Origin of the sequence: Anoxybacillus sp. MB8, from assembly GCF_011006755.1 — a bacterium.
GTDB lineage: Bacteria > Bacillota > Bacilli > Bacillales > Anoxybacillaceae > Anoxybacillus > Anoxybacillus gonensis.
This window is the reverse complement of sequence record NZ_RXXX01000023.1, coordinates 1-41,627: the sequence shown is the minus strand read 5'-3', so window position 1 is coordinate 41,627 and position 41,627 is coordinate 1. Positions and strand designations below refer to the sequence as shown.

The 41,627-nt window shown below is 40.8% G+C and carries 35 protein-coding genes and 2 pseudogenes; 4 read left to right on the top strand and 33 right to left on the bottom strand.

Annotated elements, in window-relative coordinates; all coding sequences use genetic code 11:
- Window positions 1–182: 182 nt before the first annotated feature.
- From EKC99_RS09485 to EKC99_RS09430, 12 genes and pseudogenes are all read right to left on the bottom strand, one after another.
- Window positions 183–821: a hypothetical protein gene (locus EKC99_RS09485; RefSeq protein WP_163151633.1), complete on the bottom strand. Its 639-nt coding sequence runs from the start codon at window positions 819–821 to the stop codon at window positions 183–185.
- Between the two features lie 93 nt (window positions 822–914).
- A complete protein-coding gene (locus EKC99_RS09480) occupies window positions 915–2,318 on the bottom strand; it encodes a S41 family peptidase (protein ID WP_163151632.1) in 1,404 nt (467 codons plus the stop codon).
- A gap of 21 nt (window positions 2,319–2,339) precedes the next feature.
- Entirely contained in the window at window positions 2,340–2,714 is a 375-nt protein-coding gene (locus EKC99_RS09475) for a hypothetical protein (RefSeq protein WP_163151631.1), read from the bottom strand.
- 71 nt (window positions 2,715–2,785) lie between these two features.
- Window positions 2,786–5,095: a hypothetical protein gene (locus EKC99_RS09470; protein ID WP_163151630.1), complete on the bottom strand. Its 2,310-nt coding sequence runs from the start codon at window positions 5,093–5,095 to the stop codon at window positions 2,786–2,788.
- Between the two features lie 225 nt (window positions 5,096–5,320).
- Window positions 5,321–8,737, bottom strand: a complete 3,417-nt coding sequence (locus EKC99_RS09465) for an S-layer homology domain-containing protein (protein ID WP_163151629.1) — start codon at window positions 8,735–8,737, stop codon at window positions 5,321–5,323.
- Between the two features lie 275 nt (window positions 8,738–9,012).
- Window positions 9,013–9,906, bottom strand: coding sequence for a hypothetical protein (locus EKC99_RS09460; protein WP_163151628.1), 894 nt, complete (start codon window positions 9,904–9,906; stop codon window positions 9,013–9,015).
- A 135-nt stretch (window positions 9,907–10,041) separates the two neighbouring features.
- Window positions 10,042–10,752 (bottom strand): hypothetical protein, encoded by a 711-nt coding sequence (locus EKC99_RS09455; protein ID WP_163151627.1) that lies wholly within the window; start codon window positions 10,750–10,752, stop codon window positions 10,042–10,044.
- Window positions 10,753–10,896: 144 nt separating this feature from the next.
- The gene (locus EKC99_RS09450; protein WP_163151626.1) at window positions 10,897–12,471 is read right to left on the bottom strand and encodes a hypothetical protein; all 1,575 of its coding nucleotides are present in this window, start codon (window positions 12,469–12,471) and stop codon (window positions 10,897–10,899) included.
- Window positions 12,471–12,782 (bottom strand): hypothetical protein, encoded by a 312-nt coding sequence (locus tag EKC99_RS09445; RefSeq protein ID WP_163151624.1) that lies wholly within the window; start codon window positions 12,780–12,782, stop codon window positions 12,471–12,473. Before EKC99_RS09445 ends, EKC99_RS09450 begins: the two co-directional genes overlap by 1 nt.
- 59 nt (window positions 12,783–12,841) lie before the next feature.
- Window positions 12,842–13,381, bottom strand: a complete 540-nt coding sequence (locus EKC99_RS09440) for a hypothetical protein (protein ID WP_163151622.1) — start codon at window positions 13,379–13,381, stop codon at window positions 12,842–12,844.
- 64 nt (window positions 13,382–13,445) lie between these two features.
- A complete protein-coding gene (locus EKC99_RS09435) occupies window positions 13,446–13,613 on the bottom strand; it encodes a hypothetical protein (RefSeq protein ID WP_020424582.1) in 168 nt (55 codons plus the stop codon).
- A 304-nt stretch (window positions 13,614–13,917) separates the two neighbouring features.
- A pseudogene (locus tag EKC99_RS09430) lies at window positions 13,918–14,284 on the bottom strand (DUF4351 domain-containing protein); the annotation flags it as partial.
- 381 nt (window positions 14,285–14,665) lie between these two features.
- Between EKC99_RS09430 and EKC99_RS09425 the strand changes: the two are divergent.
- Together EKC99_RS09425 and EKC99_RS09420 are read left to right on the top strand one after the other, a co-directional pair.
- Window positions 14,666–14,974 carry a transposase gene (locus EKC99_RS09425; protein WP_240468840.1) on the top strand — a complete coding sequence of 103 codons (309 nt, stop codon included), beginning with the start codon at window positions 14,666–14,668 and terminating at the stop codon, window positions 14,972–14,974.
- Between the two features lie 5 nt (window positions 14,975–14,979).
- Window positions 14,980–15,831, top strand: a pseudogene (locus EKC99_RS09420) (IS3 family transposase); the annotation flags it as partial.
- Window positions 15,832–15,879: 48 nt separating this feature from the next.
- Here the strand turns inward: EKC99_RS09420 and EKC99_RS09415 are convergent.
- The 11 genes from EKC99_RS09415 to EKC99_RS09365 all read right to left on the bottom strand — a co-directional run bounded on the left by EKC99_RS09415 (window position 15,880) and on the right by EKC99_RS09365 (window position 27,746).
- Complete coding sequence (locus EKC99_RS09415; RefSeq protein WP_163151618.1) at window positions 15,880–16,230, bottom strand: site-specific integrase; 351 nt, start codon at window positions 16,228–16,230, stop codon at window positions 15,880–15,882.
- Window positions 16,231–16,301: 71 nt separating this feature from the next.
- Entirely contained in the window at window positions 16,302–16,466 is a 165-nt protein-coding gene (locus EKC99_RS09410; protein ID WP_163151616.1) for a hypothetical protein, read from the bottom strand.
- 169 nt (window positions 16,467–16,635) lie between these two features.
- Window positions 16,636–16,938 (bottom strand): hypothetical protein, encoded by a 303-nt coding sequence (locus EKC99_RS09405; RefSeq protein WP_163151614.1) that lies wholly within the window; start codon window positions 16,936–16,938, stop codon window positions 16,636–16,638.
- 14 nt (window positions 16,939–16,952) lie between these two features.
- Window positions 16,953–17,399 carry a JAB domain-containing protein gene (locus tag EKC99_RS09400; protein WP_163151612.1) on the bottom strand — a complete coding sequence of 149 codons (447 nt, stop codon included), beginning with the start codon at window positions 17,397–17,399 and terminating at the stop codon, window positions 16,953–16,955.
- Between the two features lie 199 nt (window positions 17,400–17,598).
- Window positions 17,599–19,122, bottom strand: coding sequence for a glycosyltransferase family 2 protein (locus EKC99_RS09395; RefSeq protein ID WP_163151610.1), 1,524 nt, complete (start codon window positions 19,120–19,122; stop codon window positions 17,599–17,601).
- A gap of 81 nt (window positions 19,123–19,203) precedes the next feature.
- Complete coding sequence (locus tag EKC99_RS09390) at window positions 19,204–21,717, bottom strand: beta strand repeat-containing protein (protein ID WP_163151608.1); 2,514 nt, start codon at window positions 21,715–21,717, stop codon at window positions 19,204–19,206.
- 870 nt (window positions 21,718–22,587) lie between these two features.
- Entirely contained in the window at window positions 22,588–23,424 is an 837-nt protein-coding gene (locus EKC99_RS09385; protein ID WP_163151606.1) for a hypothetical protein, read from the bottom strand.
- A 27-nt stretch (window positions 23,425–23,451) separates the two neighbouring features.
- The gene (locus EKC99_RS09380; RefSeq protein ID WP_163151604.1) at window positions 23,452–24,324 is read right to left on the bottom strand and encodes a tyrosine-type recombinase/integrase; all 873 of its coding nucleotides are present in this window, start codon (window positions 24,322–24,324) and stop codon (window positions 23,452–23,454) included.
- 189 nt (window positions 24,325–24,513) lie between these two features.
- The gene (locus EKC99_RS09375; protein WP_163151602.1) at window positions 24,514–26,529 is read right to left on the bottom strand and encodes a DUF927 domain-containing protein; all 2,016 of its coding nucleotides are present in this window, start codon (window positions 26,527–26,529) and stop codon (window positions 24,514–24,516) included.
- A gap of 4 nt (window positions 26,530–26,533) precedes the next feature.
- Window positions 26,534–27,121, bottom strand: coding sequence for a hypothetical protein (locus tag EKC99_RS09370; protein ID WP_163151600.1), 588 nt, complete (start codon window positions 27,119–27,121; stop codon window positions 26,534–26,536).
- Window positions 27,122–27,164: 43 nt separating this feature from the next.
- On the bottom strand, window positions 27,165–27,746 hold the full coding sequence (locus EKC99_RS09365) for a hypothetical protein (RefSeq protein ID WP_163151598.1): 582 nt from the start codon (window positions 27,744–27,746) through the stop codon (window positions 27,165–27,167).
- Between the two features lie 319 nt (window positions 27,747–28,065).
- On the opposite strand from EKC99_RS09365, the gene EKC99_RS09360 reads away from it, so the two are divergent.
- Window positions 28,066–28,557 (top strand): arginine repressor, encoded by a 492-nt coding sequence (locus tag EKC99_RS09360; RefSeq protein WP_163151596.1) that lies wholly within the window; start codon window positions 28,066–28,068, stop codon window positions 28,555–28,557.
- Window positions 28,558–28,603: 46 nt separating this feature from the next.
- On the opposite strand, the gene EKC99_RS09355 is transcribed toward EKC99_RS09360, so the two are convergent.
- From EKC99_RS09355 to EKC99_RS09315, 9 genes are all read right to left on the bottom strand, one after another.
- Window positions 28,604–28,966 carry a hypothetical protein gene (locus EKC99_RS09355; protein ID WP_163151594.1) on the bottom strand — a complete coding sequence of 121 codons (363 nt, stop codon included), beginning with the start codon at window positions 28,964–28,966 and terminating at the stop codon, window positions 28,604–28,606.
- Window positions 28,967–29,906: 940 nt separating this feature from the next.
- Window positions 29,907–30,206 carry a DUF960 family protein gene (locus EKC99_RS09350; RefSeq protein ID WP_163151592.1) on the bottom strand — a complete coding sequence of 100 codons (300 nt, stop codon included), beginning with the start codon at window positions 30,204–30,206 and terminating at the stop codon, window positions 29,907–29,909.
- The gene (locus EKC99_RS09345) at window positions 30,199–30,594 is read right to left on the bottom strand and encodes a hypothetical protein (RefSeq protein WP_163151590.1); all 396 of its coding nucleotides are present in this window, start codon (window positions 30,592–30,594) and stop codon (window positions 30,199–30,201) included. Before EKC99_RS09345 ends, EKC99_RS09350 begins: the two co-directional genes overlap by 8 nt.
- A 17-nt stretch (window positions 30,595–30,611) precedes the next feature.
- Window positions 30,612–31,484, bottom strand: a complete 873-nt coding sequence (locus EKC99_RS09340; RefSeq protein ID WP_163151588.1) for a tyrosine-type recombinase/integrase — start codon at window positions 31,482–31,484, stop codon at window positions 30,612–30,614.
- A 71-nt stretch (window positions 31,485–31,555) separates the two neighbouring features.
- Window positions 31,556–31,720 (bottom strand): hypothetical protein, encoded by a 165-nt coding sequence (locus tag EKC99_RS09335; protein ID WP_163151587.1) that lies wholly within the window; start codon window positions 31,718–31,720, stop codon window positions 31,556–31,558.
- Between the two features lie 169 nt (window positions 31,721–31,889).
- The gene (locus tag EKC99_RS09330) at window positions 31,890–32,192 is read right to left on the bottom strand and encodes a hypothetical protein (RefSeq protein ID WP_163151585.1); all 303 of its coding nucleotides are present in this window, start codon (window positions 32,190–32,192) and stop codon (window positions 31,890–31,892) included.
- A gap of 14 nt (window positions 32,193–32,206) precedes the next feature.
- Window positions 32,207–32,716, bottom strand: coding sequence for a JAB domain-containing protein (locus EKC99_RS09325; RefSeq protein ID WP_163151583.1), 510 nt, complete (start codon window positions 32,714–32,716; stop codon window positions 32,207–32,209).
- Between the two features lie 239 nt (window positions 32,717–32,955).
- Window positions 32,956–36,030 carry an Ig-like domain-containing domain gene (locus EKC99_RS09320; protein ID WP_163151581.1) on the bottom strand — a complete coding sequence of 1,025 codons (3,075 nt, stop codon included), beginning with the start codon at window positions 36,028–36,030 and terminating at the stop codon, window positions 32,956–32,958.
- Between the two features lie 86 nt (window positions 36,031–36,116).
- Window positions 36,117–39,290, bottom strand: a complete 3,174-nt coding sequence (locus EKC99_RS09315) for an S-layer homology domain-containing protein (protein WP_163151579.1) — start codon at window positions 39,288–39,290, stop codon at window positions 36,117–36,119.
- A gap of 386 nt (window positions 39,291–39,676) precedes the next feature.
- On the opposite strand from EKC99_RS09315, the gene EKC99_RS09310 reads away from it, so the two are divergent.
- Window positions 39,677–40,645 (top strand): C40 family peptidase, encoded by a 969-nt coding sequence (locus EKC99_RS09310; protein WP_240468838.1) that lies wholly within the window; start codon window positions 39,677–39,679, stop codon window positions 40,643–40,645.
- Between the two features lie 23 nt (window positions 40,646–40,668).
- Here EKC99_RS09310 and EKC99_RS09305 read toward each other — a convergent pair whose 3' ends face one another.
- Window positions 40,669–41,541, bottom strand: coding sequence for an S-layer homology domain-containing protein (locus EKC99_RS09305; RefSeq protein ID WP_240468837.1), 873 nt, complete (start codon window positions 41,539–41,541; stop codon window positions 40,669–40,671).
- Between the last annotated feature and the right edge of the window lie 86 nt (window positions 41,542–41,627).

Genomic DNA, 41,627 nt, shown 5'->3' with positions numbered 1-41,627 from the left:
CACGTTGTACATTTGGATTTTTTTGAAGTATGTTTATCTCTTTAGATGAAAAAGTTATTTTACTCATATTGTCCCCTACCCCCCATATTCTTAAATTCAAGTATATAAAAATACCTGTAGGTTGAACACTCTTTTTTTCGAGTGTCCTACCTACAGGTACCATTTTAAACTCTCATCCTCTTTTAAAATGTAACTTTTTGAGAAATTACCTCGTCCCCGCCTTTTGTTTCTACAATGGCTTCTGTGACTTCTTCATTTACAATCTTCGCCACTTCAAATTCACCATTTTCTCCAACAGCTTGTTCAAACGTTTGTGATCCAATTTTTACAACAACAGCCGTTGCTTTTGATTCTTCTGGCAGTTTGCCTGTAATTTTATAAGCATATGTACCTGCTAGAAATTCTACTTTTTTTGCTTCTGTAATGTTCATTTTTCCACCCACCTGTTGATTTGGTTTCTGATCCTTTGGTTTTGTTGTTTGTTCATTTGTTGGTTTCTGCTCATTCGCTTGCACGTTTTTATCACCAACTGTCATATTCGCTACCTTCTCCCCATTGCGAATCGCAGAAAGATAAATCGTTTTCCCTTTGTACTCCTCTGCAAGCTTTTTCGCTTGCGACTGCATCATCGCCATGACTTCTTTATCTGATTTTTTCTCATCGACAATGACTTCAGCAACGACATCATTTCCTTCTTGCTTCACACGTACTTCTTCCTTTACCCCAGCCTCCTTTTGTCCCTCTTGATGATTGACATAGTAAAACAAACTAGTCGCAAGCACCACGAGTAAAAAGATGAGCCACTTGCCTTTTTTATTCATATGAATTCCTCCATATCCACGTTCATACGACATTATTATATCACTAACATATATACAAAAAAAAGACTCTATTAAGCGCAGGCCTAATAGAGTTTACTTCACACGTACAATGATTTCATAACCTTTCTTCATTACTTTTCCATTTTTACTTTTTGCCTGTGGATGAATGTAAAGGGCGTACGTATGCAACATCTGCAACGGTTCAGCTAGTCGCAATTTTACTTGTTTTTCAGATATGACTTCATAAGTCAACGGAATTTCTTCGCCACCGAGTTCAACAAATTGGAACATTTCATTTTGTAAAGTTTGGGAATTGATCGGAGCCGAAAACGTAACAACGAGTTCTGTTGTTCCTGCTGTTTTCTCTAACTCTTTTAACTTTTTATATACATATTTTTGCCGAAGGGCATCATGATGAGCACGAATAAGCTCTTCTCCTTCCGCTGTTACAATATGGGGAGGCACTCCCACCTGATTGATCTTCTGACCTTTTGGTGAGAAAAACTCCGCAATTGTTAGCTTCAATACGTCCGATTCATCTGGATGATCCCAGTCGATTGTAAAGATTTGTTGCATCGTTCCTTTTCCAAACGTTGTCTGACCATATAACGTCGCTGCATGGTAATCACGTAGCGCTGCGGCGACCATTTCCGAAGCACTTGCACTAAACTCATTTATTAAAAGTGAAACCGGTTTGTGAAACTGCACAGGTTGTGTAATTGGATCAAGCATTTCTTGTTCATCTCTCGCCTGAATGAACGTTGCATGCGGAATATTCTGGAATAATCCGAGTACCTTTAAAGCCGTGTCAATATATCCACCGCCATTATAACGGAGATCAACAATGTATCCATTCACATTTCCGAGCTCGACAATCGCTTTTTGCATATCGCTTGCCGCTTGTTCATCGAAACTCAATAGAGCAATATAACCGATATTTCCTCCCAATTTTTTATGAAACACTGTCGGGATATCTATCGTTTGACGACGTGTAATGACCGTCACATATTCATTTATACTCGGACGATACACCGATAAACGAACGTACGTCCCTTCTTCACCTTGTAAGTAAGTAATCGCTTCTTCAAGCGGAACGCCTTTTAATGAATAAGCGTCTACTTGTACGATGATATCTCCCACTTGTAAGCCGGCTTGTTTGGCGTCGCTACCATCCAATATATCAACCACTCGCAAACCAAGCTCGTCTTCCTCTACGAATATTCCAACGCCTGAAACACTTGGAGAAATAGAATCCAAAAACTCTTTCCATTCTTCGTATGTCATATATTGCGAATATGGATCAAGCTTGTCGATCGTTGCTTGAATCGTCTGTTGTTGAAGCACTTCCGGTTCAACTTGTTTATAATAATAGTTCTCAATAAAAAAACGGACCCGTTCTAACTTTTCTTCTTCACTCAACGTTTGAGCAAATGTTAGTGATGGGATGGTTAGGAACAGGCAAAGAAAAATAACTACACGCGACACAAAACGTTTCATACTCTCCTCTTCCTTCTTCTATTATTCCACTTCTACAACTTCTAACCATTCATCCCATGGGAATGGCACTGAATTTCCGAATCGATCAAAAAACGGAACAGACGGCATCGTATCAGCTGTCACAGGCACCCCTTGTAACTTATGAAACACAAAATCATTTAAATTAGCAATTCGTCCATCTAAAACGATATATACCCGATCAAATCCTACATCGTTAATTAAATCAAGAACATGTTGCTTTGTGTTGGCTTGCAAAAGATCATCGATCGAGTAATACTTTCCTTCTTGTCCTTTCACAATGTAAAATCCTTCTGGAACCGTTGTCTCAGCACGAGGATGCAAAGGTATAGCAAAAATCATGGCCAATATACATACAAATATCAATCGCTTCATCATAAACCTCTCCTCATATTGAAGAAAGAGGGGAAGAGATCCTCCTCCCCTTCATATTCATATTTGTTTCGCTATCAATCTTGTGCATTCAAGAATGGTAGCCATTCATTATACAAGTAATCATAAGTTTGAGACAAGTCCTCTTCCGTAGCATCTGGGTTCGTAAGCATGCTTTCAGCAGTCGTTAACCAATTACGCAACGTTATTGTTTCATTCGATTGAGCTAACTCTGGATGCTCGTTCAAATATTGCCCAATCTCAGTAACGAGCTCACTCAATCGTTCACGTATATCCCATCTGTCTCCCCCAGTATATCCCGCTTCACGCAATACAGTTGGAATATCTCGAGAAAGTGTGTTGATCGGGCGAATACTAATGTTCTGACCATTATTTGAAACGACCATTTCAAATACAGTCCAGTATAAGTCTTCCATTGTACCGTTTGTCGGTACAGTAAACTCATAATTCGCTGCTGTTGCGTTCCCTGTAAACACTTGCACCTTCGAGCCAGACAATGTTAGAGGGTGTTCTTCAGAATAGTTGTGAACAATAAATGTGTACGTACCATCAACTAGCTTACGGACTGTTGTTGTTTCAGGTCCATATGATTGAGTATCATCCCAATCAAGGTCAACGTAAATAATCCCATTGTATACATATATTTTATCCGCAAACCATGTGTGGAACTTTCCACCATCAGGAGTCGGTCCAACAAGATGAGAATCGACATCCCGTGGTTTTTCATTCCATGTTAACATCACTTTTAATTCGCTAGTTCCTGCAGCACGAATCGCTGTTTCGTTTTGATTTGTATTATATGAGTCTGTTGGTGCAACCGCAATCATATACGTTGTCACAAAACCAGCCCCAGAAATTTCTCCTGTGTACGTTCCAGGGTCTAACGCAACGGAATAGTATCCATGCTGATCAGTCGTTACTTCCTTAACGACCGCACCTGTTCTTGCATCTGTCCCTCTGCGGAATTTAATTGTTATTCCTTCGATTCCTGCTCCATAAACATCTGTAATATACCCCTCAAAACCTGTTTGCAACAATACCGTTGTTGTCTTTGGAGTTCCTGACAATTTTGATGTTTGGGCAGAAGGAGCAACTGTAATCTCAAGAATCTTGTTCATATTATCCGGCGTTAATGGAATTGGCTCATACATGATACGACCCCTATATTGATCGTACTCTAAGTTTTCTAATTGGATCGGCATACCATTTAATTTTGCCGTAATCGAAAAATCTTCGATTGTTAAGCCTGCTAGATAACTAGAAAGATGAACTTGAATCATACCTTGTGTCGCTCGTATCGCTTGAAGCGTCGCCTGCCCGGTAGAAGAGTAGCTCTCGCTTACAATTTCATTTCCAATTCGTACAGAACCATTGATTTGCAAAACAAGATTACTTGGGCGGGTCGATAATTGAACATCTTCTGCACGAATAGTCGCAGTGTCAATGGCTCCATTCCCTGTAATAGCCGCAATCGCATGTAACACTAACGTTTCAATGCTCGTTTCATCCGTTAAATGAATACGAACATTTGCGGCACGAGAATTAACCGTTTCGAAACTTCCTGCAAGTTCTAGCTGAACATTCGGATCAGAGGATTGAACTGTTTCTCTTACTATAACATTTGTAAAACCTGGTGAGTCACCCGTCAATCCCATCTCCTTTACGATTGCATATGACTCCAGCTGCAAATCGACAACTTTCGTAGCCCCCTCGGCAACAATGCGCACTTTTCCATCATTTTTGTTGACAATAACGGTCATCAAAACAGAGTCGCGGAAGTAAACACTATTTTCCCCGCCACCTTTAACAATCGTTTGTCCGTCAACAGTCACACCTTGAAGCGTCACTTCACCTTGCCCAACGTCTTCACCAATTGTTAAGTTGCCTGTAATGTGAACATTGCGAAGGGTAACTCCACTGCTATTTACTGTCACGTTCCCTTGAATAATCTCTTTCCCCTCACTTGGACCATATACGCCACTCGAAGCAATAACAGTCGGCACAGTAACAGTAGACGGAGCAAAAACAACTCTGCCTAGTCGATCAACGAATGATACGCGTGGCATCGTATCAGCTGTGACAGGTACCCCTTGTAACTTATGAAACACAAAATCATTTAAATTCGCAATTCGTCCATCTGAAACGATATATACCCGATCCAATCCTACATCGTTAATTAAATCAATAACATGTTGCTTTGTATCCGCTTGAAAGAGATCATCGATAGAGTAATACGCTCCTTCTTGTCCTTTCACAATGTAAAATCCTTCTGGAACCGTTGTCTCAGCATGGGTCTGAAACGGCATCATAAACATAATAAGAAATGCAAACAAAAGTGCACTTTGAGACAATACTTTCTTCACCATTCTCCCCCTGTTCTTAATGGAAGTAGTTTTTAATTTAAGAGTAAAAGTTAACTAGATGAAAACACCTCCATGATTGACATTTTATACCCTACAAGTTAATATATATAATATCATTCATGTTTTTGTCTACCATTTTTTCATATATAAACATGAAATGATTTGCTATTCCACCATTAAAAATAAAAAAATAGAGAGCCGAATCAACTCGACTCTCTACGTTCATACTTATTGACCTAATTTTGCAATCGCTGCATCAATCGCTGCGTTAATTTGCGCTAATGTGCTGAATGCTGGGCTTACAGCGCCATCTTGGTTAAATGGCAATGCATTTTTGAAGTGCTCTGCAATGTCTAATTGATCTGCATAGCTGTAGCTGTTAAATGGCGCATAGTCATAAGCTGCTAAAGCATCGCGCACTTCCACGATCGTGCTTCCTGATGTTAAGCCGTTAACAAGCGCAAGTTTGTCTGCATGCGTTGCAATGGCAGTTTGGAGTGCATCTTTCACAGCTGCTACATCTGCAAATGGCTCTTCTTTAGCATTTAATACAAGCTGTGCCACTTCTAATCGTACAGCGCTTGTCAGCGTCAAGTATGCATTTGCGTTGTAGCCTGGGTCAACCTCTTTCGCTTTGTTTACGAAATCAACGAGCGCTGTGCGCAATGTCGTTGCGTTGCTTGCACTATTTACGACAACAACTTGGTTAATGAGATCTACAGCTTTTTGTAGGCTTGCTACGTTTGCAGTAGCTGCGCTGTTTAGTAATTCAACATCCGCCAAGTAAGCAAGCTTGTTCGCTGCAAGCACATTCGTTAAACCAAGGTATTTGTCTTGAAGCAATGCAAGTAATGCATTCGCATTTTCAACGTCTGTTTTTTCTGCGTCTGCTGTGAAGCCAGCGACGTTATCCAGACGTGTTTGAATCGCATCAGCATTTGCTGTTTCGATCGCCCCTTTAATTGTCGCTACATTATATGATGGTGTAGGTGTAGCTAATGCTTCCATATAATCAACGACAAAGTCTGGGTTGACGATCGCATAATCAAACGTATCTTTATCATTTACAACGAGCGCTAAACGTTGCAATAAGCCAAGGAATGCTGCACGATCTTCTGGTTTTTCTGAATCAAGCGTGTTTTCACCATCGCTATCTACCGCTGCGTTGATATCATCAAGCGCTGCTGTTAATTGTGCGTCATTTACATCGGATACGAACGCACCTACTTTTTCAACTGTGTTAAATGCTGTATCTTTGTTTTCCGTTGCGTTAAAGGCATCGAAGTACTCTGCTTTTAAGTTCGCGTTTAATCCTTCTACTTCTAACGCTTGAACAGCTGTAAACAATTGGTCAGCATTTGTTGCATTCACAACAGCAAGCAATTTCGCTACAACCGCTAAACGCTCAGCAAGCGCTGCTTTCGGCTGTGGTGCACCTTCTTCTGTGCTATCCGGCGCAACGAAGTTTAACGCGCTAACCGCTGCATTGTAGTTTGCTGTTGTTACGTTTCCTTCCGCTACAGCAACTTTCTCTTCTGCTTTCGTTAAGTTGACTGTATCAATTGCCTCTTGAAGCGCTTGTTTTGTTGTGATGTCTGCTTTTACTTGACCAGCTTCAAAGATCGCAGCTTTATATTCATTAATGTATGCATCGTTAACACGCTCAAAGTTCGCTTGTAAAATGTTGTAAATTTCTACGTCGTTAATCGCTGTATTTAACGATTGTTTTAACTCTGCAAATTGTGCTGCTGCTAATTTTGCATCGTTAATGTTTTTCACAAACTCGATGACTTCAGCAACTGTTTTAAAGCCACCTACTGGTTTCTCCGCTGTGAAGTAATCGGCTAAGTTGTTGTATACCGCAACGTTTTCAAACAACTCATGTTGAAGCGCATTCCAAAGTTGAATTTGCGTCGTCGCTCCGTTTACTGCTGCCACAGCCCCATCAACTGCTGCAAAGTCAAGTGCTGTGTTTACTGTTGACTTCACGTCGCCGACTTTCACTTCAACCACATAGTTGCCGCTAACAAGCGTACGAACGTCAAATGTCGCTTCTACATGCTCGCCGTCGAGGTCGACTTCTTGTGTAAGCTCTGCATTTTGTTTTAAGTTGCCGTCTTGGTCATATCCAAAAATCGATACAGTTGCTTTCGTCAACTCGCCAGCGTTTTTCACTGTTGCTGTTACAGTTGTCGTTTTTGCTTTTACGTTCGTTTCCGCTTTTGTATATAAAACCGCTAAGTCTGTGCGGGCATCTACTTCAATTGTCGCTTCTTTTTTCGTTTCACCTAATTGAACAGCGTAAACGATCGTTTGTTTTTCATATGTCGCTTCCACAACTGGTACAGCGATCACTACTTTGCCATCCACAACAGTAAATGCATTCGCATCTAATTGTAACGCTTCGTCATTTTTCGTTACAACAATGCCTTCTGGAACGCTATCGACAGCTTTGCTTAATGTCACTGTTAACTGACCGTTTGTCGCTTCGACTCCTGTCACAGTCGGCGCTACAGCTTTCACAACGACTTTCACTGTCGCTTTTAATTCTGTTCCTTCAACTGTACCTGTAAGCACATACTCCCCTGGTTGGCTCATATCTTTTGCTTCCCAAGCCACTGCTTTTTGTGCTTTTGCGCCGTTTGTCATTGTCACTTCCACTGTGTTTGGAAGGTTGATTGTTTCCCCTTCGTTCACAACGACGTCGGCTACTGGGCTAATCGTTTGCACTTTTGGTGTCACAACAGGCACATCAACTTTTGCTTTTTCTGCTGTTTGCCCTTTAAATGCGATTTGATAAGACTTACCTTCTTCTAATTTTGTTTTCGTTTTAATGACGATGATTGTCACTTTGTTTTGTGACGCTGCCGCAGCTTTCACCGTTACAGACTCGATTTCGACACCGTCAATCGCGAAGTCTGCTGGATTAATGTTTTTCAATTCGCCATTAAACGCAATTTCTAATGTATATTCATCAACAAAAGAAACTCCTGCAATATTCGCTGCTGTTACTTCCTCTTGCTGCTCTTTAACACTTAACGCACGAATGACAAAAGATGCAAATTGACCGCGTGTAACATTTGCTTTCGGGCTAAATTGTGTATTTTTCGTTACACCGTTTGCCTCTAAAATTTGAATGTACTCACGAGCCCAACCTGCTGCTTTATCAAGGTCTGTGATGTTTGTTGTGAAATCAGCTGGCTTTGTTAACTTAAACGCTTCGACAACTACTTTTGCCATTTGTTCGCGTGTCATGTTTGCTTTCGGATTGAAGTTGCCTCTCTCATCACCTGTCATAACGCCTGCAGCACGAACGATCGCCACCGCCTCAACAAGCTCTTTGTTCGCTGCTGGCACATCCGCAAAGCTTGGCGCATTCTCAGGAGCTTGGAAACCTGCATCTTTTAAAATACGTGAAAAAATGATAGCCGCCTCTCCACGAGTAAGGGATTTATTCGGCTTAAATGTGCCGTCTGCATATCCCTTTATGTACCCTTTCTCTACTAACGCAGCAATGTCATCCGCATGAACGCTACCAGCTACATCTGTAAACGCTGCCGCAAATGCTGGCGTTACTGCTGATGCTACAACTGCTGCTGATACAGTCCCTGCTACAAATTTACGGAAGTTTTGGTTGTAAGCCATACTACTGATTCCTCCTGTTCCCGTTGTCGGCCTTTGGATTTCCAAAAGCACGTAGAAACTTTTTTAATAATGTTTTACATTTCTAATACTATCACCCTATCAAAAAAGAATAAATGCAATATTTATAACTATAGAGGAAGATAAAAGAGGAATTACATCTACAAAACCTTCTTAGTAAAATTATTCGTTTCATAGAAAATTAAAATATGAAAGTTATTTTTTATAAAAAATAGAAAAGGCACAATAAAAAAAGTGTTGCCCATTCGCAACACTTATCAATCACCATTTTTTTGAAATGTCAATATATCATCTGCTACTCTTTTTGCTACATACTGTATAGATGGCTTTTGATCGACATCCCTGCAAAGCATACCATCTTCAGCAATCGCTCCCCATACAGCTTCATTTGTTCTCCTCTCTCTCACAAACGTGTCAATCGCTTGCGCCACAGCTTGGCATCCGCGATGAAACGGCTTCGTCTCGTACAAATGCTCAGCCACTTCTCGTTTTTCTTCATGAGACAAAGAATGATAAAGTGAAAAAGGAAGCGCATCTAGCGCAACAACTAAAGAATCGATGGAGGAAACACACGCAAGTTGACGCACATTTTCTTCTATCTCCACCGCCCGTTCACGAACATAAGCGAGAAGAACATCAAGTGGCAAATGCCGTTTCTCTTCAAGCTCACGGATAATTGCACGACGTCCATCTTTTCCTAAATTTAAAAAGATCGGATCCGCTTTCTCCATGATGGGTACAAGCCACTGTTGGTCGTTTTCTTCTCCCACATGTTTTTCGTGTAGTTGCTGCTCTATCGTTCGTTTTAACGGCGATGGAGGAAGCGTTGTTAATATCGCCTGTAATCGTTCAATGTCTTTTTTTGTTTTTACGCTATCTACTTTTTTTGCTACATCATATAACTGCTTCAGCCAACGAATGCGAATGAGCAATTCCTCTCGTTCGTCGTCCATATAAAAAAGCATACATGTTTGCATATGGAGAAATGTTAGCGTCTCTTCATCACGTATCGTCGATTGTTCCAATGTAGCTAATTTCTCCTCTATTTGTCTATATCGAATATGGTCATCCAGTACATGAACAGTTGTCACCCGTAAAGTCGAAGGAGCCACCCATGAACACTGACTTTTATTCGCGACCGTATACGTCATTTTCCTCACTCCTTTTCACCCTCATTATAGTACGAACCATACAAGGGGAAAAGCAACAAATTTCACCACGACACACGGGAAAACGCTATTCATTTCGTCACACGAAGGAAAAACAAGGCAGGACGAATTTGATGCTTACCATCTCTTTCTTTCTTTTTGAATATTCTTTAAAATTTCAGGGGTAACAGGAACGTTGCTGGATTTTCCGAAAAAGAAACATCGTTCAGCAAGATAGTTTTGTCCGTATAATCTAATATATTCTTCTTTTTCCAAAAGATAAAAATAACCTTTCTTTTTGGCGATATGCGCAGCGAATTCCGTCGCTTCCTCCTTTTCTAAATCACTCGGATCATCAGCACCTAATAAAACGACTAACAATCCCCGTCTAAACGTATAAGTTTTCATTTCTATAAACCGCTCACGATTCGTCATTTCAACCGAATGGAAACTATTTGAATCGAACGTATGATTTTTTTCTTTTTTTGTTGTAAACCAAGGAATAAACTCCCCCCGAGGGCAAATAAATAAAACGCGTACTCCATTAACATCCCAAATAATCCCTTCCTGTTCAAGCGCCTGCCCGACAAAGATCGACAACTGCTCAGCATAAGCGTTTTTCCAACTCGTTTTCCCTTGTCTTTTACGTTCCTGCGCAAACTGTTCTCTCGTCATAAATCCTACTTTCAATGCCAACTCATCCAACTCTTCGCCCTCCGTATGACACCATCCATGTTTATAACGCTTGCTCGGTTGGGCACAGCGCGAATCACCGTCATGTTCGTAAAATACCGAAATTCCATTAGTCACACTCGGGAAAGCTAAATATCTTACAATAACCATTCCCATTCCCCTCATCCTCCTTTCATTCATCACCATGAGATTTTTCAACAAAAACAAGCAAACCCCTGCAAGGAACATAAAAAAATAGAGAGCCGATCAATGACTCTCTATCTCTATCAAACTTCAAGGCAGGACAGTGTGTGGCCATACTCACCACTCTAGTAGCTGTTGCACTTTTCTTTCAGAAGCGTATCCGTTATGAAGAAACACTGCAGGTATCCCCGCGCCGTACAATCGAACATTTTCTTTTCCGAAAATGCTAATTACCCGCTCGCATAAACTTTTCAATTCGTTGCTCAGTTTATACTTTTCCCACTGTTGTCGATCAAGCCATTTGTCTGGTAAACCTTGTTGAAAATTAACTATCGAACATTTCACTGAACCGTCTCTTTTCCGCGCCGACAAAATCGTGCGATAAATGAAATCATCTTCTGGAAGTGAATAGCCGAACAACACAATATGTTTCGCATGTTCAAGCGCCACTTTCATATCTCGCTGAATTTCCTCTAAAAAAGGGGCATATTCCTCTTTTAATTGCGTCTGCATGACGATCGCTGTATGATGCGACTCTGTCATTTGTCCGCAATGTGCGCATTGCATGCCGTCAAAAACCCCTTTTTGACGAGCGTGTTTCTCTTGTTCTGACCGCGATCGGAAAGAAGACAACGACGGCAAAATCATCGGTGGAAATAACGTTTTAGAGTAAATGTTCCACTCATCCCCTAAATACACCGTCAATTTACCGCAATTCGGACATTCGCGAAATCCGTAACATCCATGTGGAAAATAAAATTTTCCAATCCGAACTCTTCTTCCTGAATTATATTCCAGATCGTTTAAACGTTGGACAACTGTTTCGTTAAATGGAAACCACGGCGACGGGTCGTTTCCATCAATTCGCCGCACCGCCATGAAATGTGCCAAATCATGAAATAGTTTTAAGCGATTGCCGAAACGATCAACACGAGGTGCTTTTTTTCGTTCATTTAGCTCGCGGTGAGCATTAAAAAGGAACCATAAAAACAATGGATCCCAGTTCATACTAATGACCGCATAACTGAACAAATAAAACTCCCGATCCATTAGAGAAATGCCGCGCCTTACTCTTTCCTCGCCTTCCCTCTGCATCCGCTCCCCTAGAATCATCGCAAAGTCGACATACGGTTTTATTTTTTCTTTATGGTGACTTAACAAACAATAATAGTCTATCGCATGGATGACACTAATTAACATATTTAATGTACGGCGCGCAACAATGAGCTCCTCCGGACGAATAAAACGCCCACCCACCACAAATCCTTGTCCACTCCTAATGTGAAGATCAATTAAGTTGTAAACATCTTGCAAAGAGAAACGCCCCTCAAAGACGCCTGGACAACGCTTCATCACTTCGCAAGTCACTTTCCAGTCGTACAACCGCTGCAGTTCACGAGCTCGTTCTTCACTAAAACGTAAAATGCTCATCGCTTCTTTTTCATTTCCTTCTTCCCCTAACAAAACGAGCAACGCCGCCAACTCTAACCGAACTTGTTCATTTACATCAGGAAATTGCTTTCTTACCCGTTCTTTTACACATACTTTTTGCCTTTCATGAACTGTTGCCAAACGAAAGATCACTTGAGCAAGTTGATCGGTTGTCTTCATTCCTAAACTCGCTGTCGCCCCAGCACCCCAAAACATCACCGTATGTGCCCAAAACGGTTGAAACGATTTTAACCGCCTCATTAACAAAACTCCAATCCAATAACGTATAAACCATCTTTCCTTTTTTCTAGATGTACGATCACTTCTTTCCCCTGTTCGTACGCCTTAAACAAATAAGGAAACAAACGGTCATTTAAAATCTTTACATTGTTCCATTCTTTTAACTTTTTGATCTTTTTCCCCGAAAACCCGACCGGAACTTTACGTTTCTCCCCGTCATCACTGAAACATCCGTCTAAAAACACATCGTTGCACACGCGTAATAGCGCACGCTGTTCATCACGGACAATTCCGATCCGCTCTACCGTTACTTTTGTTTTTATCTTCCCCAATATACTCCATCCTTTCCACATAATCTTTTTTTCCAACCAATCATTCGACAAGTTTCGTCTCAATTCCTTCTTAAACGAGTGGTGACAGGAACTTTTCTGTTATTTTCCAACGATAACGAATAAACATCCCCTGCCCGAACAGTAAAACGAACGTCTTTTAATGACCGACCTATTTTTACAAATGCTCCGTAACGATATTGAAGCGTAGGCGAAGACAAATACGATTGAATTCTTTCTAAATCATCCTCATCCGAATGGGGAGGAGTATGCCACTTTTTCACTTCGATCACAAGCAAGTTGTCTTGCGTCCCACGTCGATGGACAATAATATCCGGGAACACTCTTCTTCCTCTTCGTTCGTCATTATCGTAAATCTGCTTCACATTCCCGCAATCTCGATTGTATTCCACATCCACATCCCATTCGTAAAATACCACGCTTAAATGAACTGCCAATCGATGTACGATCGACCGTTCATGTGCATCATGATCCATTAGTCTCACATCATAATAGTACAATCGACGGATAGCATTTTTTAAACGATTTTCAACAACAGATTGTGTCATTTTCAAACGACTGACTTTCTTCATCTGATCCATCCTTATCCCCCCGTCTTTCACTCACTTAACTAATAAGAGCGAGGTTCGGAAATGAATAAATTCTTTATTTCTCTTTTCTTACACCCTTGAACGGAGTATTACTTGACGTTTTTACGTCCATAAAACGACCATCTTCGCCACGTTTCACCCATGAATCCGTCTTTGGATTATACACTTGAGAACGATTCTTTACAGCGCCGATTCTGTAATTTTCTCCTGTATTCTTAGCCAATGACAATCATCCCTCTCTTCTCCGAACCTCGCTTCGAACAAGCGATTCGACAGAAAACGAGAAAATCCCCCCCATATATTCAAAGGTATTTTTCGACAAATTTCGCAGGTATAGCGAACATTTCGATATCAGCAACTTATCCACATCCGCCGGCGACTGAACACGCCGCTCTTTGTATAACACATTCCCTTCCCGAACGAGCTTTACACTGACGATGTTGATGCACTTTGCTGGTTGCATCTGACTTCCTCTTAAAATGAAAATCACCTCAATTCCTTAAGAGGAACGTGGGTGTGACAGGCACCTAGCCCTTCAATTTCTCAGTTTCCTCCATCGGGAGTTCGGTTAATTCGTGGATTGTTTGTACATCGTATCCTTTGCCTAGCATTTCTTTCGCGATATTTCGTTTCTCGTTTTTCTCATATGAAATCATTAATTCCAACACTTGTTCTTTTTCTTTCGTTTCCATTTCATTCACCTCGCTTCGTAATTTTTGTTCTTCTTCCTCAGACAGTTTCACATATGTTTCAAAAAAGCCGATTAACAATCGTTGCTTTGCTTCGTCTAGTTCCATTCTCACAATCATGCGTAAAAATTGTTTTTTTAATTCTACTCGTTCACTTTTCAATATACCCCATTTTGCTTAACAACGCAGCGGCAATTGGATTGTCGTGGCACGTGGGCGGTGAAGTGATAACGATGGCAAAATCATCGGCGGAAACAGCGTCTTGGAATAAATGCCCCATACACCGTCAATTTTCCACAGTTCGGACACTCGCGAAATCCGTAACACCCATGTCGACAATTCCTATACACTCTACAATCACTTTTTGTTTTTAGTTTTAACACTGCATCCAACTCCCCTACTAATAAAAGTTTCATAGTACCATTCGACAAATACAGCTATGATCCTTCATCACTTTCTAAATTATAACTAAAATGAAAAAGTAAGACAATAAACAATTACTCGGGGTGAAGTGAGCCTTTAAAAGTAGACATGTATAAATCGGGAAAAAGATGTTCATACAGAAGACTGGAAGGAGCCAATGAACATGTCGAAAAAACAAAGAACTTATAAAAGCTATTCTCCAGCATTGAAGCTGGAAGCCGTTCAAAGAGCCTTGGTGGGAGAGAGCGTCAAAGTCATTGCACATCATCTTGAAATTACAGATCCTGACTATATTTATAAATGGATAGATCAGTATGAAATGTATGGGGAAGTAGGGCTAAAACGAAAAGTTAGAAATCACCCTGAAATGGACAAGGATTTCATCATACGACAACTAGAGATGGAGAATGAACTGTTAAAAAAGTATCTGCAAATTTTAAAAAGGGAGGGAAAACAGCGAAGTTCAAAGTAGTAGACGAGCTCAAAACAAAATATCCAGTCGTTAAAATATGTGAGAAACTACAGATTTCAAAATCCGGTTACTATAAATACTTAAAAACAACGGGCAAGAAGAAAAAAGAATCTAAGAAAGACAAACAATTAAAAGCATATATTTCTTTGATTTTCCATGAACACAAAGGGAGATATGGATATCGAAAAATTCACGCATTGTTAAACAATCAATATCAACTACATGTAAGTGAAAAAGTTGTACGTCGACTACTGAGAGAATTAGGATTACAACGTCAATCTCGCATGAAACGAAAACAACCTGTCAAAGTGAAAAAAACAACTTCAGCTGGATATATTTATGAAAATCTATTAAAAAGAAACTTTTCCACGACACGTTTGAATGAAAAATGGGTCACAGATGTCACAGAAATTTCCTTAGAAGATAAAAAACTATTTGTTTCTGCCGTTATGGATTTACACAACAATGAAATTATCGGGCATCAGATTTCATCAACACACGATGTTCAACTTGTGGAAGATTCCCTATTATATGCATTAGAAATCAGACACATTAAGGATTCTTTAATTCTTCATTCAGATCAAGGAATGCCTTATCAATCAACAAGATGGAAAATGCTGATGGATACATTTTCGATTACACCAAGCATGTCGAGAAAAGGGAATGTGCTTGATAACGCATGCATAGAAAGCTTTTTCTCCTATCTCAAAACAGAGATAGATCAGGATTTGCAACATGCGAAAAGTGTGGAAGAGGCAACACAGCTTATCCATGATTACATTCGCTATTACAACCACCAACGCATACAAGGTGTTCTTCATTATCAAACACCAGTTCAATATGGAAAGGCTACTTAAAAACGAGCGCAAAGAAATCAAAGCTGTTTTGCCCTGATCCCTTCGGGGTTAACGGAATTTATATTGTCTACTTTTAGGATCGCAATGCACAATGTGAATGCGATCGCGCTTTAGTTGAATGTAGCTGTCGCTTACAATCCCCTTCTTCTGCAGGAAGTCATTGTACACTTTTAAACTCGTAATCTTTTTGTTGATTGTCGCAATGGCATATTCGTTGTCTATTAAATATTGCTTATAACGGACGAACGTAAAACGAGAAAGCGGCTGACTCGTATCAACCGCCTTTTCGATCAAGTATGCATGAAACTTTGCGACATCTCCGACATACGACTCCATCGTCTTTGGCGATTTTCCTTCTTCCATGAGCCATTGTTTAAACGACGTAAGTAATTCCTGCAATAGAAGCCCCCCTTAAAACGCAAAAAACCATTGATGACTCATTCACCAATGGCTGTTACTTTTTGATGATGTCAATGATCGTTTTCACCGCACATACATTGCACGATCGTTCGCACAAAAACGAACACGGTAACACTTTCATCATTCATTCCTCCTCTTATTGCCCTTCGTTCATCCACTGTTTGACGATTTCTGTAGCGACGGCAACCGCCACCGTTGCGACAACTTTTTCCCACATGTTTCGTCACCCCCTTTTCGTCCAACTCACGACAGTTATATCATAATGTCATGAGTTTTTTCGTACTGAAATCGTAGAGATTCTTTGTCACTCATCGAATCTGTCTTGCATGGTTGACATTCATTTCGTTTTGTCGTGAAATTGCCGAAAGAAATGTCATGAGTTCATCACGACACGTACAAATGCGCACGGATGCGCTTGCCGTCTTTGATCCATACTTCGTACAATCTTTCCCGCGTTTCTTCCGAAACAACCAAACCAGCGATCCACTCATGCCCTTTTGGATCGACGTACATTAGAGCCTCAAAAAGCATCGGATTCGGTAGTTTTTCTAGTTGCTCTTCAGGCACAAGATTGTTGTCCAACTCTTCGTGATAGAATTCATACGCTTCATAGCCCACCTCGTCAATGTTGACTGCCACGTTGAACGTTCTTTTCATTGTCCTTACAAACCAATCCATGTGTAACATCTTCTCGTCTCCTCTCAAATATATCCTTTTTCTTTCAGCGACAAATATCGTTCAGGGCAAACAATCAAATGGTCTAGTACATCAATGCCAATCACCCTTCCCGCCTCTACTAATCGTTTCGTTACTTCAATGTCTTCTCTCGACGGCTCGCAATGACCGCTGGGATGATTATGGGCGACGATGATGGAAGCCGAGTTGGAGAGAATGGCAGCCTTCATCACCTCCCTCGGATGCACGATGCTAGCGTTCAGACTTCCGACATGGCAAACGTTGATGGCAGTCGGCTGGTTTTTCGTGTCAAGGCAGACAACGACAAACTTCTCACGGTCGGCTTCCACAAGAAACGGCTTCAGCAGCTTGTACGCGTCTTCCGGCGACTTGATTTGACGCTCCCTGTACAGCACGCTAGACTCACGAACGAGCTTCAGGCTCACAATGTTGACACGTTTTGCTGGTTGCATCTGACTCCCTCCTAAAACAAAAATCGCCCCCATTCCCCGAAAGGAATGGAGGCGTTCAAAAGTATAATATATGTTTCAAATGTTGATTGATGCGGAAAAAGAAACAGAGAGCCGTTCATGGCTCTCTGTGTTGATTAATCTTCGGGCGTGACAGGCACCTATCCCCTAATAAAAAGTCATATTCTCTACAGACTCTCGCTTATTTATAAATATAGCTTAAAGACACTTTGCTTTCTTTCTCACTAGATATTGCAGTAGCTGTTGTGCTCATCGCGTCTAAGTTCAAATTTTGACGTTGTCCTTCTATAAAATCAATTTGTTTTTTTATCTGCTCTTTAAGCGGACAGATCTGATAAACATTTTTATATATTTTGTTTGCTGCGCTTAAATGACCGACCAAACGTGCCACGTCAGCTATACCTATATCTGCCAAATAATCTCTAATTTCGGTATTAGGAGATACAACTCCCTTTTTAAAAGTATTGAATCCTTCTTTCGACTTGATAAATAGCTGTTCAGCTTCTCTATATAGCTGTAAAGCTTGTTCAATTTTAATTTGCGCTAAGTAATATAAAGCGTCTGGAAAATTAGGGTCTATATCTAAAGCTTTTTTGCAATACGCTATAGCTGTATCGTACTGCTTCTTCAACATGAAAGCTCTGATTAAATTCATCAACAACTCTAACTCTCTGCCGAACGGAACTTGCTTGTTGCATAATTCCTCTGCTTTTTGTAGAATCGGTATGGCTTCATCCACTTTTCCTAACGATAATGTTTCACGACCGTAAAATAACCACCATAACGGATTTTCTTTATCTTCATCAACCATTTCTTTCAAGAGCGCTACATTTCGTTCAAGCTTCTTCTTATCTTTCATGATTGCAGGATCATAACCATCATGGAATACTCTAATTTTAACATCTTTTTTCATGAATTTTCCGTGATACATTCTTCCATCTTCTAACACAATTTGTTCGTGAATTTTCCCCCAATAGCGAAGCCCTCGATTCATTGGGAACATTCTCGCCATATCATAGTTAATGGATCTTCTTCCATTTATGATGTTTTCTTGTCCTATTCTTAAAAGAGGAATATAATCCTCATATGACTGACTAAATATAGCGGCGATTTCCCGAACCGAGTTTATATCCTCACTATTCAAATACTCGTCCGCATCAATCCATAACACCCAATCACTATTTATATGTTTCAATCCAGCATTTCTAGCTGCTGCAAAGTCATTTACCCATTCAAACTCTACAATCTTGACAGAAGGGAAGCTTTTAACGATATTCATTGTATTGTCAGTCGAACCTGTATCAATAACAACAACCTCATCTACTGCAGGTAAAATGCTCGTGATACATCTTTCAATACATCTTTCTTCGTTTTTTACTAAAATGGCTGCTGCGACAGTCACTTTCGGAAGTTTTAGTAAGTCGGCAATTTCTTCTGAAAAATTGCTCTGTTTTGCACTGTAGTCTAGTTTTTTTATTGCATCAATCCATCCACCTTGCGGATCTAATAATTCAGCTCTCTCAAAAACTTTTTTTGCTTCATGTTTAAAGTTTAAATGATACAATGATTCGCCCAAAAAAACCCACGCTTGAGGACTGAACGGGAATTTCTTCAACAAAGACAACGAACGTTCTTTCGCTGTCGTGTAGCGCCGATTCAAAAGATCTTCCTTTACCATTTCCAAATGATTAGTTAAATAATCCATACAAACTCACCTTTATTTTCAGTGTATAGTATAAAAGCCAACCTCTTTTGGTTGGCTTTTATACTGTCATTTACATTTTTATTAGAACGAACCTGAAGTTGTTCCTGTTGTACCAGAAGTTACAGCATTTCCAGCAACATCAGTCACTGTAGTCGCTGCAGTAAATACACCTGATGGTGCTGTTGTACCTGTGCCTACACCACTATTCACAGTAACAGTAACTGTTGTACCGTCTGCACTTAATGCAACTGTTCCAACAACTCCCGATAACGAACCTGAAGCAAATCCACCGATTCCACCAGAAGTGTTAAAGAAAGTAGCTAAAGAAACCCCAGTTACTGAACCGCCAGCTGTTAAACCAGTAACTCCTAAGCTAGAAGCCGCAACAGCTTCGCTGAATACGATTGTAATTGTATCTCCTGCATCAAATGAGCCACTTGTTGCTCCACTACCATTTGCGAATGTTACAGATGAAACTGTTGGTGCAATTTTATCAACAACGATACTATAAGCTGTTGAAGCTGGTGATGTGTTATTCGCTTTATCTTTTACAGTAGCTGTAACATTCACAGCACCGCTTAATGATGCTAATGTTGTTCCAGATACAGTAACATTAGCATAACCGTTAGTAATATCATTTGAAGTCAATGTATATGGTGTGCCACTAGCAATGCTAAGAGTTATTAGATCTCCCGCTGTTGCACCAGTACCAGTTAGGTCAACTTTGAATGTTTGAGCCGTTCCAACTTCAGTAGCGTTTAATTTATTATCAGCAAATGCAGATCCTACACCTGAAACAGTCGGTGCATTCGGAGCAGTCTGATCAAATACTACCGGTACAGCCACAGTTCCTACTACGTTAGAACCTTGGTAAAGCTTAAAGATTACTGATGCAGTAGAATTTTCTGCTAATACATCTGCTGGTTCTAAAGTTTGACCATCTGCATTTAACGGTAAGTTAACTGGGTCAGAAGTGAATACTTTAACAGTACCGATTACGTTACTGCCATCTTTCACATCAAAGTTTTTGTTAGTTCCGTTATATGCAAGAGTAAATGTTTTGTCCCCACTCTTAACTTCGATTAAGTCAGAGATAGATTGTTGGCTATAGAAAGTAGGGTATGCAGTTTCAGCACCAACAAGTTTCACATTGTCAGATGTGTCAGTTTGTCCAGAGTTCACATAAATTTTCGCACCAGATTTAACTGACAATGTACCGATAGATGGTGTTGAATCAACCACAGTCACGTCAAAAGTAGCACGTACGATGTTACCTTCTTTAACTGTGATAGTAGCAGTACCTGCTTTCTTACCAGTAACTAAAATGTCTTTTTGAGCATCGATAGCTACAGTAGCTACATCAGCGTTTGAGCTTTCTACTTTGTATGTTGTAGAACCGTCAGTGCTTAACTCTCCTTGGTTGAAGATTTTAGCTACTACACCATTTTTGTCTTTACCGATGAACTCTAACTTCACAGTGTCATCAGATGGATTGTAAACATCTAATTTAGCATCGTTAGACTCAGGAGAGTCAGAAGCTACACGAATTGCATAAGATGTAACTGTGTCTTCAGCTTTGAAGAAAGATACTGGTATCGTACCGATACCATCTTTTGTAGCATCGCTAGAAGTTGAAAGTTTTACAGTATCCGTACCAGTTACAGCGTTTGGAGCTGCAGCTAGAGTGATTGTAGTTTCACCTTTTGCATCTGTGCTAACAGGTGTTGTTGTAATTGTTACAACAGCGTCAGTGCCAGTTTTACCTGGGTGAGCATATAAGAAACCACTAGCTTTGAATGGGTCACCATATTGGTCTTTCACTGTTACTTTAACCGTTTTAGAAGAATCAGTTGTAGATAAAGTTACCGCTTCTGCAGTTGCAGTTGTTGCCTTACGAGCAGCTTCTTTAACTGTAACAGTTTTCTCGAATTTAGCACCGCTTTGTAAAGTTACAGTAACTTTAGCAGTACCTTCAGAGATAGGAGTAAGTACTACTTTATCATTAGTAGCATCGTATGCAGCAGTTAACACAGTAACATTAGAAGATTCGACAGATTTTACTTGGTCAGTGCTGTTTGCTCCCCAACCTACAGTGTCAGGACTAGTCTCTTTTGTTGCATCTAATACCGTACCATCGTTTTTCACTGCTTTTGTCGGTACTAACTCAATCGAATCTCCTACTACAGCTGTATTAACAACAACACCGCTAGAAAGTTTTAATTGAGCATCAGTTACTTCCTTATAGTCGTCCGCGTCAACAACTGTTACTTGATACTCAGTAGTTAAGTTAACACCTTGAGATTCAGATTTAACTGTTGCTACTACAGTAATTTTGTTACCTTTAGCAGGTAATTTTGTTACATCTTTTAAAGTACCATCTGCATTGAACGCACCTTTGCTGTCAGCAAATGTGACTGTTAAGTCTTCAGGAAGTTTCGCTAGATCGATTTCGTTGCCATCTTTGTCTTTATAGCTTAAAGCTAACTTGAATTCAGATTTGTATTTATCTGTAATATCGCTTGCTTCAAGAATTGTAGTGTTAATCGCACAAAAGCAACCCCATTTTCTTCCACAAACATCATTTTCAAATCCCAACGGACTCAAGGAATCGGCAAAGTGCCATCACTTGTTGCATAGTTGCTGCAGACAGAAAAACGAGAAAGTTTCCGCATACATACGAAATCCATACAGAAAAAATGCTGACAAAATCCATAGAAAAAAGTTGCAGACATGCTTTTTTGGGCAGCACAGGATGTTGCTCCAACGACTTTCCGATCCATGGACATACAATCAAAACAAAACAAAGACCCTCGAGCCTTTTCAATAAAAACAGACCATCCCCCATTCCCCTTTCCTCTCCCCCAACTCATGAGTCTCACTTGCCGATGACACACAAGAAATCCCCCATGTCCCCCATCTCCCCCATTCCAATCATCATCACATGAAAACATGATGTCACATTGCACTTGTTTTCTAAAAAGTAAAGATGTTGTCCAACCTTCCATCAATCGAATGGATGTCACACTCAACATTATGTATGTTCCATCATGTCTTTGCTCCTCATGATGAGCGGAATAAGATGAAAAAATAAAATGGCATCATCTGTCCATCACAACATGAAAACAAAACCGATAAATAAACTACATCAGACAAACCGATCGTTGGAAAAAAACAAGGAAGAGATGATTGTTTCAAGATATGAAACATAAAAAAATAAACACATCAACATACGATAAAAAATAATTCATACAAACAAAACAAAAAAATAATCGGCACAAAGACAAAGAAGGATAACTCCTTGACTGCTTACAAGTCATATTTTCATTGACATGATGATGGTTTCGAAAACGTGGGGGAGGCGGGGGAATGCACGGAAACCCTTGTGACCGTTGGCTTTGGCTGTTTCCCTTGGCGGGGGAGTGCATCGGGGAAAGGGGGAGCGGCTGACATGGCGCATGCCAGCCATTATGAATGCGACTGCAGAAGACGTTCGACTTCGTATTCGTACCCGTATCGTTTGAGAAATTCAATCAATGCGACCTCAAACAATTCCCGCTGTTTGATGTTTCGTTGATTACAAAACTCTACGATGAGGTCTTGTAAACGATCGGACATTTGAATCGTCTTTCCACTCGTCCTTCCCAAAATGATGTAACGTGGAATCGTGTCTGGCGTGTGCAATGGTACGATCCATTCGAGTAGCTTGTCCTTATGTTTTTGCAACATCTCCAAAAGCGGGAGGTATTGCTGCAGCTGACGAAGGACATCGGTTGAATGCACAGGCACGCTTCGTTCTTCCTGCTTTTCCTCGTTTTCCTTCTCTTTCACCATTTCTTTTGGTTCTGTACATGTTGTTTCAACCTTTCCTGCCTTTTTGACGTAGTTTCTTTCTTGAGGTGACCAAATGTACCCTTTGGCGGTCATGTACTCCGCCAATTCGCGATGATCTTTCAATCCTACCTTTTGGCATACTTCTTCAATGTCAACCTGTGGCTGTTTCAACATGTGAATGACCGTTTGCGCTTTTGTCAGCGGCAGTACTTTCTCATCGTGATACTTTTCACGTGAAATTTTGGGAACGTATGTCATTTTCTCCCGATCCCATGTAAAGTTCCGTCTTCTCATGTAAATATCTAGCGTCTTGTAGTTGGCATGTCCAAACATTTCCGCCAGTTCCTCTCTTGTCAATCCTTCCGCCAATCCTTGTAAAATTTCCTTCACTCGCTCATCATATATCGGTTTTTCCGCTGCTGTCATGTTTTCCACCTTCTTTCCAGTATGAATGAGAGGAGAGATGGTCATGTCTCTCCTCCTTTACAAGGTATGAATCTACAATGTATGAATCGCTTCAATGAGCTGTTCCTGATTCGCATGAACGTAAACCGATGTCGTTTTCAAATCCGCATGTCCCAGTAATTTTTGAATATGAACGATGTGAACTTTGTTTTTCACCAAATTGGACGCAAAACTATGTCGAAGGACGTGGCATGTTACTTTCTTTTTCCAGCCAAGTTTTTTTGTCGTTTCATGCAACACGCGATTGACATACACATCTGACAACTTTCCTGTTTTGGACAAAGCAAAGAAAAATGGACTGTCTGTGGCTGGACGAATGTGCTCTTTGTAATGAACCAACAATGGAAGCAACTTTGGACTGATTGGCACTTTTCGTTGTTTGTTCCCTTTTCCGTTTTGCACAAACACGATGCTCTCCTCCAAATTTACATCTTCCAATGTGAGTGACAAGCATTCCGTAATGCGTAATCCTGTGTAAAAGAGAAATTGGATCACCACTTTAATGGTCGGGTGCTCAATCACTTCAATCAATTGCTTATATTCTGTTTCATCAATGAATGTTCGTTCTTTTTTCGGCACTTTCAACTGATCAATCGGCGCAGCTGTATTCATCGTTGTCCAGCCTTGTTTCACCGCATACTTATAAAATGACCGTAACGTATTCAAATGCCGGTTCACACTCGCTGGCTGGTACTGACGTTCCACCCGCAACATATTCAAGTATTCCTCTAAATCACGTGTTTGAATGTCACCCAAACCAACGAACCCATTATACTTCTTTTCCAAAAAACGATTGACCATTTCCAAATCTTTCGCGTACCCCGCAATCGTTTCTGGACTGGCATTTCTCGCCTGCAGCCCTTTCACAAATTCTTCGATGCACTTGTAAAACAATTTGTTTTCCATTTTCATTCCTCCTCCCTTGTTTCCCGATGATTCAAGGTAATAATATATATCTGTAACTTTTCTTGTTTCGCTTTGGTTCCCTTTTTGATCGTCAGTACCGTACGCATCGACATGAATCGACAACACGATCGATACTGACCATCCGCAGGGCTTTTCATGAACGCCATCTGAAAAAACGAGCATTCGTTCCTAAAGTTCGAGTTCTTCGATCGTTTCCACCTCTACGAGATCTTCAGATTCTCTTATCCGTTTTCCAATTTTCTTTATGTCTGAACTGTCTTTTGGTTCCGACAATCCGAACTCCTCAAATGAATCCATCACAATGACGTACACCATATCGGCACCTTTCGATCCCGCTTGTTGTTTCAATCCACTCTTTTTCCGCAATTCCATTTCATTTTCATCCAACACTTTTCTCCGATTCACGAATTTGCCCTTCTCCGATTTCAGGTATCCCTTTTGTCGCCATTCTTCCAACACCGTTTTCGGATCGCTGAATCCTCCTTCCTCCAGTAACTGCTTAAACTTATGAGGAAAGATGGCGACTTCCACCTGACCGTCTTGGGCATATTTCGGGTAGGAAATTTTCCCCCAACATTCATATCCGTCAAATGGTTTTTTATCCATCCGGAAACATTTCAGATGCTGCAAAATGCGCTGTGTCACGTACTCATATGCTTGTTCCGCAATTCCACGCTCCATTGCGGCTTGTTCTTCTACATCATGCAACACACGCATCATCTCATCCATGTTCAGCGGAAGCTTGAATGCTTCTTTCACCATTTCAGCGGTCGCAAGAAGAATCCCAAACTTCTGTGCTACCCGCGAAACAAATTCGCTTTTCGGCAAATGGTTCTCGCAATGCGCTTTCCATTTCTCGCACCGTTTCATCACTTCGTCCAATCCCAGCCGAAGCAAATGCTTCACAAAACGAATGCCGGCATGTCCGTAATGTTCAGACAATCCTTTTTTCAATGCATCGGCATTTCCCGCCGACGTTGTCCACGTGATGTTCCCAAATTCAAATGCCCGCATGCGTAAGCCATCATTCTTGTTTGTTTTTTGAAACAAGGAGTGCTCAGCAGTCGAGATGATCGTCGTTGCCCATTTATGTTGCTCTCGCAATTGCCCTTCTTTTGTCAATCGTTCCTTTTCTCGATTTTCCGCAAACATATAAATTAAAGGCGAAAAATCTTTTACCGTACTCATCGACGCTTCATCAAGAGCAATCGGTACGCCATAATTGTCACGAAGCAAAGCAATAATGGCATTATGAGTAGCACTCCAGCTTTTAATCAATCCATTTCCATGACGACTTGGTTTACCGAAAGGGGAAACCGCCACTTGAGCAGCGGTCGTTTTCCCTTTCGAACTGTTTCCATATATATGAACCAGCAACGTATCCATATCTCTCGATTGTGTAGACAGTAAGCCGATCACAGCGGCAGAAAACCCAAAAACTAAAGCCAACTCTAAATACACATTTCCGATCACTTCTGAACGGATAATTTTTATCCAATCCTTTAACGTTCCCTTTGGCTCAATGCAATACGTTCCTTTGTAAGTAGATTGCAAAGACGGTAAACCAATGATACGATAATGTTTGAAGCACAATTGATTATTTATCTGATTATTTATCTGTGACCACCCCATACCGCAATGGACATATTCGTATGGGGCTTCTTTTTCTTGCGTAACTAAAAATTCAATGAGGTTTTTGACGTTGTAATGAAAAGCGTCAACTCCTTTACCACTTAGTTTCATAAACTCATTCGGATTTAGTTGTTCTCGTTTAATTTGTATTTCTTTATATTCCCCAAGGTAGCGGTATCGCAAAGTGAGCGTCACGTCTTGATTCTCGAGATTTTGATGTACTTGTGTAATTTCCATATAGTTGCTTACACGCTGCCAACGAACGTTTCCATACTTGTCTTCATCCTTTTTATACAGCAAATTCGGTGTGAGCGCCCATTCCTTCTTTGCGCCGTAGTATTGCACATTCTTCATCGCATGACTTTGTGCTTGGCTGTTGACCTGTGGCACTTGGTTGCTGACCTGCGACACTTGGTTGCTGACCTGTGGCACTTGGTTGCTGACCTGTGGCACTTGGTTGCTGACCTGCGACACTTGAGTGTTTCCCTGTTTCGCTTTGTTTTTGCCCTTTAGCACTTGATTCTTGCCGTTTGGTACTTGGCTGTTACTCATGGTATCATCCTCTCGGTTGATATATAGGTGAACTATCATATTTCACTTGTTGATGTACAAACCAACGTGCTAATTTCGTCGGTAACGATTTTTTGCCTATTCTATCTAAAAACTCCCACATCGTTCCCATGGAAGTAGTACCTTGAACGACCCATTCCGTCTCTGGGATCGGAAACGTTTCAAAGCATGCATGTTGCACACGATGCCAAGCAGAACTTACTTCCTGTAACGTTAATGACGACGACAAAGGTTCAATTCCATGTAATTCGATGACAAGCATATCCCCCTCAAAAGATGCTTTCGTTAATATATATGGCGTTTTTCTCTCGATTTTTTTACACCATTTATTAATTTCTTCCAAATTATCTGTTGGGATTGTATTTTTCCACACCTTAATCACCATTTGATGAAGAAGATGAAATGATGATTGATCAAAATTTGTCGGTATATCGACACCCCAAGCCAAATCCGCGTGTATTCTTCCATTGTAATTTAAATCCACTAATGGATTGGTAGCCAATGGCGGATTCATACTTGTTTTTTCATTAAGGTTGAGATTTTTCGATTTGTTAGTGTAACTTGTCCAATTCATGTGTATTCCTCCATTTATTTCTATCATGTTTTATATTTCATCGCTATTTCATTGAAATAAGTGCTACCTTCTTCCCGTTCTTCGTCTTATACGAAACATTAGAAAACGTAATAGAAGTACGAGGATCAAAGTTCAAATTATAGTAATCTATTAAACACTGCACCAATTCAGATGAGTAAATGACCTTTTTCCCGCCTGCCGTTTTTAACTTATGGCTTACACTATCCTCACCAAGATATTCGGAAATCGCAATGGATTCCGGTGAAAATCCAACCTGTACAGTTTCCGGATTTCCAAGCTCTTGAATGACATGTTCAGAAATCGCAACACGTTTACCATTTTTCTTTGAGTATACGATTGAAAACACACCTGATTCAGATGTCCGTGTAGTAGTTTTTTTGCTCTTAAACAATATAAAACTTGAGAGATCGAACTCTTCTTCGTCACTCATTTCGTGAGACTGCTGTTCTGTAACCTCTTCAGTGTATTCATTATTTTCTCCAGTATCTAAGGTAATGTCCTGTTTCTTTTCCAACTCAACATCTCTTAAATCAATGTCACTCAGCATATCATTCTCTCCTGTAGCATCCGTATGAACATAATTCATATTTTCCTTTTTATTCATTATTAGCTACCTCCTTTTTTAAAGTATTTATCCCATTCTTCCCCTGTACAACCAACGATATGAACCACCTCCTTTCAGTTACTATAATAAATTTTCTTTAATTACTTGTCAACAAATCAAAAATGTATTATAATATTAAGTCAAATTAATAATATTCATTTAAAATACGATTTTATTCTTTTTGCAAAAGAGGCGAAAAATGCTTCTCGCGAGGGGGTACTCATACTATCGGTCAAACAGTAAATATCGAAATGGAATAAAAAAGTTAGGTGTGTATGTCGTACTCAAAAAAATTTTTTTTTTAAAGGAGCGATCTAATTTGCCTAAAAGTGACAAAATGAAAAAACAAAGACATGCAGTCATTATAGAATTGATTCGATCCAGACGAGTAAAGAGTCAACAGGAAGTTATTGCAGAGCTTGAACAAAAAGGTTTCGGTACAGTTACTCAGAGCATCATTAGTAAAGATTTTAAGGAATTGGACATTATAAAAAGCGATCAGGGTTTTTATGTATTTGGGGATTATTATCGTTCAAAGGTGCGGGAAGCTTTGCTTCCTTTTGTTCTAAAACATAATGTAATCGAGTATGGTAAATTATCAACCCACCCTATTTTTATTAAAACATCCGTAAATGTTGAGACAATGCTCGGAGAATTGTTGGTAAATGAGTACCCAGATCATATTGTCGGATTCGTAACAAGTTCAAATTTTCTTGTTATCTATCCATCAAGCGTTGCAAGCAGAAAAAAACTACTTAAAGAAATAGAATTTTTTAGAAAAAAAAGAAAGAAGCCGAAAACCACCGAATGACTTCCCCAAAGTCATTCGGCATTTTTTTATGAAGGATTGCTTGGTTTCATTCTTGATACTTCTTCATCAAATATTCCTTTACGCTATCATTGATGAATTTCGTAATGGATTCAATTTGGTTATGTGTTTTAAGCATTTGAATGATCTGGTAAATGTTTTTCTCCAAGTATGTGGTCACACGCACATGTGTTTCCGCAAATGTTGCTTTCTTTGTTGATTCTTTGAACATCAGCGGCTTGCCATTTAACAAAAATACTTTCGCACTCTGATGATTTTCCCGATCGTTTTCCGGCATGGAAGATGCATGCCTTGTTCCTTCTTCCTCCATCTCTATGATCTCTTCACCGCACTCCAACTCGTACTCCTCCCCTTCTTTCAAACTAAAGATGTAGTTGTCCTCCCATTCCATACGCCCATGCTCCTTTCCGGTATCAGTGGTCAATGTCTATGTAAACACATACGTGTACATAAACAAAAACACATTAATTTGTTGTTTATTGTCTTTATCAAAACGAAAATTTCTTCTCGGTGCTTTGTCTTTCAGACGAAAAACCAGTACCTTCTGCTTTTTTCACATCCACACATTCACATCAAGCGCAATTTGGCATGACTCTTTCGTCCTTTTCCGTTCCTCATGCGCTTTTCGGCAAAAGCCCAGCATCCTCTGCTTCTTTCCCCCACACGTTCACATCAAGGGCAATTCGACATGACTCCCTCGTTCTTTTCCTTCCTCGTGCGCTTTCCGGTAAAAGCCCAGCACCTTCTACTTTTTTCACATCGACACGATCACATCAAGTGCAATTTGCATGATCCACTCGTTCTTCCCCCCTGCACAAAAAGCAATGTCCTCTCGTTCTTTTCCCTTTGACATGTCCTCTCCGGCAAAAGCCCAGCACCTTTTGCTTCTTTCACATCGACACGTTCACAACAAACGCAATTTGGCATGATCTACTCGTCCTTTTCCTTCCACACACAAAAAAGCAACAGCTGCTCCTCCTTTTCCGTTCCTCATGCGCCTTTCAGACGAAAAACCAGCACTTTCTGCTTTTTTCACATCGACACGTTCACATCAAGTGCAATTTGACATGATCCACTCGTCCTTTTCCTTTCACGCACAAAAAGCAATGTCCTCTCGTTCTTTTCCGTTTGACATGTCCTCTCCGGCAAAAGCCCAGCACCTTCTGCTTCTTTCACTTCCACACGTTCACAACAAGTGCAATTTGGCATGACTCCCTCACTCTTTTAAAAACAAAAGCAGTAAAAAAAATGAGGTCATAGGCTTTTCAGCTTTGACCTCATGCTTATTCCAATTTTCCAAGTGTGTATCATTTTTTGTTTGCCAATATTAATTAATAACAACTTGGAAACAAGAGAATGATATAGTCTCGTTGATCCATGACCCAGACGGTCTGTTCAATCGGTGTAGCTTGTTTCAATGGTACAAAGACCGTCGTTTCTCGCTCTGGCTGTTCTTGCCGTTGAATGAGCCATTGTTCATTATTTTCCACGTAAAACTCAAACACTTGTAAATAATCCGTCATTCTCTCATTCTTTTCATCTATATAGCGAAAAATGAACTGCACATGTTCTTCACTTAATCGATCAGCCACTGCACGTGTCATGTAACGCGGTTTGTACCGTTCAAACATGAAAATCCCCTCTTCCTTCGTTCCATTCCGCTTGTTCCCACAGCCATTGTTCCGTCATTTCATCGTATATTCCCATCGGCGCGTAAAACAGCTGAAACTCATCTCCTATTCGCTTCGCGATGCGGTAAAAGACCATCCTTTCATGATGGTGCTTTTCGACATATTCCAATGTAAATGGGTCATCTACCTGTGCCATGACATCATCCTCTTTTTCTAGTAAAATGAGTGCCTGATCGTACGGCAAGAAGAAAGCATGCAAGGATGTTTCTTCTCCCTTTGCTTCGTAAAGATGCAGAAAATCTTGTTCGATGGCTTGAATGAGCGGCTTTGGCGCTCGTCTGTATGCTTTTAACGCCTCGATGTCATTTAGGCATTGAATGATTTTCATTGTTTCATCACTCCTTCCTACAATAACTGAACCGCATCCATTTTCTCTTGCCTTGTCGTTTGAATGTAAAACCTTGCGGTCATGTTCACTGTACTATGACCAGCTAGTTTACTAACCGTTGTTAAATCGACTCCCTTTTTCAACAAACGCGTACAAAACGTATGGCGAAACAAATGGGGATGCAATTTGAATCCAACTTCCTTTGACACGTTTGCCAACCACCCTCTCACCGCATCACGATGCATTTTTGGTGCTCGCTGGCTGACAAGCAAATACTCACTGTCACAAAAACGTGAGTTTGCTCGTTCGCCTTGTTCGTATTGTTTCATGACATGAAGCACATCTTGCCGTAACGTAATTTCCCGCACTTTCCCGCCTTTCCCTCGAACAGTAAGGATACGTGCCAATGCATCAATGTCGGCTCGTTTGATGTTCACTAACTCCGACACGCGAACACCTGTATAAAGCAACAAGTAAACAATTAACTTATTCCGTTGACTTTCTTTTTCCTCGACATAAAACAATAGCTTTTCCACTTGTTCATCAGACAATGCCGTCACGACATGTTCACTTCCAGCGGCAATGTGGATGCGATCGCGCTTTAGTTGAATGTAGCTGTCACTTACAATCCCCTTCTTCTGCAGGAAATCATTGTACACTTTTAAACTCGTAATCTTTTTGTTGATCGTCGCAATGGCATATTCGTTATCTATTAAATATTGCTTATAGCGAACGAACGCAAAACGAGAAAGCGGCTGACTCGCATCAACCGCCTTTTCAATCAAGTATGCATGAAACTTTGCGACATCTCCGACGTACGACTCCATCGTCTTTGGCGATTTTCCTTCTTCCATGAGCCATTGTTTGAACGAAGTAAGTAATTCCTGCAATGGAAGCCCCCCTTAAAACGCAAAAAACCATTGATGACTCATTCACCAATGGCTGTTACTTTTTGATGATGTCAATGATCGTTTTCATTGTACATACATTGCACGATCGTTCGCACAAAAACGAACACGGTAACACTTTCATCATTCATTCCTCCTCTTATTGCCCTTCGTTCATCCACTGTTTGACGATTTCTGTAGCGACGGCAACCGCCACCGTTGCGACAACTTTTTCCCACATGTTTCGTCACCCCCTTTTCGTCCAACTCACGACAGTTATATCATAATGTCATGAGTTTTTTCGTACTGAAATCGTAGAGATTCTTTGTCACTCATCGAATCTGTCTTGCATGGTTGACATTCATTTCGTTTTGTCGTGAAATTGCCGAAAGAAATGTCATGAGTTCATCATGACACGTACAAATGCGCACGGATGCGCTTGCCGTCTTTGATCCATACTTCATACAATCTTTCCCGCGTTTTTTCCGAAACAACCAAACCAGCGATCCACTCATGCCCTTTTGGATCGACGTACATTAGAGTCTCAAAAAGCATCGGATTCGGTAGTTTTTCTAGATGCTCTTCAGGTACAAGATAGTTGTCCAACTCTTCGTGGTAGAATTCATACGCTTCATAGCCCACCTCGTCAATGTTGACTGCAACGTTGAACGTTCTTTTCATTGTCCTTACAAACCAATCCATGTGTAACATCCTCTCTCCTCCTCTCATACATACCCTTTTTCCTTCAGCGACACGAATCGCTCCCCACCAACGATGACGTGATCCAACAATTCAATTCCAACGATTCTCCCTGCCTCGACAAGCCTTCTCGTCACCTCAATGTCTTCCCTTGACGGCGTCGGGTCGGTCGATGGATGATTGTGCGCCACCAACACCGATGCCGCATTTGCCAAAATTGCCGACTTGAACACTTCACGCGGATGAACAATGCTGGCATTCAAACTCCCGACATGACACACATGCATCGCTGTCGGCTGATTTTTCGTGTCCAAACAAACGACAACAAACACTTCCCGATCCGCATCCGCCAACAACGGCTTCAGCAACTTGTACGCATCCGCCGGCGACTGAACACGCCGCTCTTTGTACAACACACTCCCTTCCCGAACGAGCTTTACACTCACAATGTTGACGCGCTTCGCTGGTTGCTTGGCGGACACCTCTCTTTCTAGCAACTCCAGCTGCTGGTGGTTGACGGTTTGGTACTTGCTCATCCTTTTCCCTCCTAAAACAAAAATAGCCCCAATTCCCCGAAAGGAATAGAGGCTGGTCAAAGTGTATTGAATTTGCATCTGATGTTCATAATTATATTAAATGCTTAAAAAGTTTTTTGATACGGTTTCTTTGAAGAGATTATGGGACTGGCAATGTAAAAAGGAAAGCCCTGCAGAGATTTCTCTCCGCAGAGCTTTCGCCAACCTTCAAGACGTGACAGGCACGTAACCTTATGTTATTAGAAGTTTGTAGCTGAAGGAACTGTGAATGTAATTGTTCCAGTAGTAGCGTTATCAGCTTGGTCAATTACTTCACCTGTTGCTACAGTAATTGTGTCTCCAGCAGCAACAGTTGCACCAGTACCTAATGTAATTACAAACTCAGTATCATACGCTCCAGTATTTTTCTGAGTAATTGTTGCACCAGTACCGAATACGTGGCTATTGTCTAGAGACAAGTCAGATAAATCTAATTGTGATACTTTAACAGGTTCGCTAAATTTAATAGTAATAGTGTCTCCTGCATCAATAGTACCTTGTGTTCCAGTACCGTTTGCAGCAACAATTGCACCTGTCGCAGCAGCAGTAGGAACAGTTTTCTCAGTGATTTGAGCCTTGTTAGCGCCATCCATTACATCTTTAACAGTAAATGTAGTTGCAACGTTTGAAGCTGCATCTATGATGTAACGACCATCTTTAAGTTCAACAGTAACATTTGCATCCTTAACGCCTGGTTTAATAATCTTAATTTCAAGTTTGTCATCAGTAGTAGCGTCAGCTACAGTATAGTCACCAGCTGCAGGGTTAAGAACCGTACCGTCTGCAAGTTTAACTACCAAGTCACCTGCTAAACCTACATTGCTAGAGAACGTGACTTGTTCGTCAAATGTCAATACAATTGTGTCAGCACTTGTTGCATGTTTAGTTACTGTACTGATAGATGGAGCAGTTTTATCGATCACATTTAAGCCGCTAGTAGCTGCAAGAGCTGCTGTTTTAGCCCCATTAGTTAATGTGATGGCATCTGCATCAGCGTATAGAGATACAACACTTGCAGTTGTGTCAGCATCTGAACCGTCGAATTTACCATCAGCAGTTACGTTGTTATTTAATGTTAATGTTGCAGTCTTACCATCGGCTGCAATTGATACTGCAGTTACTTGTAATCCTGGGATTAATTTAGAACTGTCTTGGTTTTCAGCAAATTTAATTTTGTTAGCATCAATTCCGCTAAATAGATAGCCAGATTTAGCATGAAGTTTTAATTGGTTTTTGCTGATAAGTTCAACTTTATCAACAGCTGTTGTAAACAAAGGAGCTGATACGAATGCAGAAATTAATCCTGCTGCGCCAAGGTTAGCGTTTACTTGTGTGCTAGATAAAGTATTACCAGCAACATCTTTAACTGCAATGACGCGTAAATCAGTACCAGCAGCAAATGCTAATTGAGTATCAGAAGAACTACGGTTCACAGTAATTGTTACTGATTTGTTGTCGCTTGCTGGTGTTAATGTAACTGCACCAGGAACATCGGCTAATGGAGTACCATTAATTAAGTAGTTAGCTTTATTTGTTAATGTAGCAGCATCCATTGCCTCGCTGAAATAGATAGTTACTTTGCTATCTTTAACGTCAGCGTCTGAGTTGAAATCTGTTCCAGAAGTTTCGTTTACATACTCAACTTTTGTGATAGTCGGAGCAACTTTATCATTTAATGTAACAGGGAATGTAGCTTCGACAAATTTGTTTTGTCGAATACTTACATCTGTCAAACTATCTTTTAAAATCTTGATAGTATGAGCTCCCGATAATGATGAACCACTTGCAATTGTTAATACGTAAACTTTATCACTTGCTACACCATCAATTACCTTATTAGTAACTGTTACAGTGTTAGAGAGTTTTTTGTTGTCTTTATCATACAACTCTACGTCTGCACCAGTGAAACCTGTAACATCTTCAGAGAATGTAACCTCGATAGTGTTGTCAGAGTTTACTTTTACATCTGTTACAGTTGGAGCTGTTGTATCATCTACAGCTTTGAAAGTGAATGTTTTAGCTTCTTTCACTTCGTTACCGTAGTTGTCTTTAATACCTTTGTATTCAAGCTTAGCTTCTACAACCGCAGCAAGGTTTAAAGAAGAACCTAAAGTTAACTCGTAAACTTTACCGCCTTCTTTAGCAGTAGCACCAGTTACAGCCGTTCCGTTTACTTTAATATTTGCTAAGTTAGATTGAACAGTAGCATTGTCAACTGGCTCGTTGAATGTAACTTTTACTTTATCTTTGTTTAGTACTTCTACAGCAGTTACCTCAGGTGCAGCTGTATCTGCTGGAATGTTTACAGTAAACTCTTTTGGTGCAATTGGTAAGTTTGCATAGTCTTTAAGATTTGCAACCTTAATTTTGTGATCACCAGCAGTTAGAGCTGTGTTAAGAGTTAAAACTACTTTGTTTTTAGTATCGATGTCTGTAAGAGTAGGAGTTGCATATGCATTAATACCATCGATTTGAACGATATCTGTTAGTACAGCTGCTGAAGTCGGGAATTGACCAGCGCCGCTACCAGTTTGGATTGGCTCAGAGAAAACGATTTCTAGTGTTTTTGGAGATGTAGCAGTTACGCTTTCAACAGTAGGTAAAGTTGTATCTACTACTGATACAGTTTTCTCTGCTTTCTCAACTTTCTTAGTAGAATCGCCTCTAACTTCAACGTTTTCTACTACAACTTTGTATTCTTTTAATTGAGAATAGCTACCATTGTTTGTAATTAACAACGTTTTGTTATCGTCTAATAAGTTTAAAGTTACACCTGATAATAATGTGCTACCATCGTATACTTTAACATTTGAAGAAGTGATAGTTTTCTTCTCTACTTCTTTGTTAAATTTAACTACGATGTTTTTAAGGTTATTCGCACTTACGCTTTCAACTTTCGGCGCAACATTCGGAGCTGGAACTTCTACCGCCTTGCCGTCTTTATCTTTAAACACAACATCTGTTGGAATATCGCCTGGTTCAAATGTTTTGCCTTGATTTTTCTCGAAAATGAATTTATCTAATGTAACAACTTTATCCGCTTGAACGAAGTAAACGTTTTCGGGACCCGCATTGTTAATGGCATTTAGAACATCTGTTTTGCTGCTGAATAAGTCGTCAATTGTGAAAAATACGCTGTTTTGTCCGTTTACTACGTAAAATCCTTCAGCGACAGTTGCAGCTTCTGCCGCATGTGTTACAAATGGTGCAACTGGTGTTGCAACAAGTGCAGCTAATGCAGCTGATGACAACACTTTTACTGGAAGCTTCTTCATCGTACATCCTCCCCGAATGTTTGTTTATATGTCCGTTCTTGTTGTATGAAAAGGGAAGGGGCACTCGTCCCCTGCCCTATGAGTTATTAAAATGGTACGGTTGCTGTTTTTGTTTCGCCGTTCACAACAACTTCAACTGTTGCGCTAGCTACGTCTTCAGCGACAAGTCTAGAGATTGAGAACGTTTTGTCAGCATTCACGTTTGTTGTGAATGTTTGTGTACCGATTTTTACTGTAACAGTCGTTGCAGTCACGTCTGCAGCAAGCTTACCGCTCACTCGGTACGCAAACGTACCAGCTAAAAATGACTCTTTTTGTCCTGCTACGGTTTCAAATGCAGCTGAGACTGCTGCCGCTGGCGCAACTGTTACAGATCCAGCAGCTAATTTGCCGCCGTCAGTTGCTAAGCTTGCGATTTCAGCGTATGATAACGTACCAACGTCAAGGCCTGTTGCTGTAACATCGAGAACGATCACGTTGTCATTTGCAACTTCGCCAGTTGATACGCTTGCAACCGTGCCAGCTGTCAATGCGAACGCGCCAGCGACAAGTTTGCTGTCGTTTACTGCTTTGCTGAATGTCACTTCTACTTTGTCCGCTTTACCATCGCTGTTTGAGTCAATCGCTTTAGCGCTTGTGACTGTAACAGCTGGTGCTTGAACTGGTGCGTATACTTGATCGCCACGAAGGTCGAAAGATGCAACATCGCCATGTACGTAAACGATTTGATCATATTTTTCTAAACCTAATTCAAATTCGTTTTCAGATTTAGGGCTTCCGTTCACGAACAATTTCGCGCCGTTGTAGTTTAACGTAAACTCAGAGCCGTTTAACGCACCGCCATGAACTTTCACTTTCACTTCGTTTCTCACTTTATCAACATCAAGCACTTCTAACGCATAAGACACGCCGTTGATAAACGCTTTTGTAAACGAAACTGTTACGTTTTGATTTGGCAATGTGTATTGTGAACCAGATACGTTTACTGTAACGTTCGTTGCTTCGTTTGCTGTTACAGTTAATGTTGAAGCACCGTTCACAGCAGTGAATGGAATAGACGCATATTTATACGGCTCGATCGTTACACCGTTCGCAACAACTGGGCTGAATCCGTTGTTGTATACTTCAAACGTTGCCGTATGAGTTCCTGCTTTATATTCTTTACCGTTTTGGTCAACAACTTGGTATTTATAAGTAACTGTTTGGCCAGCATTGACAGATGAAACTTCTTTTCCTGATGCATCGTATACTTTCAACGTTGCTTTTTCTACTTTTGCATCGCCAAAGTAAACAATTTCACCTTTTGCTTGTGCATCAGCACTGTCAAGCTCAACTGCTTTTGTACCGTTGTCAACGAATACAGTTGGTGTTGCATATGCGTTTTTCTCACCGATTAAAGTGAATTGAACAACGCCATCTTTGTCCGTTTCAAGCGCGATCAAGTTTGTTCCATTGAATAAGTAGTTGCCACCTTGATCTGCAGAGCGTTGCAACCATACTTTTCCGTCAAGGTTTCCTTTCTCGATCGTAACGTAAACTTTTGTTCCTTTCGGAGCAAGTTTACCGTCTTTGTCACGAACTGTTACTTTATAGTCGCGACCGCCTTCACCGCCAACAGAGATCGCAGCAGCATCTTTTGTTCCAATTGATTCAACGAGCACTTCAACAAGTTGAACGTTTTCAAACTTCACTGTTGAAGCTTTCGCTTGCAATTCAGTTGCACCAAGTTTGTCATCGCCACCGTCGAAGAAGACAATTGGTGTCACAGACGCATTTGCGCCAGTTAATGTGAATGTTGCTTCACCTTTAGAGTCTAATTGAACACGAACACCGTTTTGGTTGCCGTTTGTGTATTGGTAAGGGTATTTCACACTTGGATTTTGATACCAAGTAGCGTCCGTAATTGTCACACCTTTAACGCCTTTGTCTGGAGTGACATCTACGTTTTCAGCAAATGCGATGTTTACATAGCCGCTCGCTGCTCCACCGCTTGGTGTTGTCGCTTTAACTTTGTAAACTTTCTTCGCACCGTTTGCTAACGTTTTTGCATCAGTAACTTCTGTAATTGTTAAGCGCTCTGCAACGCCCCAGTATACTTTACCGTTTGTTGCGCGAACTTCTGGTTTACCAGTTGCGTACGCGATGACTAAATCGTCGCCACCTGCGTATTGTGTATATGAATACTCAGCTACACCGTTCTCGTTTGTGTATACTTCAACAACGTGATCTTTATTGAAACGAGAATCAGATTGAATGTTGAACGTAACTGGAATGCCTTTTTTCGATTGTCCTTCTGGAACTTTTACTTCCGCACGAACAGTCACTTCTTTACCTACAACGCCTTGTACAGAGTTTGTAATGACGTTGATTTTTTCAGGAAGAACAGCAGAGATGCCCTTGAATTTGCCAAGCGTTTTGCCGTTTCCTTTTACTGTATACTCTTTTCCGCCTTCTTGTGTAGAAGTCGTTAACACAGCAACTTTGTTGTCTGTTTGTTTCACAGCAGCGTTTTTCACTTCAAGACCGTCGATCTCAAATTTTAACGAATTGATGTTCGAAATCGCGTCAACGAAGTGAACTTCAACTGTTGTCGCGTTGATCGCTTTTACTGTTTTGACTTCAGGGTTTTTCACAGCGCCTTGTAAACTTAATGCGCGAACAACAAATGAAGCAAATTGACCGCGTGTAACTGCCGCTTTTGGATTGAATTGTGTATTTTTTGTCACACCGTTTGCTTCAAGTGTTTGAATGTAATCGCGAGCCCAAGAAGCCGCTTTATCAAGGTCAGCAATTTTTGAAACGTGACCTTCTGGTTTTGTTAATTTGAACGCCTCAACAAGAACTTTTGCCATTTGCTCACGAGTGATGTTTGCGCTCGGATTGAAGCGAGCACCGTCACCAGTCATGACACCTTGTGAGCTAACAATCGCAACTGCTTCTGTTAATTCCACGTTATTTGCAGAAACGTCAGCAAATTTTGGAGCGCTTGCTGGCACTTCTACACCGTGATCTTTTAAGATGCGTGAGAAGATGATTGCTGCTTCTCCACGAGTTAATGTTTTGTTTGGTTTGAATGTTCCATCAGCGTAACCTTTAATGTATCCTTGTGCAACAAGTGTTGCAATGTCGTCAGCATGCACATTGCCCGCAAGGTCAGTAAAGGACGCTGCGCTAGCTACTGGCGCGATCGCTGAAGCAACGACAGCCGCAGAGACCGTACCAGCTAAAAATTTGCGATAAGACTTTGGTTGGTAAGCCATCGACTTATTTCCTCCTTTTTGTTTCTGTTTCTATGATTTAGTGGCTAAATTTAAGAGATTTATGTATTTTTCTCTATGAAACTCTTAAACTTAGCGAGTGAACGACTACAAAGTACATTATAGGTTTCCAAAAAGATAAAGTCAACCATTTTTTTCAATTGTTTTTTCTATTTCTATAATAAACCTTTGTATGAAGCAGTCTTCCACTCAAACTTTATTTTACCTAACCAATCATAATTTTCAATACCTTTTCCCGTAATTTTTATTACGAAACTGTATTTTTTTTTGTTACATAACTGTAAAGTTATTATTCTCCTATTTGTGATACACTTGGAATAGTGTGAAAATGTCGAAATTGCAAGAACAATAGCGAAGAGAGGTGTATCATGTTGAAGCGGTTTATTTCAGCGTTGCTTTTGTTTTTCCTCTTCCCTTCCTTCGCTTATGCAAGCGATAGTTATGATCGGCTCATTCCTCTTGCGAAAAAATATGTCGGAGTGCCGTATCAATTCGGGGGAAGCTCGGAAAAAGGATTTGATTGCTCTGGGTTTACACGCCATGTGATGAGTGGGCTAGGGGTCACGTTAGCGCGGACAACAGCGGAGCAGTATAAGCAAGGAAGCGCAGTAAAGAAAGAAGATTTACGCGTTGGGGATCTCGTCTTTTTTGAAACATATAAGGAAGGGCCATCGCATGCGGGCATTTATATTGGAGACAACCGGTTTATTCATGCCAGTTCATCCAAAGGAATTACCGTCACATCATTAGATGATTCTTATTATAAGAAACGATACATAGGAGCAAGACGCGTGCTTGCATATGCACAGGAAGTCGGGAAATTTCAAGATGTCGGAACCGATTTTTGGGCAAATAAAGAAATTGAAACGCTAGGTAAAAAAGAAATTGTACTTGGGTATGCGAAAAGCTACTTTAAGCCAGATGAAATGATGACGCGCGCAGAAGCAGCAGGGTTGATCGCCACATATTTCAATTTCGACATGAACAATCGCAAAGAAACGTTTACAGATGTGCCAAGCGATCATTGGGCCGTTGGTGCGATTAACGCGCTTGTCAAAGAAAATATCGTCAGTAAAAACGATAAACCATTTCAACCGGATGAACCGTTGACGCGTGAACAACTTGCCATGTGGTTTGCGGAGGCGTGGAAATTAAAGCGCGGAACAGACGTGCCATTTACTGATGTGAAAGAAACGGACCCAGCGTACGATGCAATTGAAAAGCTCGTGGCAACAGGCATTGCAAACGGATATGAGGATGGAACGTTCCGTCCGAAAGAAACGGTCACACGTGCGGAGTTTGCGGTGTTTTTCTACCGTGCAATCCATGCAAAATAGCGAGGAAGGACAAGCCTTCCTCGCTATTTTTTATCGAGCGTCCGTTTTAAAAAGAGGGCAAACTGTCCACGTGTCACGAAATCGTTTGGGCGATACGGATTGTTGATCGTAATGCCGTTGTAAAAAAGCGTATCGATCGCCTGATACGCCCAATGAGAAGGGGGCACATCAAAAAACGATACATTTGTTGTCGGCTTTTCGTACACATTAGCATACACTCTCGCTAAAATCATCGCCATTTGGGCGCGGGTCATATATCCGTTCGGATATAGCTTCCCGTTATATCCGGTCAGCAATCCATATGCCTCAGCAATCGCCATCTCTTTATACCACGGATCCGTCGGTTTTACATCTTGCGCCTTGGCGACATATCCTTCAGGGAGCGTCAACTGTAAATCTCGAATCAGCATAAGGGCGGCATGGCGGCGAGATATTCGTTCGTTCGGGCGATACGTTCCGTCTGGGAATCCTGAGATCATCCCTCGTTCATACAACAGTCGCGCAGCTTCCTGCAACTCCTCTCCGACGACGTCTGGAAAAAGCGGAGGAGTAGAAACAAGCGAATCAATTGTTCCGTACGAGACACGCAACGTCGCTGAACCGCGATTAAATCCTTTGGTTGTCGGCTGAATGACACGAAATAATGCGGTATCGACAATCGTTGAGCGAAATAGCCAAGAAACGTGACTACTCCGTTTCGCTCCATCATATGTCGTTTCTTTTATCCCTTTCGACACACTTCCTATATAAATGGAAGCATAGCGCCCCTCCCCATCTTGCGCATTGACATACGCCGTCGCATCGGCATATGTGTAAAACGTGAGCGCATATACGTTATTTTTCACTGTATAATTTGTCAATAGTAATGAAAGCGGAGGCATCGGCTCGTACCTCACATTTCGCACCCTCTCGACAAAAATCGGGAGGATTTTTTTATCTTCCTGTCGAATAAAACCTTGGAATACAAGGAAAGCAAAGGAGT

Coding starts and splice junctions, on each gene's coding strand:
- EKC99_RS09330 (WP_163151585.1), bottom strand. CDS start 32,192: ATGTTACACATGGATTGGTTTGTAAGGACAATGAAAAGAACGTTCAAC.
- EKC99_RS09365 (WP_163151598.1), bottom strand. CDS start 27,746: ATGAATAAAAAGGAAAATATGAATTATGTTCATACGGATGCTACAGGA.
- EKC99_RS09470 (WP_163151630.1), bottom strand. CDS start 5,095: ATGGTGAAGAAAGTATTGTCTCAAAGTGCACTTTTGTTTGCATTTCTT.
- EKC99_RS09425 (WP_240468840.1), top strand. CDS start 14,666: ATGTCGAAAAAACAAAGAACTTATAAAAGCTATTCTCCAGCATTGAAG.
- EKC99_RS09460 (WP_163151628.1), bottom strand. CDS start 9,906: ATGACGTATACGGTCGCGAATAAAAGTCAGTGTTCATGGGTGGCTCCT.
- EKC99_RS09370 (WP_163151600.1), bottom strand. CDS start 27,121: ATGAATTGGACAAGTTACACTAACAAATCGAAAAATCTCAACCTTAAT.
- EKC99_RS09475 (WP_163151631.1), bottom strand. CDS start 2,714: ATGATGAAGCGATTGATATTTGTATGTATATTGGCCATGATTTTTGCT.
- EKC99_RS09320 (WP_163151581.1), bottom strand. CDS start 36,030: ATGAAGAAGCTTCCAGTAAAAGTGTTGTCATCAGCTGCATTAGCTGCA.
- EKC99_RS09380 (WP_163151604.1), bottom strand. CDS start 24,324: ATGGAAAACAAATTGTTTTACAAGTGCATCGAAGAATTTGTGAAAGGG.
- EKC99_RS09345 (WP_163151590.1), bottom strand. CDS start 30,594: ATGAAAATCATTCAATGCCTAAATGACATCGAGGCGTTAAAAGCATAC.
- EKC99_RS09385 (WP_163151606.1), bottom strand. CDS start 23,424: ATGACCATCTCTCCTCTCATTCATACTGGAAAGAAGGTGGAAAACATG.
- EKC99_RS09405 (WP_163151614.1), bottom strand. CDS start 16,938: ATGTTACACATGGATTGGTTTGTAAGGACAATGAAAAGAACGTTCAAC.
- EKC99_RS09485 (WP_163151633.1), bottom strand. CDS start 821: ATGAATAAAAAAGGCAAGTGGCTCATCTTTTTACTCGTGGTGCTTGCG.
- EKC99_RS09355 (WP_163151594.1), bottom strand. CDS start 28,966: ATGGAATGGGAGGACAACTACATCTTTAGTTTGAAAGAAGGGGAGGAG.
- EKC99_RS09455 (WP_163151627.1), bottom strand. CDS start 10,752: ATGGGAATGGTTATTGTAAGATATTTAGCTTTCCCGAGTGTGACTAAT.
- EKC99_RS09400 (WP_163151612.1), bottom strand. CDS start 17,399: ATGCAACCAGCAAAACGTGTCAACATTGTGAGCCTGAAGCTCGTTCGT.
- EKC99_RS09465 (WP_163151629.1), bottom strand. CDS start 8,737: ATGGCTTACAACCAAAACTTCCGTAAATTTGTAGCAGGGACTGTATCA.
- EKC99_RS09440 (WP_163151622.1), bottom strand. CDS start 13,381: ATGGATCAGATGAAGAAAGTCAGTCGTTTGAAAATGACACAATCTGTT.
- EKC99_RS09325 (WP_163151583.1), bottom strand. CDS start 32,716: ATGAGCAAGTACCAAACCGTCAACCACCAGCAGCTGGAGTTGCTAGAA.
- EKC99_RS09375 (WP_163151602.1), bottom strand. CDS start 26,529: ATGAGTAACAGCCAAGTACCAAACGGCAAGAATCAAGTGCTAAAGGGC.
- EKC99_RS09315 (WP_163151579.1), bottom strand. CDS start 39,290: ATGGCTTACCAACCAAAGTCTTATCGCAAATTTTTAGCTGGTACGGTC.
- EKC99_RS09480 (WP_163151632.1), bottom strand. CDS start 2,318: ATGAAACGTTTTGTGTCGCGTGTAGTTATTTTTCTTTGCCTGTTCCTA.
- EKC99_RS09450 (WP_163151626.1), bottom strand. CDS start 12,471: ATGAGGCGGTTAAAATCGTTTCAACCGTTTTGGGCACATACGGTGATG.
- EKC99_RS09310 (WP_240468838.1), top strand. CDS start 39,677: ATGTTGAAGCGGTTTATTTCAGCGTTGCTTTTGTTTTTCCTCTTCCCT.
- EKC99_RS09350 (WP_163151592.1), bottom strand. CDS start 30,206: ATGTTTGAACGGTACAAACCGCGTTACATGACACGTGCAGTGGCTGAT.
- EKC99_RS09395 (WP_163151610.1), bottom strand. CDS start 19,122: ATGGATTATTTAACTAATCATTTGGAAATGGTAAAGGAAGATCTTTTG.